Source organism: Hydrogenophaga sp. (assembly GCF_018780385.1).
In the GTDB taxonomy this organism is placed as follows: domain Bacteria; phylum Pseudomonadota; class Gammaproteobacteria; order Burkholderiales; family Burkholderiaceae_C; genus Hydrogenophaga.
Window position 1 is genome coordinate 57,672 of record NZ_JADMJO010000030.1, and the last position, 43,134, is coordinate 100,805.

The 43,134-nt window shown below is 66.9% G+C and carries 44 protein-coding genes and 2 pseudogenes (1 of these 46 cut by a window edge); 15 read left to right on the forward strand and 31 right to left on the reverse strand.

Annotated features, from left to right (window positions below; genetic code table 11):
- Positions 1-585, forward strand: the 3' portion of a protein-coding gene (locus IV113_RS12085; protein ID WP_291085183.1) for a class II aldolase/adducin family protein. It extends 255 nt beyond the left edge of the window; the window shows 585 of its 840 coding nt (coding positions 256-840); its start codon lies off the left edge, out of view; its stop codon occupies positions 583-585.
- A 22-nt stretch (positions 586-607) separates the two neighbouring features.
- Here IV113_RS12085 and IV113_RS12090 read toward each other — a convergent pair whose 3' ends face one another.
- Positions 608-1,165, reverse strand: a complete 558-nt coding sequence (locus tag IV113_RS12090; protein ID WP_291085069.1) for a hypothetical protein — start codon at positions 1,163-1,165, stop codon at positions 608-610.
- A gap of 183 nt (positions 1,166-1,348) precedes the next feature.
- Between IV113_RS12090 and IV113_RS12095 the strand changes: the two genes are divergently transcribed.
- Positions 1,349-2,596: an MFS transporter gene (locus IV113_RS12095; RefSeq protein WP_291085071.1), complete on the forward strand. Its 1,248-nt coding sequence runs from the start codon at positions 1,349-1,351 to the stop codon at positions 2,594-2,596.
- Here the strand turns inward: IV113_RS12095 and IV113_RS12100 are convergent.
- Entirely contained in the window at positions 2,568-3,521 is a 954-nt protein-coding gene (locus IV113_RS12100) for a LysR family transcriptional regulator (protein ID WP_291085074.1), read from the reverse strand. The genes IV113_RS12095 and IV113_RS12100 overlap by 29 nt on opposite strands.
- A gap of 84 nt (positions 3,522-3,605) precedes the next feature.
- Here IV113_RS12100 and IV113_RS12105 point away from each other — a divergent pair, with 84 nt between their 5' ends.
- Positions 3,606-4,049: a PACE efflux transporter gene (locus IV113_RS12105; protein WP_291085077.1), complete on the forward strand. Its 444-nt coding sequence runs from the start codon at positions 3,606-3,608 to the stop codon at positions 4,047-4,049.
- Between the two features lie 10 nt (positions 4,050-4,059).
- Here the strand turns inward: IV113_RS12105 and IV113_RS12110 are convergent, their stop codons facing one another.
- Positions 4,060-5,499: a PLP-dependent aminotransferase family protein gene (locus IV113_RS12110; RefSeq protein ID WP_291085079.1), complete on the reverse strand. Its 1,440-nt coding sequence runs from the start codon at positions 5,497-5,499 to the stop codon at positions 4,060-4,062.
- Between the two features lie 79 nt (positions 5,500-5,578).
- On the opposite strand from IV113_RS12110, the gene IV113_RS12115 reads away from it, so the two are divergent.
- Genes IV113_RS12115 through IV113_RS12125 form a run of 3 tightly spaced genes read left to right on the forward strand, consistent with a single transcriptional unit; the run spans position 5,579 to position 8,059 of the window.
- Positions 5,579-6,319 carry a c-type cytochrome gene (locus tag IV113_RS12115; RefSeq protein WP_291085081.1) on the forward strand — a complete coding sequence of 247 codons (741 nt, stop codon included), beginning with the start codon at positions 5,579-5,581 and terminating at the stop codon, positions 6,317-6,319.
- A gap of 58 nt (positions 6,320-6,377) precedes the next feature.
- Positions 6,378-7,685, forward strand: a complete 1,308-nt coding sequence (locus tag IV113_RS12120) for a cytochrome c (RefSeq protein ID WP_291085083.1) — start codon at positions 6,378-6,380, stop codon at positions 7,683-7,685.
- 5 nt (positions 7,686-7,690) lie between these two features.
- On the forward strand, positions 7,691-8,059 hold the full coding sequence (locus tag IV113_RS12125; protein ID WP_291085086.1) for a thioredoxin domain-containing protein: 369 nt from the start codon (positions 7,691-7,693) through the stop codon (positions 8,057-8,059).
- Between the two features lie 15 nt (positions 8,060-8,074).
- Here IV113_RS12125 and IV113_RS12130 read toward each other — a convergent pair whose 3' ends face one another.
- The 14 genes from IV113_RS12130 to IV113_RS12195 all read right to left on the reverse strand — a co-directional run bounded on the left by IV113_RS12130 (position 8,075) and on the right by IV113_RS12195 (position 20,500).
- Positions 8,075-8,491 carry a PaaI family thioesterase gene (locus IV113_RS12130; protein WP_291085089.1) on the reverse strand — a complete coding sequence of 139 codons (417 nt, stop codon included), beginning with the start codon at positions 8,489-8,491 and terminating at the stop codon, positions 8,075-8,077.
- Between the two features lie 34 nt (positions 8,492-8,525).
- A complete protein-coding gene (locus tag IV113_RS12135) occupies positions 8,526-9,884 on the reverse strand; it encodes an MATE family efflux transporter (protein WP_291085092.1) in 1,359 nt (452 codons plus the stop codon).
- A complete protein-coding gene (locus tag IV113_RS12140) occupies positions 9,881-10,006 on the reverse strand; it encodes a hypothetical protein (RefSeq protein WP_291085094.1) in 126 nt (41 codons plus the stop codon). The genes IV113_RS12135 and IV113_RS12140 overlap by 4 nt, the downstream gene beginning before the upstream one ends.
- Positions 10,007-10,099: 93 nt before the next feature.
- Positions 10,100-10,690: a TetR/AcrR family transcriptional regulator gene (locus IV113_RS12145; RefSeq protein ID WP_291085097.1), complete on the reverse strand. Its 591-nt coding sequence runs from the start codon at positions 10,688-10,690 to the stop codon at positions 10,100-10,102.
- A gap of 80 nt (positions 10,691-10,770) precedes the next feature.
- Positions 10,771-12,315: a methyl-accepting chemotaxis protein gene (locus IV113_RS12150; RefSeq protein ID WP_291085100.1), complete on the reverse strand. Its 1,545-nt coding sequence runs from the start codon at positions 12,313-12,315 to the stop codon at positions 10,771-10,773.
- A gap of 209 nt (positions 12,316-12,524) precedes the next feature.
- Positions 12,525-13,751, reverse strand: a complete 1,227-nt coding sequence (locus IV113_RS12155; protein WP_291085103.1) for an FAD-dependent oxidoreductase — start codon at positions 13,749-13,751, stop codon at positions 12,525-12,527.
- A 61-nt stretch (positions 13,752-13,812) separates the two neighbouring features.
- The gene (locus IV113_RS12160; RefSeq protein WP_291085106.1) at positions 13,813-14,388 is read right to left on the reverse strand and encodes a MarR family transcriptional regulator; all 576 of its coding nucleotides are present in this window, start codon (positions 14,386-14,388) and stop codon (positions 13,813-13,815) included.
- 28 nt (positions 14,389-14,416) lie between these two features.
- Positions 14,417-14,740, reverse strand: coding sequence for a 2Fe-2S iron-sulfur cluster-binding protein (locus tag IV113_RS12165; RefSeq protein WP_291085109.1), 324 nt, complete (start codon positions 14,738-14,740; stop codon positions 14,417-14,419).
- 12 nt (positions 14,741-14,752) lie between these two features.
- Positions 14,753-15,991, reverse strand: a complete 1,239-nt coding sequence (locus IV113_RS12170) for a cytochrome P450 (protein WP_291085112.1) — start codon at positions 15,989-15,991, stop codon at positions 14,753-14,755.
- A 23-nt stretch (positions 15,992-16,014) separates the two neighbouring features.
- Positions 16,015-16,728, reverse strand: a complete 714-nt coding sequence (locus IV113_RS12175) for an ABC transporter ATP-binding protein (protein WP_291085115.1) — start codon at positions 16,726-16,728, stop codon at positions 16,015-16,017.
- 4 nt (positions 16,729-16,732) lie between these two features.
- Positions 16,733-17,485 (reverse strand): ABC transporter ATP-binding protein, encoded by a 753-nt coding sequence (locus IV113_RS12180; RefSeq protein WP_291085118.1) that lies wholly within the window; start codon positions 17,483-17,485, stop codon positions 16,733-16,735.
- Positions 17,482-18,435: a branched-chain amino acid ABC transporter permease gene (locus IV113_RS12185; protein WP_291085121.1), complete on the reverse strand. Its 954-nt coding sequence runs from the start codon at positions 18,433-18,435 to the stop codon at positions 17,482-17,484. Before IV113_RS12185 ends, IV113_RS12180 begins: the two co-directional genes overlap by 4 nt.
- A 4-nt stretch (positions 18,436-18,439) precedes the next feature.
- Positions 18,440-19,306, reverse strand: coding sequence for a branched-chain amino acid ABC transporter permease (locus IV113_RS12190; protein WP_291085124.1), 867 nt, complete (start codon positions 19,304-19,306; stop codon positions 18,440-18,442).
- Positions 19,307-19,333: 27 nt separating this feature from the next.
- Positions 19,334-20,500 carry an ABC transporter substrate-binding protein gene (locus IV113_RS12195; RefSeq protein ID WP_291085126.1) on the reverse strand — a complete coding sequence of 389 codons (1,167 nt, stop codon included), beginning with the start codon at positions 20,498-20,500 and terminating at the stop codon, positions 19,334-19,336.
- 189 nt (positions 20,501-20,689) lie between these two features.
- Here IV113_RS12195 and IV113_RS12200 point away from each other — a divergent pair, with 189 nt between their 5' ends.
- The 3 genes from IV113_RS12200 to IV113_RS12210 all read left to right on the forward strand — a co-directional run bounded on the left by IV113_RS12200 (position 20,690) and on the right by IV113_RS12210 (position 23,636).
- A complete protein-coding gene (locus IV113_RS12200) occupies positions 20,690-21,784 on the forward strand; it encodes an aromatic ring-hydroxylating dioxygenase subunit alpha (protein ID WP_291085129.1) in 1,095 nt (364 codons plus the stop codon).
- The gene (locus tag IV113_RS12205; protein WP_291085132.1) at positions 21,774-22,763 is read left to right on the forward strand and encodes a tripartite tricarboxylate transporter substrate binding protein; all 990 of its coding nucleotides are present in this window, start codon (positions 21,774-21,776) and stop codon (positions 22,761-22,763) included. Before IV113_RS12200 ends, IV113_RS12205 begins: the two co-directional genes overlap by 11 nt.
- A gap of 63 nt (positions 22,764-22,826) precedes the next feature.
- Entirely contained in the window at positions 22,827-23,636 is an 810-nt protein-coding gene (locus IV113_RS12210) for a LuxR C-terminal-related transcriptional regulator (RefSeq protein ID WP_291085135.1), read from the forward strand.
- Between the two features lie 16 nt (positions 23,637-23,652).
- Here the strand turns inward: IV113_RS12210 and IV113_RS12215 are convergent, their stop codons facing one another.
- From IV113_RS12215 to IV113_RS12265, 11 genes are all read right to left on the reverse strand, one after another.
- The gene (locus IV113_RS12215) at positions 23,653-24,231 is read right to left on the reverse strand and encodes an amino acid synthesis family protein (protein WP_291085138.1); all 579 of its coding nucleotides are present in this window, start codon (positions 24,229-24,231) and stop codon (positions 23,653-23,655) included.
- A gap of 44 nt (positions 24,232-24,275) precedes the next feature.
- Positions 24,276-25,226, reverse strand: a complete 951-nt coding sequence (locus IV113_RS12220) for a tripartite tricarboxylate transporter substrate binding protein (protein ID WP_291085186.1) — start codon at positions 25,224-25,226, stop codon at positions 24,276-24,278.
- 98 nt (positions 25,227-25,324) lie between these two features.
- On the reverse strand, positions 25,325-26,320 hold the full coding sequence (locus tag IV113_RS12225) for a zinc-dependent alcohol dehydrogenase family protein (RefSeq protein ID WP_291085141.1): 996 nt from the start codon (positions 26,318-26,320) through the stop codon (positions 25,325-25,327).
- Positions 26,321-26,335: 15 nt separating this feature from the next.
- Positions 26,336-27,199, reverse strand: coding sequence for a fumarylacetoacetate hydrolase family protein (locus tag IV113_RS12230; protein ID WP_291085144.1), 864 nt, complete (start codon positions 27,197-27,199; stop codon positions 26,336-26,338).
- 42 nt (positions 27,200-27,241) lie between these two features.
- Complete coding sequence (locus IV113_RS12235; RefSeq protein WP_291085147.1) at positions 27,242-27,790, reverse strand: VOC family protein; 549 nt, start codon at positions 27,788-27,790, stop codon at positions 27,242-27,244.
- 37 nt (positions 27,791-27,827) lie between these two features.
- Positions 27,828-28,556 (reverse strand): FCD domain-containing protein, encoded by a 729-nt coding sequence (locus IV113_RS12240; protein WP_291085150.1) that lies wholly within the window; start codon positions 28,554-28,556, stop codon positions 27,828-27,830.
- A 60-nt stretch (positions 28,557-28,616) separates the two neighbouring features.
- Entirely contained in the window at positions 28,617-29,603 is a 987-nt protein-coding gene (locus tag IV113_RS12245; protein WP_291085153.1) for a 3'-5' exonuclease, read from the reverse strand.
- A gap of 698 nt (positions 29,604-30,301) precedes the next feature.
- Complete coding sequence (locus tag IV113_RS12250; protein ID WP_291085156.1) at positions 30,302-30,613, reverse strand: hypothetical protein; 312 nt, start codon at positions 30,611-30,613, stop codon at positions 30,302-30,304.
- 81 nt (positions 30,614-30,694) lie between these two features.
- The gene (locus IV113_RS12255) at positions 30,695-31,549 is read right to left on the reverse strand and encodes a methyltransferase domain-containing protein (protein WP_291085159.1); all 855 of its coding nucleotides are present in this window, start codon (positions 31,547-31,549) and stop codon (positions 30,695-30,697) included.
- A gap of 116 nt (positions 31,550-31,665) precedes the next feature.
- A complete protein-coding gene (locus IV113_RS12260) occupies positions 31,666-32,313 on the reverse strand; it encodes a PEP-CTERM sorting domain-containing protein (protein WP_291085161.1) in 648 nt (215 codons plus the stop codon).
- A gap of 261 nt (positions 32,314-32,574) precedes the next feature.
- Positions 32,575-33,225, reverse strand: a complete 651-nt coding sequence (locus IV113_RS12265) for a TetR/AcrR family transcriptional regulator (RefSeq protein ID WP_291085163.1) — start codon at positions 33,223-33,225, stop codon at positions 32,575-32,577.
- A 75-nt stretch (positions 33,226-33,300) separates the two neighbouring features.
- On the opposite strand from IV113_RS12265, the gene IV113_RS12270 reads away from it, so the two are divergent.
- The 5 genes from IV113_RS12270 to IV113_RS12290 are packed head-to-tail and all read left to right on the forward strand — an operon-like array spanning position 33,301 to position 40,582.
- Positions 33,301-34,782 carry an efflux transporter outer membrane subunit gene (locus IV113_RS12270; protein WP_291085165.1) on the forward strand — a complete coding sequence of 494 codons (1,482 nt, stop codon included), beginning with the start codon at positions 33,301-33,303 and terminating at the stop codon, positions 34,780-34,782.
- On the forward strand, positions 34,779-35,936 hold the full coding sequence (locus IV113_RS12275; RefSeq protein ID WP_291085167.1) for an efflux RND transporter periplasmic adaptor subunit: 1,158 nt from the start codon (positions 34,779-34,781) through the stop codon (positions 35,934-35,936). Before IV113_RS12270 ends, IV113_RS12275 begins: the two co-directional genes overlap by 4 nt.
- Entirely contained in the window at positions 35,933-39,058 is a 3,126-nt protein-coding gene (locus IV113_RS12280; RefSeq protein ID WP_291085169.1) for an efflux RND transporter permease subunit, read from the forward strand. Before IV113_RS12275 ends, IV113_RS12280 begins: the two co-directional genes overlap by 4 nt.
- Positions 39,051-39,728 carry a TetR/AcrR family transcriptional regulator gene (locus IV113_RS12285; RefSeq protein ID WP_291085171.1) on the forward strand — a complete coding sequence of 226 codons (678 nt, stop codon included), beginning with the start codon at positions 39,051-39,053 and terminating at the stop codon, positions 39,726-39,728. The genes IV113_RS12280 and IV113_RS12285 overlap by 8 nt, the downstream gene beginning before the upstream one ends.
- 26 nt (positions 39,729-39,754) lie before the next feature.
- Positions 39,755-40,582: an oxidoreductase gene (locus IV113_RS12290; RefSeq protein ID WP_291085173.1), complete on the forward strand. Its 828-nt coding sequence runs from the start codon at positions 39,755-39,757 to the stop codon at positions 40,580-40,582.
- On the opposite strand, the gene IV113_RS12295 is transcribed toward IV113_RS12290, so the two are convergent.
- Entirely contained in the window at positions 40,579-41,247 is a 669-nt protein-coding gene (locus IV113_RS12295) for a glutathione S-transferase family protein (RefSeq protein ID WP_291085175.1), read from the reverse strand. The genes IV113_RS12290 and IV113_RS12295 overlap by 4 nt on opposite strands.
- Positions 41,248-41,352: 105 nt before the next feature.
- Here IV113_RS12295 and IV113_RS12300 point away from each other — a divergent pair.
- A pseudogene (locus IV113_RS12300) lies at positions 41,353-41,463 on the forward strand (integrase core domain-containing protein); the annotation flags it as partial.
- A gap of 213 nt (positions 41,464-41,676) precedes the next feature.
- Here the strand turns inward: IV113_RS12300 and IV113_RS12305 are convergent.
- A pseudogene (locus IV113_RS12305) lies at positions 41,677-41,895 on the reverse strand (ATP-binding protein); the annotation flags it as partial.
- Positions 41,896-42,036: 141 nt separating this feature from the next.
- Positions 42,037-42,705, reverse strand: a complete 669-nt coding sequence (gene bluB, locus IV113_RS12310; protein WP_291085177.1) for a 5,6-dimethylbenzimidazole synthase — start codon at positions 42,703-42,705, stop codon at positions 42,037-42,039.
- Positions 42,706-43,134: the final 429 nt, after the last annotated feature.

The window sequence follows — 43,134 nt, forward strand, 5'->3', positions numbered from 1 at the left end:
GCGGTGCATTTCGCGCAGGTGAAGGTGTCCAACCTGATCCTGGTGGACCACGAGGGCCAGGTGGTGGAGGGCCGCCACGCGGTCAACCGCGCCGGCTTCGTGCTGCATGCCGCGGTGCACGAGGCACATCCCGACATCATCGCCATGTGCCACGCGCACACCGTCTACGGCACGGCGTTCGCCTCACTGGGTCAGCCGCTGCAGCCGATCTCGCAGGACGCGGCCGCCTTCTTCGAGGACCACGTGGTCATTGGCGACGAAGCCGGCCAGGTGGCGGTGGAAGTGAAGGCCGGTCTGAAGGTGGCCGACTGGTTCAAAGGCGTGAAGGCAGCGATCCACCAGAACCACGGTCTGTTCACCGCGAGCCGCCACAGCATCGAGGCCGCGGCGTTCTGGTTCATTGCGCTGGAGCGCTGCTGCCAGCAGCAACTGGCCGTGATGGCCACCGGCGCGACCCCGCGCTTGGTCCCCGCCGAGCGCGCGCGCTACAGCCGCGAGCACGTGGGCAGCGAATACATCGGCTGGTTGCACTTCCAGACCATCTGGAACGACCTGGTGCGCAGCGAGCCCGACCTGTTCGACTGAAACAGACCGGGCCGCGTGTCGGTCAGCGCTGGCCGTGGGCGGCTTTGGCGGCCTTGATGCAGGCGTCCTTGGCGTCACCGGACATGGCATCGCATTTTTCAGCCGCGGCCTTGTACTTGGCCTCGTTGACTTCCTCTTTGCTGTCGGCGCGGGCTTCGGCCGTGGCTTTCGTGGCTTTGGCGCTGGCAATTGCGGCCACGTGCGCCGCTTTCGCTTCCTTGTTGCACACGTCCTTGGCGTTGCCGTTCAGGTCATCGCAGCGCTCCTTGGCCACCTCGTAGACGCCATCGGCCTTGACGGTCTGAACCTTGATGCCATCGGCCGGCTTGCCGCTGGACTTGAATTCGAGCTCGGCGCGCGCGTTGTTGTCCTTGGCCTTGGCCTCTTCCATGCAGATGTCCTTGGCATTGGCCTTCAGACTGTCGCACGCGGCCTTGGCGGCCTTGTAGTCCGCACTGATGGCGGTCTTGGCTGCGGCGTATTCGGCCTTGTTGGGTGGAGCGGTCTGCCCAAACGCCAGAGGAGCGAAAAGACAGGCGCTGACCAACAGCATGGCGCGGGAATGGGAATTGGTTTTCATGGGGAGCCCTTTCAAAGTTGACGGAGTTGCGTGGAGCGGCGCCAGGCCGCTTGAGGGATCCACGCTCACAGCATCGGCCAATCAGCGCGTGGGGTCTGTTCGGTTTCCAACGTTGCCCAACGCACACAAGGCAGCAACGCGCGTGACAAGCGCGCGCACACGCGCGGCGTAGCATCGGGCGCCATGCCGCACACCCCTGCCGACCCCAGCCTGATCGACTCACGCGTGGCCATGCGCCGCCTGCTCACCACGCTGGCGCTGGTCACGCTGGGCAACAGTGGCATGTACGTGGTGGCGGTGGTGTTGCCGGCAGTGCAGGCCGAGTTCGGCGTGGGCCGCGCCGACGCTTCCCTGCCCTACACGCTGATGATGATCTGCCTGGGGATCGGCGGCCTGTTCACGGGCAAGCTCGCTGATCGCCACGGCATCACGCCGGTGCTGCGCGTGGGCGCGGTGGCGGTGGCAGGCGGCTTTGTGTGGGCGGCCTACGCGGGCAGCATCTGGACCTTTGGTCTTGCGCACGGGCTGCTGCTCGGCATGCTGGGCAGCTCGTCCACCTTTGCGCCCTTGCTGGCCGACGCGGCGCTGTGGTGGAACAAGCGCCGCGGCATGGCGGTGGCCATTGCCGCCAGCGGCAACTACGTGGCCGGCACTGTGTGGCCACCGCTGGTGCAGTGGGGCATAGCGACCATCGGCTGGCGCCAGACCTACATCATTCTGGGCGTGGTGTGCGGCACCGGCATCTTTCTGCTGGCCAACCTCATGCGCCAGCGCCCGCCGCTGGTGGTGACCGCGCCGGTGAGCGCGGGTGAAGCAGCGCCCGACACCAGCCGCCCGTTTGGTCTGAGCCCGAACCACGCGATGGCCCTGCTGTGCGTGGCCGGCGTGGGCTGCTGCGTGGCCATGTCGATGCCGCAGGTGCACATCGTGGCCTATTGCACCGACCTGGGCTTTGGCGCGGCGCGCGGCGCCGAGATGCTCTCGCTCATGCTGTTCTGCGGCATCGCCAGCCGGCTCATCTCAGGCTGGATCTGCGACCGCATCGGCGGCATCCGCACATTGCTGCTGGGTTCGGCCCTGCAGTGCGTGGCGTTGCTGCTGTTCCTGCCGTTCGACGGGCTGGTCTCGCTCTACCTGATTGCCGCGCTGTTCGGCCTGTTCCAGGGCGGCATCGTGCCGTCATACGCCATCATCGTGCGCGAGTATTTCCCGCCCAAAGAAGCCGGCGCGCGGGTGGGCGCGGTGATCATGGCCACGCTGGTGGGCATGGCGCTGGGCGGCTGGATGTCGGGCTGGGTGTTCGACCTGACCGGCAGCTACCACGCGGCCTTCCTCAACGGCATTGCCTTCAACCTGCTCAACATGAGCATCGCGCTGTGGCTGTATTTCCGGGTACGCCGCATCACCCGCGCGCAGTTGGTCGGCGCTTGATCACGGCGGCCTTGCCCTGCTGCGCGCTCTGACGGCGCACGCCGTCCAGCAGCTCCAGGAAACGCCGCGCCGCCACCCCCAGCGGGCGCGCCTTCGCCCAGACGGCGTCGACCCACAGCGGCATGGCGTTGCTGAAGTTCTCCAGCGGAATCTCCACCAGCTGCCCGGCGGCCAGGGGCGCGCGCACAAAACCCTGCGGCAACCACGCCCAGCCCAGGCCGGCGATCACCAGCCCCATGGCGGCCACCGGGGTATCGGTGCGCCACTGGTGGCGCGACATCACGATGCGCTCGTCCACATCGCTGGTGTGCCGACCGGCCACGATGATCTGCCGCTCCAAGGCCAGATCGTCCTCGCGCACGCCGCGCGTGGCCTTGCGCCCGCGCAGCATCGGATGGGTGGGCGCCGCCACCGCCACCAGAATCTCGCGCCCCACCTCCTGAAAGCCCTCGCGCGCATCCAGACTGGCGCGCTCGAACACCAGGGCCACGTGAGCGCGCCCGCTGTGCAACATGCCCAAGGCGTCGGTTTGCGGTGCCGCCAGCACCTCCACCTCCAGCAACGGGTGTTCGGCCGACAGCTGCACCAGCGCCGCGCTCCAGGGCGTGGCCGCCAGGAGCTCCGGCGCCACCGCAATCGTCAGGCAGGGCTCCAGTCCCTGGGTGAGCGACAGCGCGTGTGTGTCCAGCTTGAGCAGCTGCTCTGCCAGCATGCGCGCCTGCGGCACCAGGGCCGTTGCCTGCGGCGTGGGTCGCGGCTCGCGACCGCTGCGGTCAAACAGCACCAGGTTCAGGTCGGCTTCGAGATGGGCGATCGCCATGCTCACCGCCGACGGCACCTTGCCCAGCGAGCGCGCCGCAGCCGAAAAGGAACCGTGGTCGAGCACCGCGAGAAACACCTTGAGGGATTCAAAATCAAATTTCATCTGTCAGTTCCCCTGATAGAAGCTGACTTTTAGTATCAATCAGAACGACATACAGTGCAGCCATCGAAACAACGGAGACGCGCTGTGCAGGGATTCTGGAGACGTGTGGTGTACATCGGCCTGTACGAAGTGGTGGCCATCGCACTCGCTGGCTGGGGCTTGATGCTCATGTCGGGCCACAGCTTGCTGGACAGCGGGGCGCTGGCCATTGCCACCTCGTCCGTGGCGGTCGTGTGGAACCTCGTCTTCAACACCTTCTTTGAACGGTGGGAGGCTCGCCAGGCCACCACCGGGCGCAGCGTGAAACGGCGTGTGCTGCACGCGGTGAGCTTCGAGATCGGACTGGTCGCGATGCTGGTCCCGCTGATCGCCTGGTGGCTGGGCGTGAGTCTGTGGCAAGCCCTGGTCATGGACATGGCCCTGGTGGTTTTTTTCCTTGTCTACACCTTCGCCTTCAACTGGGCCTTCGACGAGGTGTTTGGCCTGCCGGTCTCGGCCACGAAAGGCATGGCGATCCAGGCGACTTGAGGGCACCCGCTCAGCGAACGGACCGGGCCATCTCGGTGGCCAGCGCGCCCAGCGTGCGCAAGGCCGCGTCCACACGACCGTCGCCGGGGTGCCCGACATTGAGGCGCAGGTGGTGGGTGAAGCGCCGGTCGGCCGAGAACAGCGCGCCGGGCGCCGTGCTGATGGAGTGCGCTCGGGCCCGGTGGTGCAGCGCGAGGGCGTCGACCGAGGGTGGCAGTTCGAGCCAGATGAAGTAGCCGCCCTCGGGCCGCGTGGTGCGCGTGCCGGGCGGAAAGTGACGTTCGATCAGCCGCAGCGCGTGCTTGCGCTGCGCCGACAGGGACTCGCGCAGACGCCTGAGGTGGCGGTCGTAGCCGCCCTGGGCCAGGTAGTCCGCCAGCGCCAGTTGGGTCGGCAGGGCGCTGGCCAGAGAGGTCGTCATCTTCAGCCGCTCCACTTGCGGTGCGTACCGCCCGGCGGCGGCCCAACCGACCCGGTAACCGGGTGCCAGGCACTTGGAGAACGACGAGCAGTGCAGCACGCCACCGCTCTGGTCATACGCCTTGGCCGGTGGCGGGCGCAGCGAGCCCGCGTACAACTCGCCGTACACGTCGTCCTCGATCAACGGCACGCGGTGACGCGCGAGCAGGTCGACCAGCGCCTGCTTGCGCTCGGGCGACATCAGCGCGCCCAGCGGGTTCTGGAAACTGGGCATGACCCAGCAGGCGGCCACCCGGTGACGCTCCAGCAGCCCGCTCAGGGCCTCCAGGTCCACGCCGTCGCGCGGGTCGGTGGCCACCTCCACCGCCTTGAGGTGCAGGCGCTCCAGCGCCTGCAAGGCGGCGTAGAACGTGGGCGATTCGACCACCACCACGTCCCCCGGCCGGGTGACCGCCTGCAGGCAGAGGTTGAGCGCTTCCATCGCGCCGTTGGTGACGATGAGTTCGTTGTCCGCCAGCGCCATGCCCTGCAAGGCGTAGCGCCGGCGCAAGGCCAGCCGCAACCCTTCGTCGCCCGCGGTGAGCGCACCCGTGATCTGGGCTGGCTTCAGGCCGCGCATGGCGCGCGCACCGCAGCGGGCCAGCTCGTCAAACGGGAACAGGTGCGAGGCCGGAAACGCCGAGCCCAGCGGCACCACATCGGCGTCGCGCGTGGACCCCAGCAGATCAAACACCAGTTCGCTGATGGCCACCGGCGTGGCCTCGCTGCGCGGTGCGGCCACCTGGGGGCCGGCCCGCACGGCGCGGCGCGTGGCCCGCACATAAAACCCGGAGCGCGCCCGCGCCTCGACCAGGCCCTCGGCCTCCAGCTGGCCATAAGCCTGGAACACGGTGGACGGACTCATGCCACGCTGCTGGCAGGTCTCGCGCACGGAGGGCAGGCGCTCGCCCGGGCGCAACAAACCCCCGCGGATGGCCACGGCCAGTTCGTCGGCCAGTTGCTGGTACCGGGGCACGCGAAAGCTGTTCATCGGATCACACCATCTGATCTGGTCGTTTTTCAATTCATCTGGGTCTTGCGGATCAGATGAATTGTGTGAGGATACCCACATGCGCCCCATTCCCGCCCTGATCGCCCTGCTGCTCGCCGCATGCATCCCGTGGGGCGCCACCGCACAACCCGCCCTCCGTTTTGAAGACACCCTGGCCCAGCGGGTGCAGGCCTGCGCCAGTTGCCATGGCCAGCAGGGCCGTGCCCGCCCCGACGGCTACTACCCCCGCATTGCCGGCAAACCGGCGGGCTACCTCTACAACCAGCTCAAGCATTTCCAGACCGGCCAGCGCCAACACGCGCTGATGGCGCGCATGGTCGATCCGCTGAGCGACGCCTACCTGTGGGAGATCGCGCACCACTTCGCATCACTGGACCTGCCCCACGCGCCGGCCTTGCCCGCCCGCGCGCCCGCCGCCGTGTTGCAGCGTGGCGAACAACTCGCGCTGCGCGGCGACGCTTCGCGGCAGGTGCCTGCCTGCACCGCCTGCCACGGCGCCGCGCTCACCGGCGTGCAGCCCGCCGCGCCGGGGCTGCTGGGCCTGCCACCGGACTACATCAACGCGCAGCTCGGTGCCTGGCACAACGGCACGCGCAAAGCCCAGGCACCCGACTGCATGGCCACCATCGCACGCCGCTTGCCGGCTGAGGACGTGGCCGCCGTGAGCGCCTGGCTGGCCGCGCAACCGGTGCCCCTGTCCGCCGCGCCGGCCGCATCCACCGGGATCCCGGCACCCCTGGAGTGCGGCAGCTTCACGCCACCGGTGGCACCGGCCTCGGTGAAAGCGGTGCGGCCATGAGCGCGCCGGGCCGCTCCCAAGCGCTCGTCCCGAAGCGCGCAGCGCGGAGGGTAGTCCAGTGAGCGCGCATCTCTCCCGACAACGTGGCGCCCTGGCCATGGGTGTTCTGCTGGCCTTGCTGCTGTGCGCAGGCGCCTGGCTGCTGTGGCCGTCCCAACCCGTGGCCGTCCCGGCCCTGAGCGCCACCACCCGCCTGGACGACACGGCCACCATCGAACGCGGCCGCTATCTCGCTGTGCTGGGCAACTGCCAGGCCTGCCACACCGAGCGGGGTGGCGCCGCATTCGCCGGCGGGCGCGGCATCGGAACGCCCTTCGGCACGGTGTACAGCAGCAACCTCACACCCGATGGCACCGGCCTGAAAGACTGGAACGCCGACGATTTCTGGCGCGCCCTGCACCACGGGCAATCGCGCGACGGGCGCCTGCTGAACCCGGCCTTCCCGTACACCAACACCACCCACGTCTCGCGCTCGGACAGCGACGCGCTGTTCGCGTTCTTCCGCAGCCTGGCACCGGTGGAAGCGACCGTGCCCGGCAACGACCTGGGCCGGTACCTGGGTTCGCAAGCCGCGCTCAAAGCCTGGCGCGCGCTGTACTTCCGGCCCGCCGACACGGTCCAGACCGCACCGGTGGACGAACTGCAACGCGGTGCCTACCTCGTCAACGGCCTGGCGCACTGCAGCGCCTGCCACGTACCGCGCAACGCCCTGGGCGGCAGCAGCAATATGCTGTCACTCGCCGGCGGGCTCCTGTCGGCACAGGGCTGGTACGCGCCTTCGTTGCTCGACCCGGCCGACGGCGGCGTGCAGGAGCGCGAGCTGGCCGACATCGTGGCGCTGTTCCAGACCGGCCGCAGCGATCGCCACATCGTCACCGGCCCGATGGCCGAGGTGGTCCAGCACAGCACGCAGCACTGGCGACCTGACGATCTGCAGGCCATGGCAGCGCACCTCAAGGCGCTCCCGGTGACGCGCGGCCGCGTGCAGGCCACGACCGAAGCGCGGTCCGACAAAGCGCTGACCCAGGGTGCAAAGATTTACGAGCAGCAGTGTGCGCAATGCCATGGCGCGCAGGGGCAAGGCGTTCGCGGCGACGATGGCACCTGGGCCTATCCGCCGCTGGCGGGCAACAGCACGGTGCTGCAGGGGGTGCCTGCCAACCTGGTGCAGGCGGTGCTGTACGGCGGTTTCGGCCCCAGCACGGCGGGGCACCCGCGCCCCTTTGGCATGCCGCCCTTCGTGCTCGACCTGAACGGCCAGGACATCGCGGACCTGCTGACCTACCTGCGGGGTGCGTGGGGCAACGATGCGCCCCCGGTCTCGGAACTCGACGTGCAGCAGCTCCGACGCGCGGCCGGAAAGTAACCGCCATGCCGACGCCCTGGATCATTGGCCTGTGCGCGCAGTGGTGCCACGTCTGCCGCGACCTGGCGCCCGACTTCCAGGCCCTGGCGCGGGAGCACCCCTCGGCCACCTGGCTGTGGATCGACGTCGAGGACCATGCGGAGCTGGTGCAGGCGCTGGACATCACCACCTTTCCCACCGTGCTGGTGGGCATGGACGAGCAGTTGGTCTTCTTTGGCGAAGCGCCCGGCATCGCCGCGCGGTTCAAGGCGTTCCTGCAGCCCTTCGCGCTGGGCCGCGTGACGCACGCGCCCCAGGCGTCCGACGAAGCCGCGGCCGAGGTCTTCGCGCGGCTGCAGAAGTTGCCCGCGCCGCCGGGCCGGTTGCCTGGCTGAGCCGGCGATCCTGCGTCAGCCCTTGGGGTACAGCACCATCTGCGTGCAGCGGAACAGCGCGATGGTCTTGCCGGTTTCGCGGTGCGTGACGACCGCGTCCCACACCTGCGTGGTGCGGCCGATGTGGGCGGGCGTGGCCACGCAATCGATGGTGCCTTCCAACGCCGTGCCCAGGTGGTTGCTCTTGAGCTCGATCGTGGTGAAACCCTTGGCCTCTTTGGGCAGGTTGGCCACGCAGCCATAGCCGCAGCTGGTGTCGGCCAGCGTGACCACGCTGCCGGCGTGCAGGAAGCCGTTGGGCGCCATGGTGGTCGGCTTCACGGCCAGCTCGGAGCGAACCTCCTGCGGGCTCACGTGCGTGATCACCAGACCCAGGTGGCCGGGCAGAGCGCCAGCGCCACGCTGGTTGAATTCGTCGGCGAGGTTCGTCATGAAAGTCTCCTGTGGTGGATGCGAAGGGCGAGTGTCATCGGGTCCAGCTGCCCAGGCGGATGGCAATGGCCAGCGTGGAACCATAGACCACCAGGCTGAGTGCAATGACGGCGAAGAGGCCGCTCGCCGGGGTCTTGAACACATGCACGCAGAGCCAGCCCCCCACCACCAGGATCACCAGGCGGCCCATGCTGCCGGCCAGTGGCCAGAACATGCGGCCCGCGCCCTGCGACGCAAAGAACAACGCGAGGCCCAGGCCGAAGAATGCGTAACAGCCGCCCACGATGTTGAGGTAGGTGGCGCCCAGCGCGAGCACCTCGGCGTCGGTGGTGAACAGGCCCATCCACAGCGCAGGCGCCAGGGCGGTGACCACGCCAATGGCGCCGGTGATCGCCGCCACCACCGCACCGCCGGCCCAGGCCACGCGCACCGCGCGCGCCGACTGCCCCGCGCCCATGTTGGTGGCGACCATCGCGGTGAGCGCGGTACCAAAACCGAAGGCAATCGGCACCAGGATGTATTCAAGCCGCGCCGCCACGCCATAGCCCGCGAGCGCGGCCGTGCCGTAGCTGCCCACCAAGGCCGTGGCCACGGCGATGGAGGCGTTGCTGATCACCGGGCTCAGAGACGCCGGCAGGCCCACGCGCAGGATGTCGCGCAACAGCGGCAGATGCAGGCGCCAGGGCGAGCGCTGCAGGTACACCGCACCATCACGGCGCAGCAGCCAGGCTGCCATCACCCCGGCCGACAGCGCGTTGACCACCAGCGTGCTGACGGCAGCGCCCGCCACGCCCATGCCCGGCACGGGCCCCCAGCCGAACACCAGCAGCGGTGCCAGGGCGAGGTGCAGCAGCGCCGTGCCCAGCAGCAGCACCGAGGGCAGCACCATGTTGCCCGCGCCCCGCACCACGGCGGCCAGCACGTTGGTGAACCAGATGATCAGCGCGCCGCTGAACAGCACGTTCGAATACGCCAGCGCCGCATCCAGAGCGGCACCGCGCCCGCCCATGCCACCGAAGATGCTGCGCCCGAAGCCCAGCAGGGCCAGCATGAACAGCGCGGCCAACGCCGCCGAAATGAACAGCGCCTGCTGCGCGAGACGGCTCGCGTCTTCGCTGCGGCCCGCCCCGAGCGCGCGCGCCACCGCGGCGGTGGTGGCGCCACCAATTCCACCGGCCGACATCTGCAGCATGAGCATCGACAGCGGAAACACCAGCGCGATACCCGCCAGCGCATCCGCGCCCACGAGGCCGAGGATGTAGCCGTCGTAACCGATCACGATCGTCGCCGCGAACAGGCCCATCACGTTGGGCGTGGCCAGGCGAAACAGTGTGGGCAGCAGCGGCGCGTGCAGCATCTGCTGCAGGCGGGTCTGGGCCAGCACCGAACTCATGGCGTGGGGTTTCGCAGGTAGACACCCGGCTCGGCCGACAGGCCGCGCTTGACCTGCTGCGTGATCTCGTCGCCCAGCACCTTGGCCCCGGTGATGAGAACGGTGGCGTTGTGGACTTGCATGGGTCAGTTTCCAGGTTGGTTGCGGTGGCGAGATTGATTATGACGATCGTCATATTCAAGAATGAAGAAAAACGCTTCGAGATGGCCCATGGTTCAGGCCGGGGGAGAAACGTCGTGCTGTGCCAGCAGGGCGCGGCGGTTGGCGGCCAGCAGGGCCTTGCCTTCGGTGTTGTCGCCCAAGGCGCGGGCGAGCTGCAGTGCGCCCACCATCTGGCTGGCAATGGCCGCGGCACCGCCGGGCTCGGCACCAGCGGGCAGTGAACGTTCAACGAGGGCCACCAGGCTGCGCACGCGCTGGGCTGCGGCGGCACGCACGTCGGGCGACTGGCGCGGCATCTCGGAGGCGAGTGCGGCCACGGCACAGCCGTTTTCAGTGCCACTCAAATGGCGGTCCGACAGGTAGCCTTCGATGAGCGCCTGGAACGGGCTGGCACCGCGCGCCTGGCGCGTGGCGTTGCCCTTGGCGATGCGGCTGGCGCTTTGTTGCCCGGCGTGCTCCAGGGCCTCGGCCAGCAGGGCGTCGCGCGAGGCGAAGTGGGCATAGAACCCGCCGTGGGTCAGGCCCGCCTCTTTCATGATGTCGGCCACGCCGACGCCATTGAAACCCGCGCGCCGGATTGCGCGCGCCGCGGTGTCGAGAATGCGTTCGTGGGTCAGGGCCTTGCGGCTGGGTGCGATTTCCATGGCCGCATTGTAGCTGCCAATATGACGAGCGTCATATTGTCAAAACCCCGCCGCCGGTGCGGATTCTGTGTCGCGCCCGATCAGGCGCGGGTCAGTTTGAACACCGCCACCGCCTCCACCATCTGCGCAGCCTGCGTCTTCAGGCTCGAAGCTGCCGCAGCGCTCTGCTCCACCAGCGCCGCGTTCTGCTGCGTGGCCTGGTCCATCTGTGTCACCGCTTCGCCCACCTGGGCCACACCCGAACTCTGCTCGACGCTGGCCGAGCTGATCTCGCCCATGATGTCGGTCACGCGCTGGATGGCACCCACCACTTCGGCCATCGTCACACCGGCACGGTCGACCAACGCCGTGCCCTGCGCCACGCGGTCCACGCTGGCGTTGATCAGCTCCTTGATTTCCTTCGCCGCGCCAGCGCTGCGCTGGGCGAGGTTGCGCACCTCGCCGGCCACCACCGCAAAGCCACGGCCCTGTTCGCCGGCACGCGCGGCCTCCACAGCGGCGTTGAGCGCCAGGATGTTGGTCTGGAAAGCGATGCCGTCGATCACGCTGATGATGTCGGCGATCTTCTTCGAGCTGTCGTTGATGCCCTTCATGGTGTCCACCACCTGCGCCACCACGTCACCGCCCTGTGTGGCCACGGTGGACGCGCTCAGGGCCAGCTTGTTGGCCTCTTGCGCGTTGTCGGCGTTCTGGCGCACGGTGGAACTCAACTGTTCCATGGAAGCTGCGGTCTCCTCCAGCGCGCTGGCCTGTTGCTCGGTGCGCGCGGAGAGGTCGTCGTTGCCCTGGGAAATTTCGGCACTGGCGGTGGCCACGCCCTCGGCGTTGCCACGCACGTTGGACACCACGCGGGCCAGGTTGTCCTGCATGCCCTTGAGGGCCTGCAGCAACTGGGCGGCTTCGTCGCGGCCATCGGTGTCGATCGGCTGCGTGAGGTCGCCTGCGGCAATCAGGCGCGCGCTCTCGGCGGCTTTGCGCAGGGGAACCGTGATCGATCGGCTCAGCACGAAGGCCGCGACCGTACCCAGCAGCAGGGCCAGCACGCCACCCGCGATCAGGATGATGCGCCCGTTGGCCGCCTCCTCCTCGGCGGTCTTCAAGGTGGCGTCATAGAGGCTTTGCTGGCGCTGCTCAAGCTTGAAGATCGAGTTGAGATAGGCGTCGGCGAGGGGCCGCAGATCGCGGTCCAGCGCCGCGCTCACGTCTTCTCCGGCCATGCGGGCCTTCATCAGATTGGCGCGCGGCGTGCGGTAGGCCTCGCGTGCGGCGTCGATGCCGGCCAGCAACTGCTTGCCTTCATCCGACTCGATCAGCTCGATGATCCGCTTGCGCGAAGCCAGCGTCACTTCGGAGGTCTTGTCCATGTCGGCCTGCCAGGCGGGAATGCGGCTGGTGTCGGAATCGAGGATGGCCGCGCGGGTGCGCACCCAGTTGACATCGATGGTCTGGCGCCACCGCACGGCCAGTTGCAGCTTTTCGTTGTCCACCGTGGCGAGCTCGCGCGTGGTATCGGTCAGTTCCTGAAGACGCCAGACGCCGATGCCGGCCATCAACGCGGTGATGAGCAGGACCAGCCCGAATGCAAGGGCCAGGCGGCTGCCGACCTTGATGTTGTTGAGTTTCATGCGGGAGCTTTCTGGCAGGTGAGAAAAGAGGCAAAGACAAACCTGTGAGGCGCGCCATATCGAGAGGCGACCCTGCACATCCAGTCATTGAATCGTCGGTTTGGCCGATTTCTTTAATCACCCGCACCCGCGCCATCCGCGGAAATGGGCCTGAACATCCCCGCTTTTGTCCGCCAGCGAGCGGCGTTGGCTCGCCTGGCCGGCCAGCGTCAGCCCAGCAGCGACTTCAACGGGATCGCCGGATCGGCCAGGGCGGTGCGGTCCACGGGCACACCGGCCTCGATCAGCTTGCGCGACATCATGTGGTCCATCGGTGCGTTGACGGATTCTGCGCAGCGCAGCAGGCTGTCCTGCAGATGAAACAGCGTGAAGCTGCCGGCATTGGCCCCGACGCGCCGCACGGTCTCCGACGTGGGCGGCAACAGCCCCGCCATCTGCAGACGCATGGGGCCTTGCTCCGACCAGAACCACGGCAACGCCCGGTACGGCTCCTCGCGCCCGAGCAGCGTGGCTGAGGCGCTGCGCGCCTGATCATTCGCGTTCTGCACCGACTCCAGCCGAAGCCGCGCGCCATCGACCGTGAGAAACGCAGCGCAGTCACCGATGGCCAGAATCGCCGGATCGCTGGTGCGCAGGCCGGCATCCACCAGCACCCCGTTGTCCACCGCCAGGCCGCACGCGACGGCCAGGCGGGTTTCGGGCACGGCGCCGATGCCCAGCACGAGCTCATCCACCGCCATGCGGCTCCCACCCACCTGCATCGAGGCCAATCGATCGCCTTGAATCTCGAAACCCTCGATGCGAACCCCGATCTGGACCTCGGTTCCCATGCCCCGGTGGTGCGCCAGCACATGCTCGGCCAGCAGCGCCGAGACGGAACGCCCCAGCAGCCGTGGCGCGACCTCCAGCACGGCAACTTCCAGCCCGAGCTGGCGCGCGGAAGCGGCGAGTTCCAGGCCGATGAAGCCGCCGCCCAGCACGGTGAGGCGCCGACCGGTCGTCACCATCTCGCTCAGCCGGGTGCGCAGGGCGCGCGCATCCGGTGCCTCGCGCAGCACATGCACGTTGTGCAAGCGCGGCGGCAAGGCGTCGAGCGTGCGCGCGCGGGTGCCGGTGGCCAGCACCAGGTGCTGGTAGACCAGTGCCGCGCCCGATCGCAGCAGCACGCGCTGCGCCTCGCGCTCAATCGCCACCACCGGGTCGCCCAGATGCGTCTGAATGCCTTGCTCGGCGTACCACGCTGCCGCCTTGTGATGGGCGATGGCCTCGTCGGCCTTCTTGAGAAAACCCTTGGACAGCGGCGGACGCTGATACGGCAGGTCGTTCTCGGCGCTCACCAGGTGCACACGCCCGCCCTCCCCCGCCTCGGCCAGCGCGGCACACAAGGCGGCAGCGGCGTGGCCACCACCCACGATGACGATCGGTCCGATGCTCATCAGAGAACCTCCGTGCTTTGCACTGCGGTGCGAGCTTGTTTGGGGCGGCCCGGCGCGGCGCTCATGCCTCACCACCGCGAGCGCGGCGCAGTTTCGCTTTCGGGTAGTGACGCGACAGGTAGTCGTGTGTCGCCTTTTCCACCGCGGGAAGGTTGTCGTGCAGGCGGCGCAGCAGACCGATCAGGGTCTCGCGCTCCTTGTCGTTGAGCACCGACAGAAAGGCGCGTTCGCGCTCCATCGCCAGCTCCAGGATCTCGTCGTGCAGGGCGCGGCCCTTGGGGGTGATGGTGGCCACGCGCAGGCGCCCGTCAGCGTCGTCCAGACCGATGGTGATGAGCCCTCGCGTCTGCATGCTCTTGAACGCCCGGCTCACCGAGGCCTTGTCCATGCCGATGGTGCGCGAGATCGCCTGCGCCGTGAGCGACTTTTCGATCGCCAGCAGCACCAGCAAGCGCCAGGTCTCGATGCCGACGTTGAACACGCTGAGGTAGGCGGTGGAGGCACCGCCCGACAGCTTGTTGGCGATCCAGGTGAAAAACGCGGGCGCATACCGTTCGAGGTCGACCACGGCCCTGGCGGCAGCGACCTTGGACGAAGCCTTGCGTGTCGGCGCCGAGGCGGGAGGCATCTTGCTCATGGGGCGGGTTCGGAGATTGACAAGGACCTTATTGTTGCCGCTCGGGCAGTCGCACCACCAGACCGTCGAGCGCGGCCGACAGTTTGATCTGGCAACCCAGACGGCTGTTGGGCAGGCGCTCGCTGGCGGTGCACTCCAGCATTTCCAGCTCGGTCTCCAGCGGGGCGGGCAGGCGGTCGGCAAAGGCCTCGTCCACATACACATGGCAGGTGGCGCACATGGCCGATCCACCGCACTCGCCCACAATGCCGCGCACACCGGCCGACACCGCGGCCTGCATGAGGCTCTGGCCCTCGGGCACCTGCAGCGTGCGGCTCAGCCCGCTGGTATCGATCAAGGTCACGTCAACCATCGGGGTGTCCTTTCAGACGGGAATCAGGCGCACCGGCATCGAGGCCAGCGCGCGCAGCGTGTTGTTGAGGCGGCGTTGCGGCGCGCCGATGAGTTCGATGCGCGAAACGCGTTTGGCCAGCGCGGTGAGCACCACCTCACCCTCAAGCCGCGCCACCACCTGCCCCACGCAACCGTGAATGCCCGAACCAAACGCCATGTGGCCCGCGGGGCGGCGCTGGATGTCGAAGCGGTCGGGGTCCGGCCACTGGCGCTCGTCGCGGTTGGCGGCCGCCAGAAACGTGACGATCTTGCTGTCTTTCGGGATCTGCACACCCAACAACCCGGTGTCCTTCGAGGTGGTCCGGAAGAAGGTCTGCACCGAGGATTCAAAGCGCAGGGCTTCCTCGAACGCGGGGCGGGCCAGCGAGTGGTCGGCGCACAGCTGTGCGTACTGGTCGGGGTGGTTGGCCATGCACAGGATGGCGTTGCCGATGCCGTTGACGGTGGTGTCCACGCCGGCCGAGAGAAAGGAGCGCACCAGCAAGGGCGCTTCGTCGTGGGTGATCTCACCCGCGTCGGCCGCCTGGTAGATCAAGTCGCCAAAGCCACCGGGGCGCAGGTTCTCGCGCTGGCAGTGGGCCATGATCCAGGCCGTCACGGGTTGCACGAGCTCGGCGGACTTTTGCAGGCGTTCGTTGCGTGGGCCGAAGGCGTTGAAGATCATGTTGCCGTAGAGCAGCAGGTTCTCGCGGTTGGCGTCACCCACGCCCACTGCGTCGGGAAACACCTTGAGCGGATACACCTCGGACAGGTCCTTCACCGCGTCGATGGTCTCGCCCGCCATCTGCCGCGCCAGCAAGCGCTCCACGAGCGACTCGGCTTCGGCCGTGAAAGTGGCGCGGATCTGCATCACCGTCTTGGGCGAGAGGATGCGCGCCAGGATCGCCCGGGCCTTGGTGTGCGACGGTGGGTCCGCTTCCAGGATCAGGCTCTTGGGTCTGAATGGCGTTTCCTGGTTGAAGTTGGCCAACCCGACACCGGCCCCCGAGATGAAGGTGGCGTGGTCGTTGAAGACAGCGTGCACGGACTCGTGGCGCGCGCAGGCGTAGATGCCGTAGGCGGGAATCCACACCACCGGGCCGGCCTCACGCAGTTGACGGTGGGCTTCATAGGGGTCGCTCAGGAAGGCGTCGCAGTAGGGATCGACGTCGACGACGGGCACACCAGCGGGCGGGGCCGCCGTGGCGGGAGAAAGGGTGGCTGTGTTCATGGAACCTCCTGTCGTGTGTGTTGTCAATGAGCGCCGGCCACGCCGACGTAGCGCTCCAGCAGGTCCTTGCGCTGACTGAGGGCAGCGCTGTCGCTCTCGTGCACCACCTCACCGCGCTCGAGCACCACGGCCCGGGGAGCAAACCGAAGCGCGTCGTCCACCTTCTGCTCCACCAGCAGCACGGCCACGCCGGTGTCCTGAGCCAGGTGCTCGAAAGCGCGCATGAGTTCGATGCAGATGATGGGCGCGAGGCCCTCCAGCGGCTCGTCGAGCAACAGCAGGCGGGGTTTGCCGAGCAGGGTGCGGGCGACGCTGAGCATCTGCTGCTCGCCACCCGAAAGTTGCTGGCCGCCGTTCTGACGGCGCTCGGCCAGGCGAGGAAACAGTGCGTAGGCTTCGTCGAGCGCGCTGCGGGGGCGGCCCTTGAGACCGGCCAGCAGGTTTTCCTCGACCGAGAGCGACGGGAAGATGTCGCGCGTCTGCGGCACGTAGCCGATGCCGGCGTGGGCGCGCTCTCGGGCCGACCACGCCGTGATGTCCTGGCCGTCCAGGCGCACCTGACCGGCCTTCACGTCGGCCAGCCCCATCACCGCCTTGAGCAGCGTGGTCTTGCCCACGCCGTTGCGCCCGATGAGTGCCAGTCGCCCACCCGGGGCGAGCGACAGGTCTACACCGTGCAGCACCTGGACGGCGCCATAGCCGGCGGTGAGGTTGTCGATGTGCAGCAGATCGGTCATGCGATCAGGCCTCCGCGCCGAGGTAGGCGGTGCGCACCGCGGAGTGACGACGAATCTCCTGCGGCGTGCCCTCGGCCAGCAGCGCTCCTTCGGCCAGCACCAGCATGCGGTCGGCAAAGTTGAAGACCAGGTCCATGTCGTGCTCGATCATCAGAATGGCCAGGTCGCTGGGCAGCGTGTCCAGCGCGTCCAGCACCACCTGGCGCTCGCCGCTGGGCACGCCCGCCATGGGCTCGTCAAGCAGCAACACCTGCGGCTTGAGTGCCATGGCCAGCGCAATCTCCACCAGCCGCTGCTCGCCGTAGGCCAGCTCCACCGGGCAGCGCCGGGCCAGCGCGTCCAGGCGCAGGGTGTGCAGGATCTGCGCGGCCTCTTCGCGCACCGCATGAAAGCCGTCGAGGGCCCGAAACATCTGGTTGACCGAACCGTCGCGCTGGTGGATGGCCAGCTCCACCTGGCGGTGGATGGGCAGATCGAGCGCGAGTTGCGTGATCTGAAACGTGCGCGCCAGGCCACGCTGCACGCGTTTGGGCTGGGGCAGGGGCGACACGTCTTCACCTTTGAGCCACACGCTGCCCTGGCTGGGTGCGAGCACGCCGGTGATGAGGTTGATCAACGTGGTCTTGCCCGCGCCGTTGGGGCCGATCAGGCCGACGCGGTTGCCCGGGTGCAGCGCAAAGGACACGTCGCGCGTGACATGCAGGCCACCGAACGATTTGTGCAGCTGGCGCACATCCAGCAAAGGCTGTGAGCTCATGTGGCCCCCCGAGCGGTGGGCAACACGCGGGTCACGCGCTGGCGCAGGGCGTCGAACAGGCGCGCACGCGGAACCAGCACCACCAACACCAGCAGCCCGCCGATGATGAACAGCCAGTGGTAGGGGTTGATGGCCGATGCGATGTGGTGGATCAGCATGAACGCCGCCGTGCCACCGATGGCGCCGAACAGATTGCCCGCACCGCCGAGCACCAGCATCACCAGGGCCTCAGCCGAGAGTTCAAAGCCCAGCGTGTCCAGGCCCACGATCTGGTTGACCTGCGCGTTGAGCGCACCACCGATGCCGGCAAAAGCGCCCGCCAGCGTGTAGAGCTTGAGCAACTGCCCACGCACCGAGCCGCCGATGGCCGCGGTGCGCAACCGGTTCTGGTGGATGCCCACCACCGACAGGCCGAAGGGCGATCCCATGAGCCGGCGCATGGCCCACAGGCAGACCAGCATCACCACGAAGCAATAGACGAAGGCCACCTTGCCGTACAGGTCGAACGACCAGACCCCCAGGATCTTCTGCACCTCAAACCCTGTGAGACCGTCTTCGCCGCCGGTCCAGTCGCGCAGCTTGCTCGCGCCGTTCTGCGCGATCTGGCCCACGGCCACGGTGAGCATGAGGAAGGTGAGACCCTCGTAGCGCAACAGGAACAGCCCCGAGAGCAAGGCCAGCAGCGCACCGGCCAGGGCACCCGCCAGCAGGCCGATCAACGGGTTGCCGGTGAGGTGCATGGCCAGCAGGCCGGCGGCGTACGCGCCGACACCGAACAAGGCCGAGTGACCCAGCGTCGCCAGGCCGCCATAACCCACCACGAGGTCGAGCGACATCACGAAGATGGCCATGGTGGCGATGCGCGCGGCCAGCGGCAGTTGGTCGGGGAACACGAAGAAGATCAACGCGGCCAATGCAACCAGCAACAGGTAGGGCAGTGAGCGTTTCATGACATCAACCCCTGCGCGCCACCAGCAACCCATGGGGCCGCCAGGCCAGCAGCAGCGCCATGGCCAGGAAGAAGAAGAGTGAACCCCAGTCGGAAGCGAGGTACTTGCTGGCGGTGTCGATGATGCCCAGCGTGAGCGACGCCGCCAGCGAGCCGGCGATGCTGCCCATGCCGCCCACGGCCACCACCACCAGCACCAGCACGAGGTATTTCACCGGGTAGTACGGCTCCAGCGGCATGAGTTCGGCCCCCAGGATGCCCCCCAGCCCGGCCAGCGCCGCGCCCACCGCGAAGGTGAGCACGTAGACGAGTTGCACCGGAATGCCCAGGGCCGAGGCGGCCGCCGTGTTGTCGACCGTGGCGCGCAGCCACACGCCGAAGCGCGACTTGTTGAGCACCCAGAATGCGGCCAGCACCACCAGCAATCCGCTGGCAATCACCAGCAGACGCTGCGCGGGCAAGGTACGGATGCCGAGGTCCACCGCCACCGACAGGGCCGGCGGCAAGGGAATCAGCTGCACCTCGGGCCCGGCCAGCAGGTTGGCCGTGGCCACGAAAAGGAAGGTGAGACCGATGGTGAACAACACCTGCTGCAACTCGGTTCGGCGGTACAGGCGACGCAGCACCGTCACCTCCAGCAAGGCACCGAGCAGGCCGGTGGCCAGCACGGCCAGCGGCACGCCCACATAGAACGACAAGCCCTGCTCCCGCACCAGCCAGGCGGCGATGTAGCCACCGGTCATGGCAAACGCGCCGTGGGCCAGGTTCACGAAGCGCATGAGGCCGAGCGTGACCGACAGGCCCACGGCGATGATGAACAGCACCATGCCGTAGGCGATGCCGTCGATCAGGATGTTGGCGAGCAAGGTCACGCAGGGGTCCTCGTCTGGGACGCTGGCTTACTTGACCAGGCCGTGGTCGACCTGTGGCCCGAAGCTCTGCACTTCCTTGTTGACCATCAAGCCGCCGGCACCCTTTTCCACCGTGCGCAGGTAGACGTTCTGTGTGATGTGGCGCGTGTTGGCGTCGATGCTCACGGGACCGCGTGGGCTCTCCCACTTGTGACCTTTGATCGCGGCCATGGCCTTGTCACCGTCGCGCTGGCCACCGGTGGCTTCGATCATCTTGTGGATCACGGCCATGCCGTCCCACGCCCCCACCGTGGCGTAGTTGAGCACCGCGTCCTTGTTGACCTTGGCCACGGCAGCGGCAAAGGTCTTGTTGGCAGCGGAGTCGTGCGCGGCGCTGTAGTGGAAGGCGGTGGTCAGGCCCAGGGCCGAGTCGCCGAATTTCTGCAGGTCGAACTCGTCGGTTTCGGCGGTGCCCAGAAACTCGACACCAGCGGCCTTCAGCCCGTTCTCGTTGTAGGCCTTCACGAAGCCCAGGTTGGGCGGGCCGCCGGGCAGGAACACATAGACAGCTTGCGCGCCGCTGGCCTTGATGCGCTGGGCAAACGGCGCAAAGTCGGTGGTGCGGATCGGCATGCGGATGCTCTCCACCACCTCGCCACCCTGCCTGGTGAACTCGGCCTTGAAGGCGTTCTCGGCATCCACACCGGGCGCATAGTCGGTGACAGCCGTGACCACTTTCTTGATCCCCTTTTTGGCCGCGTGCTGCGCCAGCGGCACCGTCACCTGCCACAGCGTGTAGCTGGTGCGCACGTAGTAGTCGCTCTTGGTCGTGATGTCGGAGGTGGCGGCGTTGAACACCACGAACGGCGTCTTCGATTCCTGGATCACCGGTGCCACCGCAAACGCGTTGGGCGAGAACACGACGCCGCCCAGGTAGTCGACCTTGTCCTTGATCACCAGCTCCTGCGCCAGGGTGCGCGTGTTGGCCGGGTTGGGGCCGCCCTCGTCGCGGTAGATGAACTCGACGTCCTTGCCCGCGAGCTTGCCGCCCTGCTGGGCCACATAGCCTTCTGCACCCGCTTTGAACAGCGCGCCGTAGTGGGCGAACGGGCCCGAGAACGGCGCAATGATGCCGACCTTGACGGTCTGGGCAGCGACGCTGCCCATGGCGAACGCGGCAGTGAGCGTGCCGACCAGCTTCCATTGAAAACGCATGCTTGTCTCCTGGGATGGTGCTTGCGCTCTGGACGGCGAAGCTGAGGGCATCATAGGAAAACTAGTTGATATACCAACTAGTGGAAACCCCAACCAATTGGGTTTGATTTTGTCCCCTGGCTGGTGGACAGACAGCGGCGCGCGAGCAACCTACATTGCCACTCACCTCACGTTTGCAGACCAACCACCATGTTCATTCGCGATTGCTGGTACGTGGCCGCCTGGGTTCACGAGATTCCCGACCAGGGCCTGTTTCACCGCACCATCCTCGGCGAGCCTTTGCTGCTCTATCGGCTGGCCAATGGCTCCACCGTGGCGCTGGAAGACCGTTGCTGTCATCGTCATGCGCCGCTGTCGCTGGGCAAGCGCGAAGGCGACTGCGTTCGCTGCGGCTACCACGGCCTCATGTTCGATCCACAAGGGCAGTGTGTTGATGCACCGGGACTGGACCGGGTGCCGCCCCGGGCCTGCGTGCGCACCTACCCGGTGGCGGTGCGCAACCAGTGGGTGTTCGTCTGGATGGGCGATGCTGCCCTGGCCGACATGGCCTTGCTGCCCGACAACTTCTCGTGCGACCACCCCGAGTGGCACTACCAGCCGGGCTATCTGCACTACGACACGCCCTACCTGCTCATCTGCGACAACCTGCTGGACTTCTCGCACCTGTCCTACGTGCACGAGAACACGCTGGGCGGCTCCACACGGATCGCGCAGTCCAGACCGCTGGTCGAACGCGTGCCGCGCGGCATCCGCGTGACACGGCATGTGCCCGACGTTCCACCGTCGGCCTACTGGCAGAGTTTTCACCCCTTCACCACCAACGTGGATCGCTGGTTCATCTACGACTTCGTGCTGCCGGGCACGCTGCTGATGGACTCGGGCGGACGCCCCACAGGTCGCGACGAGAGCGACATGAGCGATGCCGTGCGCCTGCACAGCTGCCAGACCCTGACCCCCGAGACCGAAACCACGACGCACTACTTCTTCCAGCAGGCGTACCACGCGCCGGCACCCGACCCCGAGACCACGGCCACGATCTTCCGGGGCCTGCTTGCCGCCTTCGAGGAAGACCGCCACATGATCACCGCGCAACACCGCAACACCGTGCTCGCCCCCTTCGCGCCCATGCTGCCGCTGGGCATGGACCTGGCACTGGTGCAGTTTCGCCGCTTGATCGACGCCGAGCTCGCCCGCGAACAAACCCGCCTCGACAACGCCACCACGGGCACCGCGCCGCGCACGATTCCCATCCAACCACAACAGGAGACTCCCCATGCTGCGTAGATCCATGACCCTCGCGCTGGCGCTTGCGTGCGCCGCCGCTGTGCCGCTGTCGGCCCAGGCACAGTCGGCGCCCTTCCCCTCCAAACCGATCCGCGTCGTCGCTTCGGCCGCAGCGGGAGGCGCCACCGATTTCGTCGCGCGCACCGTGGGCGAGCGCCTGTCGAAGTCGCTGGGGCAGCCCGTGGTGGTGGACAACAAGACCGGGGCCAACGGCGCCCTGGCCGCGGCCGAGGTGGCGCGCGCCGCGCCCGACGGCCACACCCTGCTGGTGACGCTGGGCGACACGCTGATCAACAACGTGGCCATGTACAAAACGCTGGGCTATGAGCCGTTCAAGGATTTCGCCTACATCACGCAGGCGGTCCGCAGCCCAGCGGTGATCTCGGTCAACCCCGAGGTCTTGCCCGCGAAGAACATGGCCGACCTGCGCAAACTCGCAGCCGCCCAGCGCGGCAAGCTGACCTACGGCTCCTGGGGGCCGGGCGGCCTGGGCCACCTGGCCGGTGAACAGCTCAGCCGCACGCTGGACGCCGACATGATCCATGTGCCTCAGCGCGGCGAGGCGCCGGTGATGGCCGACCTGCTGTCCAGAACCGTGAGCCTGGGTCTCACGTCGGCCGGTCTGGCCAAACAACATGTGCTGGCCGGCAAGGTGAACGCACTGGCCATCATGGGCCGCGAGCGCTCGCCAGCGCTGCCGCAGGTGCCCACCATGCGCGAACAGGGTTTTGACGATCCACTGTTTGACGCGGCGGTGTACATCGCCTTCGTCGCACCCGCGAAGACACCCGAGCCGGTCATGAAGAAACTCACCGAGGAGATTCGCCGCGTCCTGGCCGATCCGGAAGTCGGGCGCCTCATGAACGAGCGGGGCCTGGAGATCATGAACAGCACACCGGCCGAATTCGCCACGAGCCACCGCACGGAATCGGAAGTGATCCTCAAGCGAATCAAGGACTTCGGGCTGACGCCGCAATAGCGCCTACGCCGTCGCGGGTTAGCCCCATTGGCCAGGGCGAGTGCGCTTCCTAAACTCATCGCCATGCACTCCACCTGGACCGTTCACGCGACACCACCCGGGCACGGCATCGATGCCGCCGCCTTCGAGGCGCTGCTGGACGTGCCCACCAGCGAGTCACCCGCCTCGGGCATGCTGGACTTCGTCAACGCGTTTGCCAAGATCGACTACCTCTCGCTGGTCGAGTACACCGGCAGTGTCCCCTCCCAGATCGACGGCTGCAGCCACCGCGCCGATCGCCCCAACATCACGGGCGAATGTTTCGCGCATTACAAGCGCCACTTCAGCCACCTCGACGAGGTCACACGCCTGGCCGAACACGTGCAGCAGGAACCACAGGCCACGGCCGATGTGGTCGTGCTGCACTATGGCCTGGCCGACATTCCCGACAGCGGCTGGCGCCAGGAAATCTTCGAGCATGCGAGGCTGACCGGGCGGCTCAGTCTGCTCTACGCACCTCTGGCCCACACCGCCTTCGTGATCAATCTCTACCGCGACGAATCGCTGGGCGGTTTTGCACCCGGTGAAATCGAACGCGTCCTGGTGGCTGCGCCCATTCTGCGCAAGGTGCACCTGAATACGCTGCGAACGCGTCGCGAGCGCCTGTCGCCCGAGGTGCGCCTGGGCCTCATGCTTCACACGCTGTCACAGCGCGCGCCCAAACTGTCCCGGCGGGAGTGCGACGTGTGTGCCCGCATCGCCAATGGCATCAGCGTGGACGGGATCGCCATGGAGATCGGTGTGGCGCCCTCCACCGTGCAGACACTGCGCAAGCGCGCCTACGCCAAGCTGGGCATCCACGGACGCCAGCAACTCATGCGCTTCACGAACTGAGCCGGGTCCGGCGCGCTCAGCGCTGACCGTCGTGCACCGACACCTTTTCTTTGGTCAACCCGCCCAGGCGTGAATGGATGCGCCCGCCGGTGCCCATGACGAGGGCAAACAGGATTTCATTGGGACGCGGTGCGTCCTGAATGCCGATCTCCATGCTGTTGTAGTGGCTGCGCACATAGGCGGCGTGGATGTAGTGCAGCGGCACCATCAACCGGTAGCCGGTGGCGGCCACGGCCTTGGAGGCGGGAACGATGGCTTTGGGTTCGCCCAGCACCGCGCGCATCGCCCAGCCCCCGGCCTCGTGCCAGACGGCGGCGTGCTCGAGCTCGCCGTTCACCCCCACGATGGCGGCCTTGCTGTAGACCTCCACCTGATCGCGTCCCAGCGTGGTCACCAGCTCTTCGGCCAGCAGCGTGCCCAGGTTGCGAAGTTCGGCCATGAAGGGCAGCAGGTCGAGCTCGTAGCGACCCGCGTAGGGGTTGCGGATGACCGCGCATGCCGCCGCCAGCTTCAATGGCTCGGCCGGCACCGGTCCCCCCTCGTGGTAGATGGTTTCAACGGTCAGGCTGCGCTTGCGGATTTCGATCAGGGACATGGTGTGTGTTCGTGTGGGAGGAGGCCGTCAACGCCGGCCAGCGCTCATTGTTTTGGAATTTTGGCGTCCGCGACCACTTGCGACCAGCGCTGGGTTTCGTTCGCCACCATGGTCTTCATTTCTTCCGGTGTGCTGCCCCGGGCCTCGCCGCCCATCTCTTCCAGACGGGCCTTCACGGACGGCAACAACAGCGCCTTGTTGATCTCGGCGTTGAGCCGATCCAGCACCGGCTTGGGCAGCCCGGCGGGCGCCAGCACGCCGGCCCACGAGCGCACGTCGTAACCCGCCACGCCCTGCTCCGCCGCTGTGGGCACTTCGGGCAGACCGGGCCAGCGCTGGGGGCCGGTGGCGGCCAGGGCGCGCAACTTGCCACCCTTGATGTTGGACAGCACGGCCGTGGGCGGGGCAATGATGAAGGGCACGTCACCCGACAGCAGCGCGGTGAGCGACGCCGAGTCGCCCCGGTAGGGCACGTGCAGCATCTGCACACCCGCCATCCTGGCCAGCAGCTCGCCCGCCAGGTGGTGCGTGGAACCGATGCCCGCCGTGCCGTAGGCCATGGAGCCAGGCGCCGCGCGAGCGGCGGCCAGCACTTCGGCAAAGCTCTTGTATCTGGACTCGGCCGTGGTCACCACCAGGAACGGAAAGAAGGTGATGGTGGAGACGGCGTCGAAGTCCTGCACGGTTCGGTACGGCAGCGTGTTGTAGAGCGCGCCCGCAACCGCATGGCCGCCCGTGGCCAGCAGCAGCGTGTAGCCATCGGGCTTGGCGCGGGCCACACTGCCCGCGGCCAAGGTGCCACCGGCACCGCTCTGGGCCTCGACCACGATCGGCTGGCCCAAGGTCTTGCCGATCTCCATGCCGATGACACGGGCGATGTTGTCGGCATTGCCACCCGGCGCAAAACCCTGGAGCATTTTGATGGGGCGCTCCGGGTACGTCTCGGCATGGGCCGGGAACCAGGGCGTGACGGCCAGGGCGGCGCCGGCCTGCATCAAATGTCTGCGTTGCATGGAATGTCTCCTTTGCGGGTGGTGGATGAAGCGGTGGCCACAGTGCGTGCCGTGGCGTTGTTCCGCGGGGTTGAATCAGGTCAGGGTTGCAGCACGATCTTTCCGGTGAACGTTCCAGCGTCCAGCAACACATGGGCCTGCCGTGCGTCGCTCAACGGCAGCAAGGTGGGTGCGGGTGCTGTCATGTGGCCGGCCGCCATCAGCTCGATGGCGCCCTGCATCAGCGCGCGCCGGCGCTGCGTGTCTTCGTCGAAGGTGTGCATGGAAAAACAGCGCACCGCCAGACTACGCCCGAGCAGGCTGCGCAGGGTGGCAAACACGTCCTGCGTGGGTGGGCCGGAGACGATGTTGTAGGAGACGGCCGTGCCCAGCGGTGCGAGGCTGTGCAGGCAGTCGATGAGGGTCTGCCCACCGATCGGATCGAGCGCCAGGTCCACGCCCACATGCCCGGTGAGTGCCTTCACACGCTGCGGCAGATCCGGTTCTGCCGGATCGAGCACTGCGTCAAATCCGTTCGCCATCGCATAGGCACGTTTGTCGGCCGAGCGCGCCGTGCCCAGGGTCAACATCTGGTGGTGACGCGCCAGCTGCGCCAGCATGGTGGCCACGCCGCCGGAGGCACCCGTGATGAGCACGCTGCGGGCATCGGCACGGCCACCGTTGAGCCCGAGCAGCAGCGCCTGGGCCAGCTGCAGATTGGGCAGGCTGACGGCGTCGGTGAACGCAATCGTTTCAGGCAGCCGGTACGGCGCGGTCTCGGGCACGACGATGGCCTGCACATAACAACCGCCGCGCTGCGCCAGATCGCGCGCACTCACCAGCACGCGGTCGCCCACGGTCCATTGCGTCACACCCGGTCCCACCTGGTCCACCACACCGGCCAGCTCGGCACCGGGAATGGCGGGCAACGGTGGCATCCATTTGTAGGTGCCGTTGCGGATCAGCGCGTCGGGGCGCCCGACACCGATCGCCTGGGCGCGCACCCGCACCGCGCCGGCACCGGCCTGCGGCTCGGGCAGCGCCACCAGCTGCAGCGCATCCGGACCACCCGGCGTGTGAACCTGAACCGCCTGCACGGGGCTTCGCCTCGCTCAGGCCTGCGCCACGACGGGATTGACCAGCGTTCCGATGCGCTCGATCTCGACTTCACAGACGTCACCGGGTTTCATGAACCACTGTGGCTTGCGGCTCCAGCCCACACCGGCCGGCGTGCCGGTGGCGATCACGTCGCCCGGCACCAGGGTGAAGATGGTGGAGGCGTAGCTGATGAGCTTCGCTATGGAGAAGATCATGTGGCCGGTGTGGCTGGACTGCACCACCGTGCCGTTGAGCCGCACCTCGAGCTTGAGCTCCGCGTTGGGCTCGATCTCGTCGGCGGTGACCATCCACGGACCGAAGCCACCGGTGGATTCAAAGTTCTTGCCCGATGCAATCTGCTTGGCGTGGAACTGCCACTCGCGCACGCTGCCGTCGTTGTAGCAGGCGTAGCCGGCCACGTGCTCGAAGGCATCGGCCTCGGAAATGTCGCGCCCGGCCTTGCCGATGATGACGGCCAGTTCACCCTCCCAGTCCAACGACTCGGAGACGCGGGGGCACACGATGGCTTGCCCGTGGGCCACCTGCGAGCGCCACACTCGAAGGAAGATGGGCGGCTCTTCTGACAGCTCGCGCTGCATGCCGGCGGCCAGCACCTCCTTGTGGTGGTCCATGTAGTTGCGCACCGCGCAGACGATCTTCTCCGGGCGCGGAATGACCGGCAGGTACACGATGGAAGCCAGCGCACCGTCCACAGGCTGACCGGCTGCGTCCTGTGCCGCCTGCGTCCAGCGCCCCGCGCCCAGGTAGTCGGCCAGCGTGGCGTGCTGCGGAAAGGCACGGCTGAGGTTCACGACGTTCTCGCCCACGGCGGCGCCGTAACTCTCTTGTCCGTGGTGAAGGTATGAAAGCAGTCGCATGAAGTCTCCTGGCAATGGGAAAGGGGTTGTTGGCGTGTGGAATCAGACGCGGGGCGCGGGCTGCGCAAAGCGGGCCTGCCACTCGTCGATGGGCATGAAGGTCGGGTCGGCGCGGCAGATCGCCTCCGTCTCGCGCATCAACTCTTCGTCGCTCTTGTCGAGGTCCAGCGGGTCGCCGTGGGGCTGGGCCACGTAGTACGGCGTGTCGATGTAGACCTCCACCGTGTTGCCCTCGGGATCGGAGAAATAGATGGACAGCGCGTTGCCGTGGTTGAGTCCGCGCATCTTGGTGGCGCCAGCGGCCAGCGCGCTCTGCCGGATCTCGCGCATCGACTGGATGCTGGGCACCACGAACGAGATCTGCATCACCGTGCTGAAGGTGGCCTCCTTCGGGCGACCGCCCGCGATGACCAGTTGGTGGTGCTGATCCGGGCTGGCGCTGAGGAAGATCAGATCCACCGGAAAGGTCTTGCCCTGGCCACGATCGGTCTGCGTCAGACCGAACACCCGGGTGTAGAAGTCCACCAGCACATCGGGGTCGGTGGCGTAGATGCCGAAGTGCGAAGGCGTGGGTCGGGTCACGGAAAGCATGGGCAGCCCTTCTCGAAGGTGGCGGAGATGGTGTGGATCAGTTGGTTGCGGCGCGCATGCGCAGCAACGCCGCTTCCACGTTGCGTTGCGTGCCCTTCGTGTGTTCGGCCAGCAAGGCGCACGCGGTGTCGGCATCGCGCTTGAGCACGGCATCCAGCAGTCGCTTGTGTTCGCGGTTCTTGCTGTGCGCACTCACACGGTGGCGCGCCGAAAAGCGGCGGTAGCGCTCGGCCTGGTCGAACAGGCTGGCGCACAGCACACGTTGCCGCTGCGAAGGGCAGCCCGCCAGCAGGCTCATGTGAAAGTCACGGTGCACCTGGCTCCAGGTTTCATCGAGCACCTGGGGGCCTTCACCGAGGTGGGCCTCTGCGAGCTCCAGACGGTGCGCCGCCGCGACCACGGCAGCTTCCCAGGCATCGTCGCCGTGTTCGATGGCCAGGCGCAATGCCGGCACCTCCATCATCAGCCGCATGTGCGTGAGGTCGAGCAGGTCGTCGGAGGTGATCGGCGCCACTCGAAATCCGCGCCGGTCGTCCGCCTTGACCAGCCCCTCCTGGCTCAGCCGGTTCAAGGCCTCGCGCAGCGGGCTGCTCGAATAGCCATAGGCCTCCTGCAGCTCGTCCACCTTGAGCTTGACGCCGGGCGCAAAAGCCCCGCCGATGACATCGCGCCGCAGGCGCAGGAACGCCTGCTCAGACAGCGTCTGGCCCGCGTACGAAGTGAATTCAGGGTGTTCTGTATTTTGCACAAAGTGGATTTTGTGCATAAAACAGATTTTGTGCAAGATATTTTGCAGTGGGACCTGCACCGACCAGTGGGTATCGGTCTACACCCCCCTCTGAGACACCTCGCCAGATCTCGCCGAGTAGCGCACCAGACTGTTCAGCGCCTCGATCTCCACACGCGCGCTGCGCCGCCCGTACACCTCGGTCTTCAGCCATTCGAGCTCGGCGTCCAGACGCTCCGTGTCGGTCACGGTGCAGAACCAGACCTTGGCCTCCGCGTCCCAGCGGTAGCCGCGGCTTTTGAGCTGGTCCTTGGATTCGAATGGGGACCCGGTAGCCCTCAATTTGAAACGCGGCAACGAGGCCGCCAGGAACAGCTGCGAAAGGCCCGTGTTCGTGCTCTTGGCCACCGTCTTTGACAAGACCAGCAACAAGGCATGGCAGTCCACCTGGGCGCGGTGGGCCTCAAAGAACCAGCCCTGGTCCTGGGCAAGCGCGCTCAGCTTGGACGAGCCCGCGCCGGCCGCTTTCCAGTCGATGTCGGCAAACGAGCAGGCCCAGGCTTTCGCGGCAAAACAGGGAAACCGGGCTTCCACGAACGGCCGGTCGAAGCCAGCGTTGTGCGCCACGATCAGATCGGCGCGCATCACCATGGCCTCGACCTGCGAGTCGTCCAGCCGATGCCCCTGGACCATGTCATCGCTGATGCCCGTCACCTCCCGCGCCACGGACGGGATGGGCATGCCGGGGTCTTCGAATCCTTCGAACAGTTCCACCGGCCCGCAGGGCAAACCGGTGGCCATGTCCACCTGCACCAGCAACATGGCGAGTTCGATGATCTTGTCGGCCTGGTGCGACAGGCCGGTGGTCTCGGTGTCGAGCACCAGCACACGCTGAACCTCTGCCGCGGTCGGCGCGGGCCCAAAATCGGCGACGGGGAGCAGCCGCCGCAAAACGCGGAAATCGGGATCCTGCTCAAGCCGTTTCGCCATCTCTTCCGAGGTGGGCGCACGCGATGGCGGATCGGGTTGGGTGGGGGAAGGCTCCGCTGAACGCGGCGCGTCAAATTCGAAACTGAACTGGTTCATCGGAGAAGCCTACTCGACTCGCGGGAGACGCGGCGCCCTCGATCCTTGGCCGTCTGAACGCTTTGACGTCGCACGGAATGAGAACACTGGCATGCCCTGCTGTGCCACCAGCCTGCGGGTCTGTGCGTTGAAGAACAGACCTGAACTCGCTCGGCAGCGACCATCAAGTGCCGCTTCTCATGACAGCGCTTCAATGCGCGGAAAACCTGGAAACATCATGAAACAGTCGAAAAACTCCGACAAGCCGCAGTCGCCCCTCAAGCCTCAGAACCCGCAGAAGTTCCCGTTGCAGCCGCAGACAGATGCGACGGCAAGTCGGGACAAGGTTCGCGAGGTCGTGCCTGTGCACGCACCACGTCAATCCAAGCGTCCCGTGGAAAGAACCAAGTAGCGCCAGGCTGCCCCTTCCTTTCAGCGGCCCAGGCCACGGCGCTCCCGGCCGGCTCGCCGGCGCCCATGCGCTCATCGGTCTGCAGGTGGGCCTGGCCGCCATCAACATCTGCGGGGTCATCAAGGCCGAGCAGCAGAGCACCCCATGAGTTTGCGGCAAATGTTGCCGCGTCCTCCCCAGCATTCCGAACCGACGCGCCGGACATCCGCCACTTTGGTGAAGTGAATCTGACCGATCGCCGACGTGGCGTGAATGGGAATCCGCCTGTGAGACGGCACGCTCAGGCACAAGCCCGAGCGCGCCCGGATCATATGGAGTTGCTGTCGCCGCGACGGCCGCCGCTGTCCTCTTCCTCGTCTTCTTCCTCGTCCTCTTCACGCTCCTCGGGAAGAGCGTCGTCCTGTTGCTGGGAAGGATTGATCTCCTTGCGGCCCAGCTGGTCGTCGCCGCCCGGGTTGCTCTGCTCGCGCTGCCCGGACCGATCGCTCTGGCCGCCTTGCTGGCCCGGAATCCGGTCCTGGTCCTGGCGTTGGGTCTGGCCCTGACCCTGCCGGTTTTGGTTTTGCTGACCTTGCTCTTGCTGGTTTTGACCTTGCTGGTTCTGGTTGCTCGATGCCATGTCGTTCTCCTGAGTGTTGAAGGGTTTGCAGCGGTCACGTGACTCGCCCTTCCTCACGGCAAGGTGTGTGCCTGAAGTCATTCAACCGAGAACCTCCGTGGTCCCTGGTGGCAGACGCATCCGTGGCCTCTCGACACGCAGGCCCTTGATCGCCCAGGCAGCGGCGTCGAGATGAATGCTGCCATCGGTCTGGGCCGGCAATTCGCGCTGCAGCAGGTCCCGAATGGCGTCCTGCTGGTGCGCCGCCAACCCCGCCAGCCAGGTCGGCGCGGCGCCCTGGCCACCCAGAAAGGGTTGCCAGTAGTCGTCGAAGCTTGAGAAGCGGGTCGGTATGTCAATGGCTCGGACTTCGACGTGGGTGAGGCCCGCACCGCCCCACAACGACCGCAGCGGCTCCGGTGCACACAGGGGGAAGCGGCTGGCCTCGTCCGGCACTTCGGCCGAGCCGCACACGGCGATCGCAACATCCCAGAAGCGCCGCATCATCTGCATGCCGCCGGCGTAGTCCCAGACATAGGCGGCCACCTGCCCGTTGGGCCGCGTGATCCGCGCCATCTCGGCAACCATGGTCGCTGGCTGGCTCACAAAATTGAGCACAAGTCCGGAAACAGCCGCGTCGCAGCTGGCGGTTTCCATGGGCAAAGCGATGGCGTCGGCGACCGAGAAGCGCGCTCGAACGTCGGAGATGTTCGCCGATGCAAAACCCACGAAGCCGGGCGACTTGTCGATGGCGTGGACGGAACGGGGGTTGCAGTTCAGGATGGTGTGCGTCAGTGCTCCTGTTCCGCAACCGATGTCGGCCCAGTCCGCGCCCGGCTTGACAGAGAGCCAGCGGATGAACTCCGCCGCCACCCGTCGGCTCCAGCGCCCCACGTACAGCTCGTAGGGACCGGCCTCGCCCCAGCGGTCGTTTGTGGGCACTTGCTGATGAGTCATCTGCTTCTCCACCACCCAATGAGCGTGCGCCAGTCTGGCAGAGGGGGTGGGCGGAATCAAGCGGTGGTGAAGAGCCTGGATCTCCAGGCCAGCCGTTGCAGCAGCGGCGCGACTGCTTACCGTCCCCCAGCGACCTTGCGTCGGCGGGCCGTACAAAGGCCCGCGAGTGCAAGGCCGAGCAGCGCCAGCGTGCCCGGCTCCGGCACTGCGGCGAACGGCGTGCGCGAGAACGTGGTGGTGGCGTTCAGCACGCCATTTCCCCGCCCCGACAGGTAGAAGATCGACGCGTCGTCAAAGGGCGTGTCGAACGCGGGCGGTGGCCGAATCGGATGGCCCAAGCCCGCACCCACGGTGCCGTGATATCCCCAATCGCCGCGAAGTACCAACGACAGGCGACCCTCAACGCCACCGCCCGCGTCGAACTGGCCCGCCACTCCCCAATAGTCGTCACTTGGCAAGTTGGAGCCGAGAAGCGTGATGGTGCGGGGACTGAGGGCGGGCGCGAGGCTCCAGGAAATTGCCTCCAGCGGGAAAACGTCGAAGTTCACCCCGCTGTCGTCGAGATTGGTTGCCGTGTCGTCAAAGGTGAACTGCCCCGTGAACTCGCGGCCCACGGTCAGGCCGACCGCGGCGAACAGACTGAGGGGGTCGCTGGACTGACTGTCGACCAAGGTCTTGAAATAAACCGTGGTTGGCGTGGCACAGACGAGGCTCGGCAGCACAACAAGCGCTGCACAGAGCAGTTTGGAAATCCTGATATTCATTGGAACCCCATATGGACGCCGGCGTCAGGCCGGCTTGCGACTCACGGCGGCCGCAAGAATTGCGCCAATCACGAGGAACACAGCCCGCACGAGGCGTTGGCAACAACTTCCCACGGATGACGGCGTGGGCGCTGTAAAGGGCACCGACAGTCGCGCGAAGGCTGACCGAGCCTGCAGCGAAGGAGGCCATCAGCGCCTTCCTGGCAGCAGTCGCTCCTCCAGCGTTGTGCGATCTGGAACGTGCCGGCCCATCACCCCGCCTCAGACGACCCGGGTGTAGGCGGCCATGAAAACCCTCACTGCCTCGCGCAACAGCGCTCTGTCCTCCCGGGCGCTGGGCATGTCCAGCATCAACAGTCCGCGGATGTGGCCGTCGCCCAGGAACATCGCCAGGAACAGGTCCGCCGCCTGGCGCGGGTGCCGCACCGTCAGCGTGCCGGCCGCGTCGGCGCGGCGCAGGTACGCGGCCAGGTCGCCGATCAGCCGATCGGCGCCTTGCCGGTAGAAGGCCTGGCAGGCCTTGGGCTGCGCCCCGGCGGCGCCATAGACCGAGCGGAACTGACCCAGCGCCTCATCCTCGCGTGCCAGCGTCAGGAACTGCTCGCCGATGGCCAGCAGCGCCTTCCTGGGCTCCTTCTCGTCCAACATTCCAGCACCCACGAGGCCGCCCACAACGCGCTCGGTGCGATCGCGGACCTCTGCCTCGAAGAGCCCCTCCTTGGACGTGAAGTGGCTGTAGATGGTCATCTTCGAGACACCGGCCTCGGCGGCGATAGCGTCCACACTGGCCCGCTCCAAGCCGTGCGCATAGAAGTGGCTGCGCGCCACGTCCAGGATGCGCCGGTAACGCTCGGGATCGCGCGGTCTGCCGCGGCGCGGCTTCGGCGCAGCATCGTCTTCGGTTTTTGTCATCTGATTTGGTGTACTTGACAGTCCAGTATAGTTCGCTAGAATTACTGTACTCATTAGTCCAATATACACGAGATCATGACCCCCTCTCCGCATCGCAGTCCGAATCTCGACGCCCGGCTCCTCCGTCCGGTGGCGCTCGCGGCGCTGGCCATCTTGTCGGGCTGCGCCGTGCCACCGGTGCAGCCCCCCGTGCCGTCGGTGCCGCTGACGGCCGCCTTTGCGCAAGGCGGGCTTGCTCCGGTGGCTGGCCAGGCCATCGACGGCGCCTGGTGGGCCGGCTACGGGGACCCGGCCCTGACGGCGTTGGTCGAGCAGGCCCTGGCCACCAACCAGGACGTGTCCATCGCGTTGCAACGCGTCATGCAGGCGCGAGCAGGCGGCGATGCCCAGGACTCTCGCCTGTGGCCAACGATCGGTCTGCAGGCTTCAGCTTCGCGCAGTGAAAGCGGCCTGCCTGCTCCGGTCAAGCAGGGCATGCCGGACACGCGTGCGCTGCGCGCCGGCGTCGAGGTGGCTTGGGAGATCGACCTGGCCGGCGGCGTGCGCGCCGGTCGAGACGCAGCAAGTGCCGATACCGCGGCCGCGATGGCAGGTGTAGCGGGCGCGCGGCTGCTGGTGGCCAGCGAGGTGGTGCGGCAGTATTTCGTGCTGCGCGGCGCCGAGGAGCAATTGCGCATCGTGCAGGCTCTCGCTGCAGCGCAGCGCGAAACCGCTGCGCGCGTGGCCAGCCGCCTGCGCGAAGGCCAAGCCAGCGCCTTCGACCTGGACCGCGCGCGTGCCGAGGCCGACGCGCTCGATGCGCAGGTGCCGTCACTGCGGACGCTGGCCGGCATCTCACAGACGCGGCTCGCGGTGCTGCTGGGTCGCAACCCCTCCGTACGCGTCACCGACGATGCGCCGTCGTATGCATGGCCCCGGACGCGCGAGATCGGCACAGGACAACCCAGCGAACTGCTGATGCGCCGTCCCGACCTCATCGCCGCCGAGGCGCGCTTCGCGGCCGAGACGCTCCGCGGCCACGAGGCCCGGGCCCAGTGGTGGCCCAAGCTTTTCCTGAGCGCCTTGCTCGGCCGCCAGGACCTGCGCCTGAACGCTCAGAACCTTGCACCAGTGCACTTTTCCAACGTCGCGCTCGCCTTCGCCGCGCCGCTTTTCAATGCAGGTCGCATCGACGCCGGCATCCGCGCGCAGTCCGCGCGTGCCGAGGAGGCGTTGCTGACTTGGCAGAAGGCGGTGCTGGTGGCGGTTCAGGAAGTGGAGGACAGCCTTCTTGTGCGCAGCGAAGAGACCAGGCGCGGTGCAGCGCTGGCCACCGCCGTGGAACACCGCCGCCGCTCTCTGCAGCACGCCCAGTCGCTGCAGCGCGAAGGACAGATCGACCTTCTGGTGCTGCTGGACGTGCAGCGATCGGTGCTGTCCAGCGAACTCGCCCTGTCGGACAGCCGCCTTCAGCAAGTGCTGGCCGACGTGCAACTTTACAAGGCACTGGGCGGCGCCTTCGGGCCGCCCAGTGCCAGTCGTGCCATGACTTCCGCTACCGAGAGGACGCCCCAGTGAACAAAACTTTCTCCACCCTGTCCCGCTCGGCCATGGCCGCCGCGGCCTTGCTCCTGGCCGCTTGCAGCGACCCTCCCGCCCCCGCCGCCGTCGTCAAGCCGGTCTTCGTGACCACCGTGACCGAGGCCTTGTCCCGGCAAACGCGCTCGTTCACCTCCGTCGTCCGGGCCCGTGTCGAAACAGACATGGCTTTTCGCATCGGCGGCAAGGTGGTGGACCGTCTGGTCGAGGTGGGCGATGTCGTCAAGGCGGGCCAGCCGCTCGCCCGGCTCGATCCAACCGACTACCAACTGGCCATGCGGGCCGCCGCTGACCAGGTGCAGGCCGCCTCGGTCGATGCGCAGCAGGCCGCATCGGACGAGGCCCGCTTCGGGAGGTTGCTGGTGGACGGTTCGGTGGGTGCTGCCGACCATGAGCGCCAGAAGGCGCGTGCCGATGCGGCTGCGGCTCGCCTGGACCAGGCCCGCCGCCAGCTCGACCTGGCGCGCAACCGCGAAGGCTATGCCACGCTGGTGGCACCGTATGCCGGCGTGGTGACGGCGCTGCGCTTCGAGCGCGGCCAGGTGGTCACCGAGGGCCAACCCGTGCTGTCGCTGGCCCGTGACGGGGAACGCGAGATCGTCGCCGACCTGCCCGAGGAATGGGTGGGCCGGGCGCGAACCCTCACCGCCGTGGCCACGCCCTGGCACGACGCGGCGCAGGATGCAAAGGCGCCGCTGCAGCTGGTGCTGCGCGAACTCTCACCACTGGCCAGCGCGCAGGGTCGGACCTTCCGCGTGCGCTATGCCGCGACCCCCGAATCGCGCGCGCAGGTCGCGGCGCTGCCACTGGGCAGCACCATGCAGCTGAACCTGTCCGACCCGACCGCGGGCGCGGCGAGTGCCGCCCTGCCGGTCACGGCGCTGGTGAAGGCCAGCGGCTCTGCGGGTGTCTGGGTGCTGGATGCCAATGGCTCGGACCTCGTGTTCCAGCCCGTGCAGGTGGTCGGCATGGACGACGCGTCGGTGCGCGTCACCGGCCTGGCCGCCGGCAGCCGCGTGGTCAGCGTCGGTGCCCAGAAGCTCGATGCCGGCATCAAGGTGCGGGCCGTCGAACGTTCGCCCGAAGCCGCGCCGGCCCCCGTCGGCAAGAGCAGCTCACAAGGGCAGTCATGAAACGCTTCAATCTCTCGGAATGGGCCGTCACGCACCAGCCGATGGTGCTGTTCCTGATCATCGCGACGCTCATCGTCGGCGTCCTGTCCTTCAGCCGGCTGGGCCGTCTGGAGGACCCCAACTTCGACGTGCCGCAGATGACGGCCATCGTCGTGTGGCCGGGCGCCACCGCGCAGGACGTGCAGGACCAAGTGCTCAACCGCATCGAGCGCCGGCTGCAGGAGCTGGATCACTTCGAATACGTGCGCAGCTTCGCGCGCCAGGGCTACGGCGGCATCACGCTGTGGATGAAGGGCGGCAGCACCAAGGCGGAGCTGGACAACGCCTGGTACCAGGTGCGCAAGAAGATCGGCGACGTGCGTCAGGAGTTTCCCGAGGGCGTGCGCGGGCCGTTCTTCAACGACGAGTACAACGACCGCTACAGCGTGCTCTACGCGTTGAGCGCGCCCGAGCTGTCGATGGCCGAGCTGTTGGCGGTCACCGAAGACGTGAAGCGGCGCATCCAGGGCGTGCCCGGCGCCGCGAAGGTCGACGTTCTGGGCAAGCAGGCCGAGCGCGTGTACGTGGAGCTGTCCACCCGGCGGCTGGCCGCGCTCGGCATCCCGTCGACGGCGGTGTTCGACGCGCTGACGCGCCAGAACCTGGTGGCCCCGGCCGGTTCAGCCGATACCACGCACGACCGCGTGCAGGTGCGCGTTGACGGCGGGCTGCGCAGCGCCGCCGACGTTGCCAACGTGACGCTGGAAGTGGGAGGTCGGTTGCTGCGGCTGGCCGACATCGCGACCGTGCGCACCGGCTACGAGGACCCGCCGAGCATGACCATCCGCCACAACGGGGTGCCGGTGCTGGCCATCGGAGTGACCATGCAGGCCAACGGCAACGTGCTGGACTTCGGTCACGCGCTGGAACAGCGGCTGGTGCAGGTGCGGCAGGAACTGCCAGCGGGCGTGGAGATCCAGCAGTACGCCGACCAGCCGCGCGTGGTGGAAGAGTCGGTCTGGGAGTTTGAGCGCTCGTTCCTGGAGGCGCTGGCCATCGTGCTGGCGGTGTCCTTCCTGTTCCTCGGTTGGCGCACGGGCATCGTGGTGGCCGCTTCGGTGCCACTGGTCCTCGGGCTGGTGGCGGCCGTGATGTACGCCGCCGGCTGGGCGCTGGACCGCATCTCGCTGGGCGCGCTGATCATTGCACTGGGCTTGTTGGTGGACGACGCCATCATCGCGGTGGAGATGATGGTGGTGAAGCTCGAGGAAGGCTGGGACCGGCTGGACGCGGCCACCTACGCCTACACGTCCACGGCGTTTCCGATGCTGACCGGCACACTGGTCACCGCCGCCGGCTTCATGCCGGTGGGGTTCGCCAAATCGATCGCCGGCCAGTATGCGGGCGGCATCTTCTGGGTCGTCGGGGTGGCGCTGATCCTGTCGTGGCTGGTGGCCGTGATCTTCACGCCGTACCTGGGCGTGCTGCTGTTGCCGAAGAACCTGGGGAATCCGGAGACGGGCACACACCACGATGTCTACGACCGGCCCGTCTACCACCGGCTGCGTTCCGTCATCGATTGGGCGGTGCAGCGCCGGGTTTGGGTGCTCGGTGCCACGGTGCTGCTCTTCGCGATCGCCGGAGCCGGCATGCTCACAGTGCAGCAGCAGTTCTTCCCCACCGCATCGCGGCCGGAACTGCTGGTGGACCTGCGATTGCGCGAAGGCGCGTCTTTCGCCGCGACGGAGCGCCAGGTGAAGCTGCTCGAAGTGCAGCTGGCGAAGGACCCTGACATCGAGTTCTTCACCGCCTACACCGGCGCCGGCACGCCGCGCTTCTATCTGTCGATCCAGCCGGAGCTCCCCAACCCGGGGTTCGCACAGTTCGTCATCAAGACCGTGGGCATTGAACAGCGCGAACGCGTCCGCACCCGGCTGATGGACCTGTTCGCCAAGGACGAGGCCTTGCCTGATGTCACGGCGCGCGTCACGCGTCTGGAGTTCGGCCCGCCGGTGGGCTTTCCGGTGCAGTTCCGCGTCATCGGCCCCGACAAGGCGCAGGTGCGGGAGATCGCGTACCGGGTGCGCGACACGGTGCGCCAGAACGCGCTGGTGCGCGACACGCAGCTCGACTGGAACGAGCAGGTCCGCTCGATGCAGGTCCATGTCGATCAGGACAAGGCACGGCTGCTGGGCCTGTCCACGGCCGACATCCAGGGCCTGGTGCAGACCACGCTGGACGGTGCGCCCGTGACACAGATCCGTCGCGGCGAAGAACTCATCGACGTGGTCGTGCGAGCGACACCCGAAGAGCGCAAGAGCATCGGGCAACTGCGCGACCTGCAGGTGTTCACGCCCAGCGGCGCGACCGTTCCGCTGTCGCAGCTGGCCCGCGTGGAGCCGAGCTTCGAAGAGCCGGTGCTGTGGCGACGCAACCGCGACATGGTGCTCACCGTGCGCAGCGACGTCGTCGACGGCGTGCAGGGCCCTTACGCCACGGCGCAGATCCGCCCGTCGCTGCAACCCATCGTCGACAGCTTGCCCGCGGGCTACCGCATCGAGGATGGCGGTGCCATCGAGGAGAGCGACAAGGCCAACGAGGCGCTGTTCGCGATCTTTCCGGCGATGTTCGCGGTGATGCTGACGCTGCTGATGATCCAGCTGCAGAGCTTTTCACGCCTGTTCATGGTGTTCATGACGGCGCCGCTGGCGCTGATCGGCGTGGTGCCGGCGCTGCTGCTGTTCCAGACGCCGTTTGGCTTCGTCGCGCTGCTGGGCGTGATTGCCCTGAGCGGCATGATCATGCGCAACTCGATCATCCTGGTCGACCAGATCGACCAGGACATCGCGCGCGGCGTGGCGCCCTGGACCGCCATCGTCGACGCCACGGTGCGGCGCTCGCGCCCCGTGGTGCTGACGGCAGCCGCCGCGGTGCTGGCCATGATCCCGCTCACGCACAGCGTCTTCTGGGGACCGATGGCCATCTCGATCATGGGCGGCCTCGTCGTGGCCACGGCGCTCACCCTCGTCTTCGTGCCGGCGCTGTACGCCGCCTGGTTTCGCGTGCGCCGCGACTCCCCCGCCGAGGCGCCAGCGCCGGGCACTTTGGTTGCGCAAGGCGCGAGCGGAGGGTCCCATGCTTGAGCTCGCCGACCCCGGCCGCCGCCGGCGCAAGCCGGAGCGTTCTCGAGAACTGCTCGATGCCGCACTGGCTGTCTTTGTGGACAGGGGTTTTGCGGCCGCCCGGACGGAGGAGATCGCCGCGCGGGCCGGCGTGTCCAAGGGAACGCTGTACTTCTACTTCAACAGCAAGGAAGACCTGCTCAGGACGCTCATCGCCGAGGGCTTCTCGAGCCGAATCGAAGTGCGGGTGGATCAGATGGCCACGAGCGCGGTCGCAAGCAGCGAGCTGCTCCGCCAGGCCCTGACGGCGTGGCAGGCTTCGTTGGCGGAAAGCCAGGCTGGCGGCATCTTCAAACTGGTCCTGACAGAGGCGCGGCACTTCCCGGGACTGGCGGACTGCTGGAACCGCGAAGTGATGGGTCCGGTGCGCGCGCTCGTTTCTCACATTCTCCTGCGCGGCATTGAGCGCGGGGAATTCCGCGCATTCGATGTCGACCTCGCAGCGCACGCGCTGATCCTGCCCATCGTGATGGCGTGCCTGTACCGGCACACGATGGGAGCACTCGTGCCGGACGACTTTCTGATGCACACCCCCGATCTCCTCGGCCGCCACATCGAACTTGTCCTGGATGGCTTGTACCTGCATTCAGATTGCGGCCGGGAAGGCGACGCCCCAAGCACAGGTACCTGAACTTTTTCTCAACACAGGAGCAACCCATGTCCCATCAACAAAAGCAGCAACCAGGCCCCGTGGCCATCCTTACAGGAGCATCGGGCGGTATCGGAGAGGCGACGGCGCGGGCGCTGGCGCAGGCCGGATACCGTGTGTTCGGCACCTCTCGCAAGACGCCGACGCGGCCAACCCCGGGCGTGGAGCATGTGGCTTGCGACGTGACCAGCGATGACTCGGTCGAGGCCGCGATCGCGGAGGTCCTCGCGAAAGCCGGACGCATCGACTTGCTGGTCAACAATGCCGGGGTCGGCCTCATTGGAGCGGCCGAGGAATCATCGATCGAACAAGCGAAGGCGCTCTTCGACGTCAACCTGTTCGGCGTCATTCGAACCATCAAGGCCGTCCTCCCGGTGATGCGCCTGCAGCGCTCGGGCCGCATCATCAATATCAGCTCCGTGCAGGGATTTATCCCGGCCCCCTACTTCGCGCTGTATGGGGCGAGCAAGCACGCGTTGGAAGGCTACTCGGAATCGCTGGACCACGAGGTTCGGGACGTGGGCGTCAGGGTGATCCTCGTGGAGCCCGCCTACACGCGCACATCGTTCGAGAGCAATTTGATCCAGGCCGACCAGCCGTTGGGCGATTACGCGTCCGCGCGTTCCAATGCTGAAAACGTGACACGCGAGGTGATGCTGACTGCCGACTTGCCGGAGGTGGTTGCAAAGGCTGTCCTGAAGGCGGCCACCACGGCGAAGCCGGGCACCCGATACACCGCGGGCGGCTTCGCGAGGCAAGTGAGCCTGTTGCGCCGTTTCGTTCCGCGGTCCGCGTTCGACAAGAGCTTGCGCAAGCAACTGCGGATGCCAGCCTAGGCCGTGGTGTCCGGCGCAGGGACAGTGGACACGCCTTGCGCTGCTGCGGCGCGTTCTTGGGATTGCAGGGCGCGGCGGTGGCCCTCTCGCTGCTGCAAGCGCGCCCAATAGGCTTGAACTCCGGGCGTGAAGCGGGATGCGAGCCCAAGGTGCTGCGCCAGCATCAGCGCATATCCGACCGAGACATCCGCAGCGGTGAAGCGTCCGGCGCACAGATGCTCCTGCTGAGCCAGTATCGGCTCCAGCGTGCGCAGTCTGGCAAGAAACCACTTTCCGTAGTCTTCCGCGACGACAGGCAGGCGTCGAAGTTCGGGCTCGAAGCGCGCATAGCGCAACACGAGCGTCTGCGGAAACGTGAGCGTGGCTTCGCCGAAGTGGAGGTAGTTGAGGTAGGCGCCATAGTCATCTTCGGTGGGTTCGACCTGCAGCGACGTCGTGGCGCTCAACGCGCAAAGGTATTGGCAGATCGCTACCGACTCGGTCATGCGCGTGCGGCCGTCGATCATCAGCGGGACGGTACCCAGCGGATTGAGGTCAAGGTACGACCGCGCCAACACGCGGGGTGGAAACGGCAGCATCCTCAGTTCATAGGGCATGCCCAGTTCTTCCAGCATCCAGAGGGGACGGAAGGACCGCGCGCTAACGCAGTGGTAGAGAGTGATCATGAGCGTGAAGCATAGATTCGACTGGTGCGCTCTCGTGCGCCATTTCAGTCGCCGATCGCGCCAGTCTGCGAGACGCGGACTCACGTCAGCGGCATGGATCTCAGCGATTCACGGACTGTCTTGGCGCAGCTGCCTGCGGCGTTCGAGCACTTCAATGAGGTCCACCCACACTCGAGCTTGAGGATGAAATCGCCGCGCGAGTTCAGGCGGCAACGGGTTGAGCCAGCATCACTTCATGGCCGAGCGGGCATCCCCCCGGAAGTTCTCTCCGTCTTTAACGCCAACGCCGGCCGCATGGGGATCTCGTCGATCACCTTGGCCCAACTCATTCACGGCACGGAGAAAAGCACGCGGATCAGTCAGAACCTTGCCGTCGTTGAGGATTTCTGCAGAGTTCAAAAGCGTGCCCGCGCTTGAACTTGAGAACTGGGTGGTCATCTTGGCGTCGCCAAAGACGCTGCTCCATTCCGAGAAGGTGAGGTTGGTGGTAGTCACCACGCTCGTTCGCTCGTAGAGTTTGGAGAGCAGGTGGAACGGCATCGCGCCGCCCGACTGCGTGAACGGCAGATAGCCCAGTTCATCCAGGATCACCAGATCGACGTACATCAGGCGGTGTGCCAACTGCCCGGCCTTGTTCTGCGCCTTCTCCAGACGTTGCCACGCTACCTGGGCAGGCAGTGCTCAATGGGGACGAATTGTGCGGGCGTGATCTCCATGTTCGATGTTGTCCGGCTCAAACGCCACGATCGCCATTTGTGTTAACACGCTAGCTGGGTGACGTCGATCCGGTCATCCAAGGGGCTGGTCCCAAGCGTCTTCAAACAACACTTCGTCCAGCGCGCAACGCGAGGCCCAGCGTTGCCGCTGGAGCATCGGCTCCTCGTAAAAGTCATACACGGGACCGATGCATAACAGAGCAATCGGATCGGCCCCGTCGGGCATGCCCAGCAGGCGCGCTACGGCCATAGGATCGAACAGCGAAACCCAACCCATTCCAAGCCCCTCTGCCCGGGCGGCCAGCCAGAGGTTCTGAATCGCGCAGGCGGTCGAAGCGAGGTCCATCTGTGGGAGTGTCCTGCGACCAAACACATGCCGCTCACGTCCATCTGCAAGCGCGACGACCCAGACCTCGGCCGCGTCATTGACGCCCTCGACCTTGAGGCGCATGAAAGCCTCTTCCCGCTCACCCAACGCTCTGGCGGTCAGCAAGCGTTCTTGCTCCACCAATGCGTGCAGCTTGCAACGCAACGCTGGAGACGCCACACGCAAAAAACGCCAGGGTTGCATGAAACCCACGCTAGGCGCATGGTGCGCGGCGGTGAGCAACCGACGCATCAGCTCGGGCGCGACCGTTCCACCCGCGAAGTGACGCATATCGCGCCGCTCAAAAATGACGCGGTAAACAGCGTCTCGCTCGGCCGGCGAGAAGGTCTGATCGAGGGCAGGTTTGTCAGGCATGGCGGGCTCAGTGTTCGATGCCGCACTGCGACGTGGTGTTTGCGTTGGATGCGTGCTTATTCTTGGTCAATTCGGTCAGCCCTTCATTGATAGCTGCACGATCTGTTCGATCATGCTGTGTTCGCTGAAGCAGTACACGGGCAGCAACAAGTGACCTGCCAGCTTGATCCGCGCCTGCACGACCTCTCGGGTGGCTGGTGGGGGGGGGCAGGCATGGTCGCTCCTGCATCGAATAATCGGAGCAGAGAGGTCGGCTTGGGACGGAGACCGCGCCTCAATGTGTCCGGGTTTGTGTCCGGGCGGGCGCGCGTAAGAGATTGATTTGCCTGAAGAGCCATACGTAGAGCAGGAGCTTACGCAAGTTCTGACGGCATTTGGTGCGGCTGGCGGGGATCGAACCCACGACCCTCGGCTTCGGAGGCCGATACT

Bases quoted from the DNA above. Each gene is read 5' to 3' on its own strand.
- IV113_RS12090 (WP_291085069.1), bottom strand. From the start codon at position 1,165: ATGAAAACCAATTCCCATTCCCGCGCCATGCTGTTGGTCAGCGCCTGT.
- IV113_RS12095 (WP_291085071.1), top strand. From the start codon at position 1,349: ATGCCGCACACCCCTGCCGACCCCAGCCTGATCGACTCACGCGTGGCC.
- IV113_RS12100 (WP_291085074.1), bottom strand. From the start codon at position 3,521: ATGAAATTTGATTTTGAATCCCTCAAGGTGTTTCTCGCGGTGCTCGAC.
- IV113_RS12110 (WP_291085079.1), bottom strand. From the start codon at position 5,499: ATGAACAGCTTTCGCGTGCCCCGGTACCAGCAACTGGCCGACGAACTG.
- IV113_RS12115 (WP_291085081.1), top strand. From the start codon at position 5,579: ATGCGCCCCATTCCCGCCCTGATCGCCCTGCTGCTCGCCGCATGCATC.
- IV113_RS12125 (WP_291085086.1), top strand. From the start codon at position 7,691: ATGCCGACGCCCTGGATCATTGGCCTGTGCGCGCAGTGGTGCCACGTC.
- IV113_RS12130 (WP_291085089.1), bottom strand. From the start codon at position 8,491: ATGACGAACCTCGCCGACGAATTCAACCAGCGTGGCGCTGGCGCTCTG.
- IV113_RS12135 (WP_291085092.1), bottom strand. From the start codon at position 9,884: ATGAGTTCGGTGCTGGCCCAGACCCGCCTGCAGCAGATGCTGCACGCG.
- IV113_RS12140 (WP_291085094.1), bottom strand. From the start codon at position 10,006: ATGCAAGTCCACAACGCCACCGTTCTCATCACCGGGGCCAAGGTGCTG.
- IV113_RS12145 (WP_291085097.1), bottom strand. From the start codon at position 10,690: ATGGAAATCGCACCCAGCCGCAAGGCCCTGACCCACGAACGCATTCTC.
- IV113_RS12150 (WP_291085100.1), bottom strand. From the start codon at position 12,315: ATGAAACTCAACAACATCAAGGTCGGCAGCCGCCTGGCCCTTGCATTC.
- IV113_RS12155 (WP_291085103.1), bottom strand. From the start codon at position 13,751: ATGAGCATCGGACCGATCGTCATCGTGGGTGGTGGCCACGCCGCTGCC.
- IV113_RS12160 (WP_291085106.1), bottom strand. From the start codon at position 14,388: ATGAGCAAGATGCCTCCCGCCTCGGCGCCGACACGCAAGGCTTCGTCC.
- IV113_RS12165 (WP_291085109.1), bottom strand. From the start codon at position 14,740: ATGGTTGACGTGACCTTGATCGATACCAGCGGGCTGAGCCGCACGCTG.
- IV113_RS12170 (WP_291085112.1), bottom strand. From the start codon at position 15,991: ATGAACACAGCCACCCTTTCTCCCGCCACGGCGGCCCCGCCCGCTGGT.
- IV113_RS12175 (WP_291085115.1), bottom strand. From the start codon at position 16,728: ATGACCGATCTGCTGCACATCGACAACCTCACCGCCGGCTATGGCGCC.
- IV113_RS12180 (WP_291085118.1), bottom strand. From the start codon at position 17,485: ATGAGCTCACAGCCTTTGCTGGATGTGCGCCAGCTGCACAAATCGTTC.
- IV113_RS12185 (WP_291085121.1), bottom strand. From the start codon at position 18,435: ATGAAACGCTCACTGCCCTACCTGTTGCTGGTTGCATTGGCCGCGTTG.
- IV113_RS12195 (WP_291085126.1), bottom strand. From the start codon at position 20,500: ATGCGTTTTCAATGGAAGCTGGTCGGCACGCTCACTGCCGCGTTCGCC.
- IV113_RS12200 (WP_291085129.1), top strand. From the start codon at position 20,690: ATGTTCATTCGCGATTGCTGGTACGTGGCCGCCTGGGTTCACGAGATT.
- IV113_RS12205 (WP_291085132.1), top strand. From the start codon at position 21,774: ATGCTGCGTAGATCCATGACCCTCGCGCTGGCGCTTGCGTGCGCCGCC.
- IV113_RS12210 (WP_291085135.1), top strand. From the start codon at position 22,827: ATGCACTCCACCTGGACCGTTCACGCGACACCACCCGGGCACGGCATC.
- IV113_RS12215 (WP_291085138.1), bottom strand. From the start codon at position 24,231: ATGTCCCTGATCGAAATCCGCAAGCGCAGCCTGACCGTTGAAACCATC.
- IV113_RS12220 (WP_291085186.1), bottom strand. From the start codon at position 25,226: ATGCAGGCCGGCGCCGCCCTGGCCGTCACGCCCTGGTTCCCGGCCCAT.
- IV113_RS12230 (WP_291085144.1), bottom strand. From the start codon at position 27,199: ATGCGACTGCTTTCATACCTTCACCACGGACAAGAGAGTTACGGCGCC.
- IV113_RS12235 (WP_291085147.1), bottom strand. From the start codon at position 27,790: ATGCTTTCCGTGACCCGACCCACGCCTTCGCACTTCGGCATCTACGCC.
- IV113_RS12240 (WP_291085150.1), bottom strand. From the start codon at position 28,556: ATGCACAAAATCCACTTTGTGCAAAATACAGAACACCCTGAATTCACT.
- IV113_RS12245 (WP_291085153.1), bottom strand. From the start codon at position 29,603: ATGAACCAGTTCAGTTTCGAATTTGACGCGCCGCGTTCAGCGGAGCCT.
- IV113_RS12250 (WP_291085156.1), bottom strand. From the start codon at position 30,613: ATGGCATCGAGCAACCAGAACCAGCAAGGTCAAAACCAGCAAGAGCAA.
- IV113_RS12255 (WP_291085159.1), bottom strand. From the start codon at position 31,549: ATGACTCATCAGCAAGTGCCCACAAACGACCGCTGGGGCGAGGCCGGT.
- IV113_RS12260 (WP_291085161.1), bottom strand. From the start codon at position 32,313: ATGAATATCAGGATTTCCAAACTGCTCTGTGCAGCGCTTGTTGTGCTG.
- IV113_RS12265 (WP_291085163.1), bottom strand. From the start codon at position 33,225: ATGACAAAAACCGAAGACGATGCTGCGCCGAAGCCGCGCCGCGGCAGA.
- IV113_RS12270 (WP_291085165.1), top strand. From the start codon at position 33,301: ATGACCCCCTCTCCGCATCGCAGTCCGAATCTCGACGCCCGGCTCCTC.
- IV113_RS12280 (WP_291085169.1), top strand. From the start codon at position 35,933: ATGAAACGCTTCAATCTCTCGGAATGGGCCGTCACGCACCAGCCGATG.
- IV113_RS12285 (WP_291085171.1), top strand. From the start codon at position 39,051: ATGCTTGAGCTCGCCGACCCCGGCCGCCGCCGGCGCAAGCCGGAGCGT.
- IV113_RS12290 (WP_291085173.1), top strand. From the start codon at position 39,755: ATGTCCCATCAACAAAAGCAGCAACCAGGCCCCGTGGCCATCCTTACA.
- IV113_RS12295 (WP_291085175.1), bottom strand. From the start codon at position 41,247: ATGATCACTCTCTACCACTGCGTTAGCGCGCGGTCCTTCCGTCCCCTC.
- bluB (WP_291085177.1), bottom strand. From the start codon at position 42,705: ATGCCTGACAAACCTGCCCTCGATCAGACCTTCTCGCCGGCCGAGCGA.